52 protein-coding genes and 1 pseudogene (2 of these 53 running past the window's edge) are annotated in these 56,304 nt (G+C 65.1%); 27 read left to right on the top strand and 26 right to left on the bottom strand.

What is annotated here, in order from left to right; all coding sequences use genetic code 11:
• The 8 genes from AC1DYD_RS01985 to AC1DYD_RS01950 all read right to left on the bottom strand — a co-directional run.
• Positions 1–154 carry the start of a tripartite tricarboxylate transporter substrate binding protein gene (locus AC1DYD_RS01985; RefSeq protein WP_478171057.1) on the bottom strand. It extends 800 nt beyond the left edge of the window, so the window shows 154 of its 954 coding nt (coding positions 1–154); it begins with the start codon at positions 152–154; the stop codon falls past the left edge of the window.
• Positions 155–194: 40 nt separating this feature from the next.
• The gene (locus tag AC1DYD_RS01980) at positions 195–905 is read right to left on the bottom strand and encodes an ABC transporter ATP-binding protein (RefSeq protein ID WP_478171056.1); all 711 of its coding nucleotides are present in this window, start codon (positions 903–905) and stop codon (positions 195–197) included.
• A 28-nt stretch (positions 906–933) separates the two neighbouring features.
• Positions 934–1,701, bottom strand: coding sequence for an ABC transporter ATP-binding protein (locus AC1DYD_RS01975; protein ID WP_478171055.1), 768 nt, complete (start codon positions 1,699–1,701; stop codon positions 934–936).
• Positions 1,694–2,674, bottom strand: coding sequence for a branched-chain amino acid ABC transporter permease (locus AC1DYD_RS01970; protein ID WP_478171054.1), 981 nt, complete (start codon positions 2,672–2,674; stop codon positions 1,694–1,696). Before AC1DYD_RS01970 ends, AC1DYD_RS01975 begins: the two co-directional genes overlap by 8 nt.
• Entirely contained in the window at positions 2,671–3,543 is an 873-nt protein-coding gene (locus AC1DYD_RS01965; RefSeq protein ID WP_478171053.1) for a branched-chain amino acid ABC transporter permease, read from the bottom strand. Before AC1DYD_RS01965 ends, AC1DYD_RS01970 begins: the two co-directional genes overlap by 4 nt.
• A gap of 63 nt (positions 3,544–3,606) precedes the next feature.
• A complete protein-coding gene (locus AC1DYD_RS01960) occupies positions 3,607–4,827 on the bottom strand; it encodes an ABC transporter substrate-binding protein (RefSeq protein WP_478171052.1) in 1,221 nt (406 codons plus the stop codon).
• 17 nt (positions 4,828–4,844) lie between these two features.
• Positions 4,845–5,627 carry a GntR family transcriptional regulator gene (locus AC1DYD_RS01955; RefSeq protein ID WP_478171100.1) on the bottom strand — a complete coding sequence of 261 codons (783 nt, stop codon included), beginning with the start codon at positions 5,625–5,627 and terminating at the stop codon, positions 4,845–4,847.
• 120 nt (positions 5,628–5,747) lie between these two features.
• Positions 5,748–6,782, bottom strand: a complete 1,035-nt coding sequence (locus AC1DYD_RS01950) for a LacI family DNA-binding transcriptional regulator (protein ID WP_478171051.1) — start codon at positions 6,780–6,782, stop codon at positions 5,748–5,750.
• A 132-nt stretch (positions 6,783–6,914) separates the two neighbouring features.
• Here AC1DYD_RS01950 and AC1DYD_RS01945 point away from each other — a divergent pair, with 132 nt between their 5' ends.
• Genes AC1DYD_RS01945 through AC1DYD_RS01920 form a run of 6 tightly spaced genes read left to right on the top strand, consistent with a single transcriptional unit; the run spans position 6,915 to position 11,868 of the window.
• Positions 6,915–7,781, top strand: a complete 867-nt coding sequence (locus AC1DYD_RS01945; RefSeq protein WP_478171050.1) for a dioxygenase family protein — start codon at positions 6,915–6,917, stop codon at positions 7,779–7,781.
• 37 nt (positions 7,782–7,818) lie between these two features.
• The gene (locus tag AC1DYD_RS01940; protein ID WP_478171049.1) at positions 7,819–8,583 is read left to right on the top strand and encodes an SDR family NAD(P)-dependent oxidoreductase; all 765 of its coding nucleotides are present in this window, start codon (positions 7,819–7,821) and stop codon (positions 8,581–8,583) included.
• Positions 8,580–9,467: a beta-keto acid cleavage family enzyme gene (locus tag AC1DYD_RS01935; protein ID WP_478171048.1), complete on the top strand. Its 888-nt coding sequence runs from the start codon at positions 8,580–8,582 to the stop codon at positions 9,465–9,467. The genes AC1DYD_RS01940 and AC1DYD_RS01935 overlap by 4 nt, the downstream gene beginning before the upstream one ends.
• Positions 9,464–10,462 carry a quinone oxidoreductase family protein gene (locus AC1DYD_RS01930; protein ID WP_478171047.1) on the top strand — a complete coding sequence of 333 codons (999 nt, stop codon included), beginning with the start codon at positions 9,464–9,466 and terminating at the stop codon, positions 10,460–10,462. The genes AC1DYD_RS01935 and AC1DYD_RS01930 overlap by 4 nt, the downstream gene beginning before the upstream one ends.
• 12 nt (positions 10,463–10,474) lie before the next feature.
• Entirely contained in the window at positions 10,475–10,831 is a 357-nt protein-coding gene (locus AC1DYD_RS01925) for a cupin domain-containing protein (protein WP_478171046.1), read from the top strand.
• A 56-nt stretch (positions 10,832–10,887) separates the two neighbouring features.
• Positions 10,888–11,868: a tripartite tricarboxylate transporter substrate binding protein gene (locus tag AC1DYD_RS01920; protein ID WP_478171045.1), complete on the top strand. Its 981-nt coding sequence runs from the start codon at positions 10,888–10,890 to the stop codon at positions 11,866–11,868.
• A gap of 18 nt (positions 11,869–11,886) precedes the next feature.
• Here AC1DYD_RS01920 and AC1DYD_RS01915 read toward each other — a convergent pair whose 3' ends face one another.
• From AC1DYD_RS01915 to AC1DYD_RS01905, 3 genes are read right to left on the bottom strand one after another with little or no spacing between them, the layout of a single operon-like run.
• Positions 11,887–12,738 carry a fumarylacetoacetate hydrolase family protein gene (locus tag AC1DYD_RS01915; RefSeq protein WP_478171044.1) on the bottom strand — a complete coding sequence of 284 codons (852 nt, stop codon included), beginning with the start codon at positions 12,736–12,738 and terminating at the stop codon, positions 11,887–11,889.
• Positions 12,739–12,758: 20 nt separating this feature from the next.
• Positions 12,759–13,505: an SDR family NAD(P)-dependent oxidoreductase gene (locus AC1DYD_RS01910; protein ID WP_478171043.1), complete on the bottom strand. Its 747-nt coding sequence runs from the start codon at positions 13,503–13,505 to the stop codon at positions 12,759–12,761.
• The gene (locus tag AC1DYD_RS01905; RefSeq protein ID WP_478171042.1) at positions 13,502–14,236 is read right to left on the bottom strand and encodes an SDR family oxidoreductase; all 735 of its coding nucleotides are present in this window, start codon (positions 14,234–14,236) and stop codon (positions 13,502–13,504) included. Before AC1DYD_RS01905 ends, AC1DYD_RS01910 begins: the two co-directional genes overlap by 4 nt.
• Positions 14,237–14,401: 165 nt before the next feature.
• Between AC1DYD_RS01905 and AC1DYD_RS01900 the strand changes: the two genes are divergently transcribed.
• From AC1DYD_RS01900 to AC1DYD_RS01865, 8 genes are all read left to right on the top strand, one after another.
• Positions 14,402–15,109, top strand: a complete 708-nt coding sequence (locus AC1DYD_RS01900) for a FadR/GntR family transcriptional regulator (RefSeq protein ID WP_478171041.1) — start codon at positions 14,402–14,404, stop codon at positions 15,107–15,109.
• A 48-nt stretch (positions 15,110–15,157) separates the two neighbouring features.
• Complete coding sequence (locus AC1DYD_RS01895) at positions 15,158–16,153, top strand: sialic acid TRAP transporter substrate-binding protein SiaP (RefSeq protein WP_478171040.1); 996 nt, start codon at positions 15,158–15,160, stop codon at positions 16,151–16,153.
• Between the two features lie 9 nt (positions 16,154–16,162).
• Positions 16,163–16,720: a TRAP transporter small permease gene (locus AC1DYD_RS01890; RefSeq protein WP_478171039.1), complete on the top strand. Its 558-nt coding sequence runs from the start codon at positions 16,163–16,165 to the stop codon at positions 16,718–16,720.
• Between the two features lie 52 nt (positions 16,721–16,772).
• The gene (locus tag AC1DYD_RS01885; protein ID WP_478171038.1) at positions 16,773–18,167 is read left to right on the top strand and encodes a TRAP transporter large permease; all 1,395 of its coding nucleotides are present in this window, start codon (positions 16,773–16,775) and stop codon (positions 18,165–18,167) included.
• A gap of 15 nt (positions 18,168–18,182) precedes the next feature.
• Positions 18,183–19,709, top strand: coding sequence for a UxaA family hydrolase (locus AC1DYD_RS01880; RefSeq protein WP_478171037.1), 1,527 nt, complete (start codon positions 18,183–18,185; stop codon positions 19,707–19,709).
• Between the two features lie 4 nt (positions 19,710–19,713).
• Entirely contained in the window at positions 19,714–20,655 is a 942-nt protein-coding gene (locus AC1DYD_RS01875; protein ID WP_478171036.1) for an SMP-30/gluconolactonase/LRE family protein, read from the top strand.
• Between the two features lie 5 nt (positions 20,656–20,660).
• Positions 20,661–21,719: a malate/lactate/ureidoglycolate dehydrogenase gene (locus AC1DYD_RS01870; protein WP_478171035.1), complete on the top strand. Its 1,059-nt coding sequence runs from the start codon at positions 20,661–20,663 to the stop codon at positions 21,717–21,719.
• 95 nt (positions 21,720–21,814) lie between these two features.
• Entirely contained in the window at positions 21,815–22,219 is a 405-nt protein-coding gene (locus AC1DYD_RS01865; RefSeq protein WP_478171034.1) for a YjjA family protein, read from the top strand.
• 98 nt (positions 22,220–22,317) lie between these two features.
• Here the strand turns inward: AC1DYD_RS01865 and katG are convergent, their stop codons facing one another.
• Together katG and slmA are read right to left on the bottom strand one after the other, a co-directional pair.
• Positions 22,318–24,534 (bottom strand): catalase/peroxidase HPI, encoded by a 2,217-nt coding sequence (katG, locus tag AC1DYD_RS01860; protein WP_478171033.1) that lies wholly within the window; start codon positions 24,532–24,534, stop codon positions 22,318–22,320.
• Positions 24,535–24,664: 130 nt separating this feature from the next.
• Positions 24,665–25,309, bottom strand: coding sequence for a nucleoid occlusion factor SlmA (gene slmA / locus AC1DYD_RS01855; protein ID WP_478171032.1), 645 nt, complete (start codon positions 25,307–25,309; stop codon positions 24,665–24,667).
• Between the two features lie 122 nt (positions 25,310–25,431).
• Here slmA and galE point away from each other — a divergent pair, with 122 nt between their 5' ends.
• Entirely contained in the window at positions 25,432–26,451 is a 1,020-nt protein-coding gene (gene galE, locus AC1DYD_RS01850; protein WP_478171031.1) for a UDP-glucose 4-epimerase GalE, read from the top strand.
• A gap of 9 nt (positions 26,452–26,460) precedes the next feature.
• On the opposite strand, the gene argB is transcribed toward galE, so the two are convergent.
• Both argB and AC1DYD_RS01840 read right to left on the bottom strand, forming a co-directional pair.
• The gene (gene argB / locus AC1DYD_RS01845) at positions 26,461–27,354 is read right to left on the bottom strand and encodes an acetylglutamate kinase (protein ID WP_478171030.1); all 894 of its coding nucleotides are present in this window, start codon (positions 27,352–27,354) and stop codon (positions 26,461–26,463) included.
• Between the two features lie 252 nt (positions 27,355–27,606).
• Entirely contained in the window at positions 27,607–28,701 is a 1,095-nt protein-coding gene (locus tag AC1DYD_RS01840) for a glycosyltransferase family 4 protein (RefSeq protein WP_478171029.1), read from the bottom strand.
• A gap of 44 nt (positions 28,702–28,745) precedes the next feature.
• Between AC1DYD_RS01840 and AC1DYD_RS01835 the strand changes: the two genes are divergently transcribed.
• Positions 28,746–29,525 (top strand): glycosyltransferase family 2 protein, encoded by a 780-nt coding sequence (locus AC1DYD_RS01835; RefSeq protein WP_478171028.1) that lies wholly within the window; start codon positions 28,746–28,748, stop codon positions 29,523–29,525.
• On the opposite strand, the gene AC1DYD_RS01830 is transcribed toward AC1DYD_RS01835, so the two are convergent.
• The 4 genes from AC1DYD_RS01830 to AC1DYD_RS01815 all read right to left on the bottom strand — a co-directional run bounded on the left by AC1DYD_RS01830 (position 29,471) and on the right by AC1DYD_RS01815 (position 33,474).
• Positions 29,471–31,423 (bottom strand): glycosyltransferase family 2 protein, encoded by a 1,953-nt coding sequence (locus AC1DYD_RS01830; RefSeq protein WP_478171027.1) that lies wholly within the window; start codon positions 31,421–31,423, stop codon positions 29,471–29,473. The genes AC1DYD_RS01835 and AC1DYD_RS01830 overlap by 55 nt on opposite strands.
• Before the next feature lie 224 nt (positions 31,424–31,647).
• A complete protein-coding gene (locus tag AC1DYD_RS01825; RefSeq protein WP_478171026.1) occupies positions 31,648–31,806 on the bottom strand; it encodes a hypothetical protein in 159 nt (52 codons plus the stop codon).
• 31 nt (positions 31,807–31,837) lie between these two features.
• Positions 31,838–32,830, bottom strand: a complete 993-nt coding sequence (locus AC1DYD_RS01820; RefSeq protein WP_478171025.1) for a glycosyltransferase family 2 protein — start codon at positions 32,828–32,830, stop codon at positions 31,838–31,840.
• A complete protein-coding gene (locus AC1DYD_RS01815; protein WP_478171024.1) occupies positions 32,827–33,474 on the bottom strand; it encodes a hypothetical protein in 648 nt (215 codons plus the stop codon). Before AC1DYD_RS01815 ends, AC1DYD_RS01820 begins: the two co-directional genes overlap by 4 nt.
• 115 nt (positions 33,475–33,589) lie before the next feature.
• Here AC1DYD_RS01815 and AC1DYD_RS01810 point away from each other — a divergent pair, with 115 nt between their 5' ends.
• The 3 genes from AC1DYD_RS01810 to AC1DYD_RS01800 are packed head-to-tail and all read left to right on the top strand — an operon-like array spanning position 33,590 to position 36,558.
• A complete protein-coding gene (locus AC1DYD_RS01810; protein ID WP_478171023.1) occupies positions 33,590–35,008 on the top strand; it encodes a mannose-1-phosphate guanylyltransferase/mannose-6-phosphate isomerase in 1,419 nt (472 codons plus the stop codon).
• Complete coding sequence (locus AC1DYD_RS01805) at positions 35,005–35,808, top strand: ABC transporter permease (protein WP_478171022.1); 804 nt, start codon at positions 35,005–35,007, stop codon at positions 35,806–35,808. The genes AC1DYD_RS01810 and AC1DYD_RS01805 overlap by 4 nt, the downstream gene beginning before the upstream one ends.
• A 6-nt stretch (positions 35,809–35,814) precedes the next feature.
• The gene (locus AC1DYD_RS01800; RefSeq protein ID WP_478171021.1) at positions 35,815–36,558 is read left to right on the top strand and encodes an ABC transporter ATP-binding protein; all 744 of its coding nucleotides are present in this window, start codon (positions 35,815–35,817) and stop codon (positions 36,556–36,558) included.
• 253 nt (positions 36,559–36,811) lie between these two features.
• Here the strand turns inward: AC1DYD_RS01800 and AC1DYD_RS01795 are convergent, their stop codons facing one another.
• Both AC1DYD_RS01795 and AC1DYD_RS01790 read right to left on the bottom strand, forming a co-directional pair.
• Complete coding sequence (locus AC1DYD_RS01795; RefSeq protein WP_478171020.1) at positions 36,812–39,979, bottom strand: glycosyltransferase; 3,168 nt, start codon at positions 39,977–39,979, stop codon at positions 36,812–36,814.
• A gap of 307 nt (positions 39,980–40,286) precedes the next feature.
• On the bottom strand, positions 40,287–41,246 hold the full coding sequence (locus AC1DYD_RS01790; RefSeq protein ID WP_478171019.1) for a GDP-L-fucose synthase family protein: 960 nt from the start codon (positions 41,244–41,246) through the stop codon (positions 40,287–40,289).
• A 543-nt stretch (positions 41,247–41,789) separates the two neighbouring features.
• Here AC1DYD_RS01790 and gmd point away from each other — a divergent pair.
• Positions 41,790–42,827: a GDP-mannose 4,6-dehydratase gene (gene gmd, locus AC1DYD_RS01785; RefSeq protein ID WP_478171018.1), complete on the top strand. Its 1,038-nt coding sequence runs from the start codon at positions 41,790–41,792 to the stop codon at positions 42,825–42,827.
• Between the two features lie 189 nt (positions 42,828–43,016).
• Here gmd and AC1DYD_RS01780 read toward each other — a convergent pair whose 3' ends face one another.
• Both AC1DYD_RS01780 and AC1DYD_RS01775 read right to left on the bottom strand, forming a co-directional pair.
• Positions 43,017–44,243, bottom strand: a complete 1,227-nt coding sequence (locus tag AC1DYD_RS01780; protein ID WP_478171017.1) for a glycosyltransferase family 4 protein — start codon at positions 44,241–44,243, stop codon at positions 43,017–43,019.
• Complete coding sequence (locus AC1DYD_RS01775; protein WP_478171016.1) at positions 44,236–45,981, bottom strand: FkbM family methyltransferase; 1,746 nt, start codon at positions 45,979–45,981, stop codon at positions 44,236–44,238. Before AC1DYD_RS01775 ends, AC1DYD_RS01780 begins: the two co-directional genes overlap by 8 nt.
• Positions 45,982–46,317: 336 nt before the next feature.
• On the opposite strand from AC1DYD_RS01775, the gene AC1DYD_RS01770 reads away from it, so the two are divergent.
• The gene (locus AC1DYD_RS01770) at positions 46,318–47,931 is read left to right on the top strand and encodes a glycosyltransferase (RefSeq protein ID WP_478171015.1); all 1,614 of its coding nucleotides are present in this window, start codon (positions 46,318–46,320) and stop codon (positions 47,929–47,931) included.
• Between the two features lie 11 nt (positions 47,932–47,942).
• A complete protein-coding gene (locus AC1DYD_RS01765) occupies positions 47,943–49,094 on the top strand; it encodes a glycosyltransferase family 4 protein (protein WP_478171014.1) in 1,152 nt (383 codons plus the stop codon).
• A gap of 175 nt (positions 49,095–49,269) precedes the next feature.
• Here the strand turns inward: AC1DYD_RS01765 and AC1DYD_RS01760 are convergent, their stop codons facing one another.
• On the bottom strand, positions 49,270–50,199 hold the full coding sequence (locus AC1DYD_RS01760) for an FkbM family methyltransferase (RefSeq protein ID WP_478171013.1): 930 nt from the start codon (positions 50,197–50,199) through the stop codon (positions 49,270–49,272).
• 253 nt (positions 50,200–50,452) lie between these two features.
• Between AC1DYD_RS01760 and AC1DYD_RS01755 the strand changes: the two genes are divergently transcribed.
• Both AC1DYD_RS01755 and AC1DYD_RS01750 read left to right on the top strand, forming a co-directional pair.
• Positions 50,453–51,457, top strand: coding sequence for a methyltransferase domain-containing protein (locus tag AC1DYD_RS01755; protein ID WP_478171012.1), 1,005 nt, complete (start codon positions 50,453–50,455; stop codon positions 51,455–51,457).
• A gap of 47 nt (positions 51,458–51,504) precedes the next feature.
• Positions 51,505–51,627 (top strand): annotated as a pseudogene (locus tag AC1DYD_RS01750) (IS3 family transposase); the annotation flags it as partial.
• 240 nt (positions 51,628–51,867) lie between these two features.
• Here AC1DYD_RS01750 and AC1DYD_RS01745 read toward each other — a convergent pair.
• A complete protein-coding gene (locus AC1DYD_RS01745) occupies positions 51,868–53,442 on the bottom strand; it encodes a hypothetical protein (RefSeq protein ID WP_478171011.1) in 1,575 nt (524 codons plus the stop codon).
• On the opposite strand from AC1DYD_RS01745, the gene AC1DYD_RS01740 reads away from it, so the two are divergent.
• The 3 genes from AC1DYD_RS01740 to AC1DYD_RS01730 all read left to right on the top strand — a co-directional run bounded on the left by AC1DYD_RS01740 (position 53,416) and on the right by AC1DYD_RS01730 (position 54,404).
• The gene (locus tag AC1DYD_RS01740) at positions 53,416–53,745 is read left to right on the top strand and encodes a hypothetical protein (RefSeq protein ID WP_478171010.1); all 330 of its coding nucleotides are present in this window, start codon (positions 53,416–53,418) and stop codon (positions 53,743–53,745) included. The two genes, AC1DYD_RS01745 and AC1DYD_RS01740, sit on opposite strands and share 27 nt — an antisense overlap.
• Before the next feature lie 110 nt (positions 53,746–53,855).
• A complete protein-coding gene (locus tag AC1DYD_RS01735) occupies positions 53,856–54,164 on the top strand; it encodes a hypothetical protein (RefSeq protein ID WP_478171009.1) in 309 nt (102 codons plus the stop codon).
• Positions 54,165–54,275: 111 nt separating this feature from the next.
• Positions 54,276–54,404, top strand: coding sequence for a hypothetical protein (locus tag AC1DYD_RS01730; protein WP_478171008.1), 129 nt, complete (start codon positions 54,276–54,278; stop codon positions 54,402–54,404).
• Between the two features lie 52 nt (positions 54,405–54,456).
• Here the strand turns inward: AC1DYD_RS01730 and AC1DYD_RS01725 are convergent, their stop codons facing one another.
• Positions 54,457–56,304, bottom strand: partial view of a hypothetical protein gene (locus AC1DYD_RS01725; protein ID WP_478171007.1) — the 3' portion only. 30 nt of this gene lie beyond the right edge of the window; the window shows 1,848 of its 1,878 coding nt (coding positions 31–1,878); its start codon lies beyond the right edge, outside the window; the stop codon is at positions 54,457–54,459.

Below are 56,304 nucleotides of genomic sequence, written 5' to 3'. Positions count from 1 at the left end.
GGCCCATGCCGGCCGCGAGCGTGCGCGCGATGGTGTCGGTCGAACCGCCAGCCGGCGCACCGACCAGGACGCGCACGGGCGCGTTGCCGACCTGGGCCTGGGCGGCGCCGGCCAGTGCCGCGGCCGACGCGATCAGGATGTCTCTGCGTTTCATGGGTGTCTCCTGTGGGTGTTCCCGGCCGGCGTCCCGCGGCTCACAGGCCGAGGTAGGCGCGGCGCAGTTCATCGCTCGCGAGCAGTTCGTCCGGCGCGCCCGAGAAGCGCACGCTGCCGTTCTCCAGCACGTAGGCGCGGTCCGCGATCTCCAACGACTGGCCGACGTTCTGCTCGACCAGCAACACCGCCAGGCCGCCATCGCGCAGTTGCCGGATCAGCGTGAACATCTCCTCGACCAGCAACGGCGACAGGCCCAGCGAAGGCTCGTCGAGGATCAGCAGCACGGGCTCGGCCATCAGGCCGCGGCCGATGGCCAGCATCTGCTGCTCGCCGCCGCTCATGGTGCCGGCGTTCTGGCGGATGCGCTCGCGCAGGCGCGGAAAGATGTCGAACACCTTCTCCAGATTCGTCGCCCGGCGCTCGCGGGCCCGCGTGAAGGAGCCGAGTTCGAGGTTCTCGAGCACGCTGAGGTTCGGGAACACCTTGCGGCCTTCGGGCACCTGGATCAGGCCGGCCTTGACGACCTCCCGGTAGTGCGCGCCGCTCAGGTCCTTGCCGTCGAAGCGCACGCTGCCGCTCCAGGCCGGGCAGAGGCCGCAGACCATCTTGTTCAAGGTCGACTTGCCGGCGCCATTGCTGCCCAGCAGCGCGACCATCTCGCCGGCATTCACCTGCAGGTCGACGCCGCGCAGCACCTCGACGCGGCCGTAGCCGCCGCGCAGGCCCTGGATTTCCAGCAACGCAGTCATTCGAATACCTCCGTGCTTCGCACTGCGGTCATGCGTCCGCCCCCTTCGCAGCGGCCGCCTTGCGCAGCCGCGCCGCGGTGCCGTGGCCCAGATAGGCCTCGACCACCTTGTCGTTCGACGTCACCTGGGCCGGGCTGCCCTCGGCGATCAGCCGGCCCTGCGCCAGCACCCAGACATGCTCGGCCAGGTTCATCACGGCCTGCATCACGTGCTCGATCATCAGCACCGTGACGCCGCCGTCGGCGATGCCGCGCACCACCGGCATCATCTCGGCGATTTCCTGCGGGTTCAGGCCGGCGAGCACTTCGTCGAGCAGCAGCAGGCGCGGCTGCGTGGCGAGCGCGCGGGCCAGCTCGAGCCGCTTGCGGCCGGCGACCGTGAGGTCGGAGGCCGGCTTGTCGAGCTGCGCCGCGAGGCCGACGCGCTGCGCCACCTCGTCGGCCTGCCGCAGCGCCGCGCCCCGGCCGCGCTCGTGCAGATGCGCGCCGACCGCGATGTTCTCGCGCACGGTCTGGGCCGCGAAGGGCTTGACGATCTGGAAGGTGCGCGTCATGCCGAGCGAGGCGTTGCGATGCGGCTCGCGGCCCGTGATGTCCTGGCCGGCGAAACGAACCCTGCCGGTATCGGGCTTGAGAAAGCCCGACATCAGCGCGAACAGCGTGGTCTTGCCGGCGCCGTTCGGGCCGATCAGCGCCGTGAGGCTGCCTTCGGCCACCGAGAGGCTCACGCCCTGCACCGCCTTCAGGCCGCCGAAGGAGCGCGAGATGCCATCGAGGACGAGCAGCGGCTCAGCCACGGGGACCTCCCAACGCCTGCGCCCAGAGCTGCCGCACCGACAGCCCCATGCCGGCGATGCCGCGCGGCAGGAAGATCACGATCAGCACCAGCACCGTGCCGTAGATCACCATGTTGATGCCGGGCAGCTCGCCGAACAAGTTGCGCGTCAGGTCGGCGAGCAGATGCAGCACCACCGCGCCCAGCACCGGCCCCCACAGGGTGCCGACACCGCCGACGATGGCCGCGACCAGCGCCTCGACCGAGGTGGCCGGGCCATAGGCGATGCCCGGATCGAGGTACTGGAACACCTGCACGTAGAAGGCGCCGGCCGCGCCCATGAAGGCGGCCGAGATGCCGATGGCGCCGAGCTTGACGCGGAACGGGTTCACGCCCACCGCGCGCGCCGCGTCCTCGTTGTCGCGCACCGCCTGCAGCCAGGCGCCGAAGCGTCCGTTGCGCAGCCACCAGCTGACCAGCAGCGCGGCCGTGACGAAGGCCAGCACCACCCACAGGTAGCCGGCGCGCGAGCCGAACTGCAGATTCGATGGCGCCTCGCGCAGGGGCAGCATCAGGCCAACGCCGCCGCCGGTGAAGGGCACCGACAGCGCGACGATGCGAAAGACCTCGGCGAAAGCCAGCGTCACCAGCGCGAAGTAGGAGCCCTTGAGCCCGTAGCGGAAGGTCAGCGCGCCGATGAACAGGCCGACGCAGGCGGCACCGGCGACCGCCAGCCCGAGCGCGACCCAGGCATTGATGCCGCCCTGCAGCTGCGCGATGGCCTGGATGTAGGCGCCGGAGCCGAAGAACAGGGCATGGCCGAAGGAGAACTGGCCGCCGAAGCCGCCCAGGATGTTCCAGGCCTGCGCGATGAGCGTGGCGTAGAGCGCCATCATCACGAAGTTGAGGGTCGCGCCCGAGTGGCTGACCAGCGGCACGCAAGCCACCAGCACCGTGAAGAGCGCAATACCGACCAGTTGACGTGGACCACTCATTCCTTCGCTCCGAACATGCCCTGCGGCCGAAACAAGACGACCCCGATGAAGATCGCGAAGATGCCGATCTGCCCCAGCGACTCGCCGAGGTACAGGCCGCCGAGCGACTCGACGACGCCGACCAGGAAGCCGCCGATCAGCGCGCCGACGAAGCTGCCCATGCCGCCCAGCACCACGATCGTGAAGGCCACCAGCACGAATCCGCCGCCCACCTGCGGGTTCACGTAGTAGGCCGGCAGCAGGAAGCAGGCGGCCGCGCCGAGGCAGGCCAGGCCGATACCGAAGCTCATCGCGTAGACGTGGTCGACATCGATGCCCATGAGCTTGGCGCCCTCCTTCTCTTTTGCCACGGCGCGGATCGCGCGGCCCAGGTCGGTGCGGCCCATGACCCAGAACAGCAGCGCCGACACCACCAGCGCCCCGGCGAAGGCCACCAGCTTGGGCACTGCGATCATGGCGGGACCGATCGCGACCGTGCTGAGCGAATAGGCGGTGTCGATGTTGCGCGTGTCCGACTTGAAGAACAGCAGCGCCAGGTTCTCCATCACGATCGCGATGCCGAGCGTGACCAGCAGGATGTTTTCGTCCTTGCCGTGGCCTGCGCGGTTGACCACGATGCGCTGCAGCCCGTAGCCGAGCGCGAACATGCCGGGGATCACGATCGGCAGCGCCAGGTAGGGATCGATGCCCCAGCGCTCCTTGAGGAAGTACACCGCATACAAGGCCAGCATCAACGAGGCGCCGTGCGCGAAGTTGATGATGTGCAGCACGCCGTAGATCAGCGTCAGGCCGAGTGCGATCAGGGCATAGACCGCGCCGGTCGTCAGGCCGTTCAGGACCGATGAGAAGAGGATGCTGAAGTCGAACATGTGCAGTGTCGAAAGGGAACCCGCCCGCACCGCGTGGCGCGGCCGGACGACTTGCCTGGCGGATCAGACGTTCAAAGGAAACAGCGGGTCGACCTCGCGGAACTCGCGCGGGACGATCACCTTGATGTCGTTCTTCACGACCTGCGTCATCAGTGGCTGGGCGCCTTCGTTCTGGCCGTTGACGAACTTCGTCGGGCCGTACGGCATGATGTGATTCGAGTAAGTGCTCTTCTCCAGCGCATCGATGATGGCGGCGCGCTCGCTCGACCTGGCGCGCTCCAGCGCATCGGCCAGCAGCCACATCGCGGTGTAGGTCATGAAGACCTCGTAGCTGAAGAACTGGCCCTGCGCCTCGACCCGGCGGCGCAGCTCCTGAGAGCGCTTGTCCTTGGGGTTGAACCAGTGGTTGCAGTCGATGATGCCGTTGGCCGCTTCCGGAAACTCCTTGACGAACTTGTAGCTCGACGCCGCGCCGCCCAGCACCGAGAAGATCGCCTTCGGCTTGACCTTCTGCTGCTGCATGGTGCGCACCAGCAGCGCGTACTCGTTGTAGTAGTTGGCCGGGATCACGATGTCGGGGTTGATCGACTTCATGCGCAGCACGATGTTGTTGAAGTCGCGCGTCGGATTGGCGTGCTTCACCACCTCCTTGACCTCGAAGCCGTAGCCCGGCAGCTCGCGCGACAGCAGCGCCGCGGTGCCGGAGCCGAACAGCGAATCCTCGTGGATGATCATCACGGTCTTGGCCGGGTTGCCCGCCGCCTTGTTGAGCACCAGCAGGTTGGCCATCGCGACCTCGGTCGACTTCTTGTAGCCGGGACCGAAGCGGAAGGTGTTCTTGAGGCCGCGCTCGACGATCTGGTCGGCCACGCCGACATCGACCACGTGCGGCAGGTTGTACTTGGCCGCGGCCTGCGTGGTGGCCAGGCAGATCGCCGAGGCGTAGGCACCGACGATGGCCGAGACGCCGGCCTCGTTCATCTTCTCGACTTCGGCGGCGCCGGCCTGCGGCTGCGACTGCGCATCGCCGAGCAGCGCTTCGATCTTTGCGCCGCCCAGCGACTGGATGCCGCCGGCCTTGTTGATGTCCTCGATCGCCATCAGCGCTCCGAGCCGGCACTGCTGGCCCGAGTAGGCGAGTGCGCCGGTCACCGGATGCAGCACGCCGACCTTGATCGGCTTGGGCTGGGCACCGGCCACCAGCGGGAAGGCAATGGCGGAAGCCACGGCGGCGGATTGCGACATGAAGCGGCGGCGGTCCTGGCGATCGAGGCGATGGGGCATGGTGCTTTCCTTTTTCTTCAGTTGAACTGGGCTGACACGTCTTTGCTGACCCACACCTTGGCGTCGATGCTGCCGACGCGCGACAGTTGCATCTCGTAGGTGTAGCGGTCGGGCCGGTAGAAGCCGTGCAGCCACTGCACCGGGCGTTCGGCTTCGTCGTAGATGAGGCGGCGCACGGCCAGCAGGGCCGAGCCGACCGAGACTTCGAGGTGCTCCGCGAGCACGTTGTCGGCCAGGCGCGCCGAGAGGGTCTGGTGCGCGCGGCCGACCTTGACGCCCGACTCTTCGAGCAGCACCAGGATCGGCTTCTTCGCGAGTTCGCGGCGGCCGAACTTGCGCGCGATGTCGTTCGGCACGTAGGTCGTGATGTGCGACAGCGGCCCCTCGCGCGTCGAGCGCACGCGCACCGCCTTCTGCACCGCGTCGCCGAGCTTCAGCTGCAGCGCCTCGGCGACCTGGGGCGAGGCGGAGATCGTTGCCACCTCGATCACCTTGACCGAGGTGTGCAGGCCCATGGTCACCAGGTTCTCGAGCAGGCCGCGCAGATTGGCGCGCGCCATGCCGTCACCCGCGCGTGGCTCGGCGCTCGGTGCCGGTGGAACGGGGCGCGTGCGCCGGCCGGGGTTGCGTGAGATCAGGCCTTCGGCAGACAGCTGGCCGAGCGCGCGCCGGATCGTGACGCGGGCCACGCCGAACTGCGCCATCAGCGCCAGCTCGCCCGGCAGGCCATCGGCGAAGCGCCCTTCTTCGAGTTGCTCGCGCAGCACCAGATAGATCTGGTGGTATTTCGGCAAGGGCATCTGCGACATGCCCGCGATGGTTGGGCACTTCTATTGTTCTGTCAATGGGACATTTGAAGGCGGGTCGAAGCTTGTCCCATCGGCGCTGCCCGGCGCCACCCGCGAGTTCGTCGGAGCGTGTTAGTTGTGCTCGCCGGCCACATCCCGCGTCGATTCGCGCACCACCAGCTCGGGCCGCAGCACCACGGTGAAGCTCGACAGCGCCCGGCCCTCGATGCCGTCGAACAGCATCTCGGCCGCGCGCCAGCCGAGCTCGCGGTGCGGCAGGCGGATCGTGGTGAGCGGCGGGTTGACCATGTCGACCAGCGGCATGTCGTTGTGGCCGGTGATCGAGATGTCCTGCGGCACCCGGATGCCACGCGCGCGCAGCACGTCGTAGGCGCCGAGGGCCACGAGGTCGTTGCAGCAGACCACGGCCTGCGGACGCTCGTGGCCTTCGAGCAGCTTCTCCATCGCGACCCGGCCCGCCTCGCGGCTGTAGCCTTCGCATTCCTCCACGCAGGCCAGTTCGAGTCCGCGGTCGCGCAGCGCCTGCTCGACACCCTGGCGACGGCCGACGCCAGTGGGCACGTTCTGCGGGCCGGCCAGGTGCGCGATGCGGCGGTGGCCAAGCGACACCAGGTGGTCGACCGCGAGCTTCATCGCCAGCCGGTCGTCGCTGACCACCGCGGGCAGGCGCCCGCTCTCGTCGGCGCGGTTGACCAGCACCGCCTGCATGCCGGCCTTGGCGATGTAGTCGACCAGCGGGTCGTCGCGCGTGGCGATCGCGAGCACCAGGCCGTCGACCCCCTGCGCCAGCATGCGCTCGACGATCGGGCGTGCCAGCGTGGGGTCGACGACGTTGGTGACGAAGACGAAGTAGCCGCGCGCCGCCGCGCTGGCCTCGATGCCCTGGAGGATCGGCGGGAAGACCGGGTTGGTGATGTCGGGCACCAGCACGCCGATGGTGTGGGTGCGCCCGGTTCGCAGCGCCGAGGCCGCGCGATTGGGCCGGTAGCCGAGCTTGCGCGCCGCCTCCTCGACCACCTTGAGCACCTCGGCGCTGATCAGGCCGCGCTTGTCCGGGTTGAGCGCGCGCGAGACCGTGGACACATGCACGCCGGCGGCCTGCGCGACATCGCGGATGGTGACGGTGGACGCGGTCTGGGGCTTCATGAATGCAATCGATTGAATACGTCAGGCCGGGGATTTTGTGATTTTCCACGAAGACGAAGTGGATATGGGGATTTTACTTTCCGACGATATTGGGAAATAATCTGCAAACGTTTGCATAAAGGCGACCACCCCATGAACTTCGTCACTACCCCCGATTCGGTGCTCCAGATCGCCCTCCAGGCGATGGAGCGCACCCCCGACCCGCGCTTGCGCAGCGTGATGGCCGCCCTCACCCGCCACCTGCATGCCTTCGTGCGGGAGGTCGAACTGACCGAGGACGAATTCGAGCGCGCGCTCGAGTTCCTGGTCGCCATCGGCCAGGCCAGCGGCGAGAAGAAGAACGAGGTGGTGCTGGCCGCCGACCTGCTGGGCGTGTCGACCCTGGTCGCCCTGCTCAACAACCAGGACCCGCAGGGCGAGTCGCCGGCCGCGCTGCTGGGCCCGTTCTGGCGCGCGAATGCGCCGATCTGCGACTGCGGCGAGACCATCGCGCGCTCCGACACGCCGGGCGTTCCGCTCGAGGTCGCCGGCACAGTGCGCGACGACAAGGGCCGGCCGGTGGCGGACGCGACCCTCGACGTCTGGCAGGCCTCGCCGGTCGGCCTCTACGAGAACCAGGACCCCGCGCAGGAGGACATGAACCTGCGCGGCCGCTTCAAGACCGATGCCGAGGGCCGCTTCCATTTCCGCAGCGTGCGTCCGGCCGGCTATCCGGTGCCGACCGACGGCCCCTGCGGCGACCTGCTGCGCGCCCAGCTGCGGCATCCCAATCGTCCCGCGCACCTGCATTTCATGGTGAGCAGGCCGGGCCACAAGGTGCTCGTCACGCAGGTCTTCGCCGACGACGACGTGAACCTCGAAAGCGATCCGGTCTTCGGCGTGACCCGCCGGCTCATCGGCCGCTTCGAGCCGCCGCACGGCGGGCAGAGCGCGACGCTGCAGTACGACTTCGTGCTGGAGCCCGGCGAGATGAAGTTCCCGCGCGCACCGATTCCCTGAGCACACCGCTCGACAAGTCCTCACCCCTGGAAAGCCCATGAGTTTTGATCCCACACCCCGACTGGACGGCAAGGTCGCCGTCATCACCGGTGGCCTCGGCGCCATCGGCTATGCAACTGCGCGCCGGCTCGCCGCGCTCGGCGCGAGCTGCGTGCTGCTGCATCGCAAGGCCGAGGACGCCGACGCGCGTGCCGCGGCCTTGCCCGGCGGCGCCGGCCAGCGCCATGCGGCCCTGCGTGCCGACATCGTCGACACGCCCAGCCTGCAGCAGGCCGCCTCCGACGTGCAGGCCGCCTACGGCCGCTGCGACATCCTGGTCAACAGCGCCGGCCACACGCGGCCGGTACCCGCCGCCGACCTCGACGCGCTGACCGACGAGCTGATCGACGAACTGCTGCGCGCCAATTTCCGCGGCGTGTTCGCCACCATCCGCGCCTTCGCGCCGATGCTCAAGGCCAGCGGCGACGGGCTGGTGGTCAATGTCTCGTCGATCGCGGGCTTCACCGGCGTCGGCAGCAACCTGGCCTACGTCGCCGCCAAGGCCGGCCTCGACGTCGTCGGCGATGCGCTCGCCAAGGCCCTGGCACCGGCGGTGCGCGTGGTCTCGGTGTCGCCGGGCGCCGTCGAATCGGGATTCGTTCCCGGTCGCGGCGCCGAGTTCGCCGACAAGATGGCCGCCACCACGCCGCTGGGCCGCATCGGCCGGCCCGAGGACGTGGCCGCCACCATCGAGGCGCTGACCACCACGCTGCGCTTCGTGACCGGCACCCGCATCGTGGTCGATGGAGGGCGCCACCTGTGAACGCAAAGACCTTGATCACCTGCGCCGTCACGGGCAACCTCGTGAAGCCCGAGCAGACGCCGCACCTGCCGATCACGCCGGCGCAGATCGCCGACGAATGCCTGGCCGCGGCCGAGGCCGGCGCCGGCCAGGTGCACATCCATGTGCGCGACCCCGAGACCGGCAAGCCGTCGATGGAGGTCGAGCTCTACCGCGACGTCGTCGACCGCATCCGGCGCCGCAACCGCGAGCTCATCATCAACCTGACCACCGGCCCGGGCGGCCGCTTCGTGCCGAGCGAGGACGACCCGAAGGTCGCCGCGCCGGGCAGCACGCTGCTGCCGCCCGAGAAGCGGGTCGAGCACATCGCGCTGATCCGGCCCGACGTCTGCTCGCTCGACCTCAACACGATGAACTCCGGGCCCGACGTGGTCATCAACACGCCGAAGAACGTGCGCCGCATGGCCCGGGTGATCCGCGAAGCGGGTGTCAAGCCCGAGCTCGAGATCTTCGACTCCGGCGACGTCAACCTGGCGCTCGACCTGATCGCCGACGGCACGCTCGAGGGGCCGGCGATGTGGACCTTCGTCCTCGGCGTGAAGTACGGCTTCGCGCCGACGCCCGAGACGCTGCTCTATGCCCGCAACATGCTGCCGCGCGGCGCCTTCTGGAGCGCCTTCGGCATCGGCCGCATGGAGTTCCCGATCGTCGCCCAGGCCTGGCTCATGGGCGGCCACGTGCGCGTCGGCATGGAAGACAACATCTACCTGGACCGCGGCGTGCTGGCCGAAAGCAATGCGCAGCTGGTGGCGAGGGCGAAGGACATCCTCGTCAGCCTCGGCGGCGAGGTGGCTTCGGCGCGCGAGGCGCGCGCGATGCTGGGACTGGAAGGAGGCCGGGCATGAACGCGGTGACTGTCAACGAGAGCGCCCGCGCCTTGAGACTCGCCCAAAAGGCTGCGGACCTTGCCGGACTGCAGCTCGAAGCCGCGGCGCAGCCCGAACCCATTGCCAAGCCCGGCTTCGCGGTGGTCCGGGTCGGCGCCGCGGCGGTCAACCCGAGCGACGTCAAGGCCGCCCTCGGCCTGATGCCCCAGGCCGCGTGGCCGCGCACACCCGGGCGCGACTTCGCCGGCGTGGTGGTCGACGGCCCGAGCGAATGGATCGGGCGCGAGGTCTACGGCTCCGGCGGCGACATCGGCATCACGCGCGACGGCTCGCACGCGCGCTTCCTGGTGCTGCCGGTGGCGGCCCTGCGCGACCGGCCACGCAGCATCTCGATGGACGAATCGGGCGCGGTCGGCGTTCCCTTCGTCACGGCCTACGAGGGCTTCCGCCGCTGCGGCATGCCGCAGCCCGGACAGACCGTGCTGGTGCTCGGCGCCAACGGCAAGGTCGGCCAGGCGGCGGTGCAGCTGGCGGCCCAGGCCGGCGCGCGCGTGATCGCGGTGCAGCGGCGCGCGGGCCCCTTCGAGGGCTTCGCCTGTGCGTCGGTCGACGTGGTCGACGCCACCCACGGCGAGGTCGGCGAGCGGGTGCGCGAACTGACCCACGGACGCGGCGTCGACATCGCCTACAACACGGTGGGCAGCGCCTACTTCGAGGCTGCCAACAAGGCGATGGGCAAGGGCGCGACGCAGATCCTGATCTCGACCCAGGACCGCGCGGTGCCTTTCGACATCTTCGCCTTCTACCGCGGCATGCACACCTACGTCGGCATCGATTCGCTGGCGATGGACTGCGTCGCCGCGACCGCGCAGCTCGATGCGATGCGCGAAGGCTTCGAGCGCGGCACGCTGAAGCCCTTTCCGGTGGCGCGCGCCTTCACGCTCGACCAGGCGCTCGAAGCCTACCGGCTGGTGCTGTCCGGCAGCACCGACCGCGTCGTGCTGCGGCCCTGAGGAGACGCCGCGATGCACCTGACCCGATTCGACCAGGCGCCGGCCTACGAGGCGCCGAACCATTTCGACATGCACTGCCTGCGCCTGCAGGGCAAGGAGGCCGGGCCGTCGACGCAGATGTGGATGGGCATGAGCCAGATCCTGCCGGGCGGCCACACCACGCTCGACGGCTCGCCGATCGAGAAGCTGTACTTGGTGCTCGAGGGCCGCCTGACCGTGGTCTCCGAGCTCGACGGCCAGCAGGACGAGCAGGAGCTCGGCCCCTACGACAGCTGCCGCTTCGCGCCGGGCGAGAAGCGGCAGTTGCTGAACCGCAGCCAGCGACCCGTGCTGGTGGCGCTGGTCATGGCCAACGCTGCGCCTGGCTGAGCCTTTCGCGCCTTTCGTCGTTCCTCAATACACACCATTCCAACGGAGACAAATCCATGACGACATCCTTCCTCGGCCGGCGCCAGCTGCTCGCGGCCGCCATCGCCCTGTGCGCATTCCCGGCCGCCCAGGCACAGGGCGACTGGCCGCGCGGCCAGACGATCCGGATGGTGGTGCCGTTCACGGCCGGCAGCGGCACCGACATCGTGGCCCGGCTGGTGGCCGAGCGGCTCGGGCCCGCGCTCGGCACCAGCGTCATCATCGACAACAAGCCCGGCGCCGGCGGCACGCTGGGCGCCGCCCAGGTCGCCAAGGCGGCGCCCGACGGCTACACGCTGCTGATCCATTCGGCGGGGCACCTGGTGAACCCGTCGATCTATCCGGGCCTCACGTACGACACGCGGAAGGACTTCGCCGGCGTCACGCCGCTGGCCAGCCTGCCCAACGTGCTGGTCGCCCCTCCCAACCGCTTCGCCGACGTGAAGGACCTGGTCGCGCAAGTCAAGGCCAAGCCCGGCAGCTTCAACTACGCGTCGGCGGGCAACGGCTCGGCGACCCACATGAATGCCGAGGTGTTCCGCCTCGCCGCCAGCCTGCAGGCCCAGCATGTGCCCTTCCGCGGCACGCCGGAAGCCATGACCGAGGTGATGGGCGGGCGGGTCGACTGGTTCTTCGCGCCGATGGTGTCGGCGCTGCCGCTGATCAAGGACGGGCGGCTCAAGGCGCTGGCGGTCGGCACCAGCAAGCGCTCCTCCGTCATGCCGCAGGTGCCGACGACGGTCGAGGCCGGCGTGCCCGGCTCCGAGTACCTGTTCTGGGTCGGCCTGTTCGCGCCGGCCAAGACGCCGAAGCCGATCGTCGACCGGCTGCAGGCCGAGGTCGCGAAGATCATGGCGGCGCCCGATCTCAAGGAGCGCCTCGACAAACTCGGCGCCGAGCCGTTCACGATGGCGTCGGCGGAGTTCGACAAGTTCCTGGCCGACGAGACCGCCAAGGCGCAGCAGGTGGTCAAGGCGGCCGGGATCAAGGTGGACTGAGCCACCTCCCGTTCATCCTCAGATTTTGAACGGCACCACTTCCTGGCGCTGTTCGCCGAGTCCTTCGATGCCGAGCGTCATCACGTCACCCTTCTTCAGGAACACCGGCTGCGGCTTCATGCCCATGCCGACGCCCGGTGGGGTGCCGGTGGTGATGATGTCGCCCGGCTCCAGCGTGTTGAGCTGGCTGACGTAGCTCACCAGCTTGGCGACGTTGAAGATCATCGTCCTGGTGTTGCCGGTCTGCACCCGCTTGCCGTTGAGGTCGAGCCACATCGCGAGCTTCTGCGGGTTGGGCACTTCGTCGCGCGTGACCAGCCAGGGTCCGATCGGGCCGAAGGTGTCGAAGCCCTTGCCCTTGTCCCAGGTCAGGCCGCGCTCGAGCTGCCACTCGCGTTCGCTGACGTCGTTGATGACGCAGAAGCCCGCGACGTAGTCGAGCGCATCCTTCTGCGAGACCCAGCGCGCGCGGGTGCCGATCACCACGCCGAGCTCGACCTCCCAGTCGCCCTTGACCGAGCCCTTGGGCAGCATGACGGGATCGTTCGGCCCCTGGATGCAGCTGACGGCCTTGGTGAACACCACCGGCTCCTTCGGGATCGGCATGCCGGATTCCGCGGCATGGTCGGCGTAGTTGAGGCCGATGGCGATGAACTTGCCGACCTTGGCCACCGGGCAGCCGTAGCGCGGCTTGCCTCGCACCAGCGGCAGCTTGTCGACCTTGAGCTTGCGCAGCTTGGCCAGCGCGGCATCGCCGAGCTGGTCGGGGCCGATGTCGCCGACCACCGCGCTCAGGTCGCGCAGCTGGCCTTCGGCATCGACGAGCCCGGGCTTCTCCTTTCCGGGGTTGCCATAGCGAACGAGTTTCATGAAAGTCCTTTCTTGTGGAATCAGCAAGTGGAGCGACCGCCCGACAGGTCGAAGGTCGCGCCGGTGGAAAAAGAGCAATCTTCGGTGCAAAGCCAGGCCACCATCGCGGCCACTTCCTCCACCGTGCCGAAACGCCCCATCGGGATCTTCGACAGCATGAAGGCGATGTGATCGGGCGTCATCTGGTCGAAGATCGCGGTCTTGACCGCTGCCGGCGTCACGCAGTTGACGCGGATGCCGGTGTCGGCGAGTTCCTTGCCGAGCGACTTGGTCAGCGCGATCACGCCGGCCTTGCTCGCGCTGTAGGCGCTGGCGTTGGGATTGCCTTCCTTGCCCGCAACCGACGCGATGTTGACGATCCGGCCCCAGCCCTGGGTGCGCATCGGGCCGACGACCTCGCGGCAGCAGATGAAGAGGCCCGTGAGGTTGACCTCCATGACCTGGCGCCAGGCGTCGACCGGGTAGTCCCACAGCCGCGTGTTAGGCCCCGTGACGCCGGCGCTGTTGACCAGCGCATCGATGCGTCCGGCCTGCGCCAGCGTGGCCGCCACAGCCTTGGCCACCGAGGGCTGCTGCGTGACGTCGACCGTCAGCGCATAGGCCTTGGCACCCAGCGCCCAGGCCGCCTTGGTGGCGGCCTCGGCGTCGCGGTCCCACAGCGTGACGCTGCCGCCCGAGGCCAGCAGCCGCTTGGCGATGCCGAAGCCGAGGCCGGTGGCGCCGCCGGTGACGACCGCATGGCGGCCGTTGAAGTCGAGCTGGTTCATATCATGATGCCGCCGTCGACCGTGAAGGCCTGGCCGGTCGCGAAGACGGACTCGTCGCTGGCCAGGAACACCACCACCGGGGCGATCTCCTCGGCCCGCGCGAGCCGGCCCATCGGCTGGCGCGCGATGAAGGCGCGGCGCGCCTCCTCGGGGTCGGCATTGGCGTTGATGCGCTCGCCGAGCGAAGGCGTGTCGACCGTGCCGGGGCACACCGCATTGCAGCGGATGCCCTGGGTCACGTAGTCGGCGGCGACGCTCTTGGTGAGGCCGAGCACCGCCGCCTTGGTGGTGCCGTAGACGAAGCGGTTCGGCAGGCCCTTCATGCTGGAGCAGACGCTCGCCATGTTGATGATGCTGCCGCGGCCGGCCGCGAGCATGCCCGGCAGCACTGCCTGGATGGTCCAGAACTGGGCCCGCACATTGAGCTTGAAGGCGAACTCGAGGTCGGCGTCGGCAGCGTCGAGCACGCTGCCGTTGTGCACCACGCCGGCGCAGTTGAAGAGCACGTCGAGCGTCGGCAGCGTCTTCACCAGCGCAGCGATGGCGGCCTTGTCGAGCACGTCGAGCTTCGCGGTCCTGACGTTGGCGACGCCGGCAAAGCGCTCGAGCAATTTCTCGTTGACGTCGGTGGCCCACACCTGCGCGCCCTCGGCCGCGAGTGCGAGCACGCTGGCGTGGCCGATGCCCTGTCCGGCCGCGGTGACGAGCGCGGTCTTGCCCTGGAGTCTCATGGGATGTCCTGTTCTCGAAGCTGGTGGCGATGGTGATGCCGCGGGGCCGCGCCGGCTTCAGGGTTTCGCCCGATGGCCCGGCTCCAGGGCGGATCGTATTCTGAATTGGCCTTACCACTTGTCCAATTCAGGACAACCCTTAAACCCCTCCCTTCGAAACCCCACGTGCCGCTGCAAACCGTCGAGCCCCAGCGCCTCTATCGGCAGATCGCCGACCAGCTGCGCGCGCTGATCGCCCGGGGCGAGTTCGCGGTCGGCGCGCGGCTGCCGGCCGAGCGCGATCTGGCCAAGCAGCTCGGCGTCAGCCGGCCTTCGGTGCGCGAAGCCCTGATCGCGCTCGAGGTCGAGGGCTGGGTCGAGGTACGCACCGGTTCGGGCGTCTACGTGCTCGACCGCTCGCACCGGACCGCGGCGCCCGTGGCGGCGGCCGAATGGGGCCCGCTCGAGCTGATCCGCGCGCGCCGCGTGGTCGAGGGCGAGACCGCGGCATTGGCCGCCACGTCGGCCAAGCGCCGCGACGTCGATGCGATGTCGCGCGCGATCGAGACCATGCGCGAGATGGCCGACCGCAACGTGATGCCGCTCGAGGGCGACCGGGCCTTCCACCTCGCGATCGTCGATGCCTGCGGCAACGTGGTGCTGTCGGAGACCGTGCAGGGCTTCTGGGATTCGCGCAACGGGCCGATCTTCACGCGGCTCGGCGGCTACTTCGAGACCGTCAAGTCCTGGCGCAGCGCGATCGCCGAACACGAGGCCATCCGCGACGCCATCGCCGCCCGCGACGCCGACGCCGCCCGCCGCGCGATGCACGCGCACATGGACAAGTCGCACCAGAGATTCAGCGCGAGCTGGCGCCGCGCGAAGGCCTCCTGATCCCAGCCAAGTCGGCGCTTCCTTTCCCACCACAACGGAGACACATCGATGACCAGCAAACGCCTCGCCCTCAAGACCTTCGCGGCCTGCGCCATCGCGGCCGGCGCGCTCGGCGGCTTCGGCCTCGCCCAGGCCCAGACCAAGCTCAAGTGGGCCCACGTCTACGAGACCTCCGAGCCCTTCCACAAGTACGCGGTCTGGGCCGCCGAGGAGATCAAGAAGCGGACCAGCGGCAAGTACGAGATCCAGGTCTTCCCGGCCTCCAGCCTGGGCAAGGAATCGGACATCAACCAGGGCCTGACCCTGGGCACGGTCGACATCATCCTGACCGGCGCGAGCTTCGCGGGCAACACCTACAAGCCGCTCGCCGTCACCTACTTCCCGTTCATCTTCCGCGATTCCGAGCACCTGCTGAAGTACGCGCAGAGCGACGTCTTCAAGGAACTCGCCAAGGGCTACGACGACAAGAGCGGCAACCACATCACGGCGCTCAACTACTACGGCGCGCGCCAGGTGACTTCGACCGCGGCCAAGCCGGTGGCGAAGCCGGAAGACATGAAGGGCCTGAAGATCCGCGTGCCCGACGCGCCGGCCTACCTGGCCTTCCCGAAATCGCTGGGCGCCAACGCGACGCCGATCGCCTTCGCCGAGGTCTACCTGGCGCTGCAGAACGGCACTGTCGATGCGCAAGAGAATCCGCTGCCCACGATCGAGGCCAAGAAGTTCTTCGAGGTGCAGAAGAACATCTCGCTGACCGGCCACATCATCGACTCGCTGCTCACGGTGGTCTCGGGCCAGACCTGGGAGAAGCTCTCGGCCGACGAGAAGAAGGTCTTCACCGAGGTCATGCAGGAGGCCGCCGAGAAGACCGGCCGGGAGATCATCGCCTCGGAGATCCGCCTCACCGACGAGTTCAAGAAGAAGGGCAACAACGTCATCACGGTCGACAAGAACGCCTTCCGCGAGGCGGTGCTCAAGAACACCAAGCCGACCGACCACGGCTACCGCCAGCAGGACTACGACCGCATCCTCGCGATCAAGTAAGGCGCACCGATGACCGAGCAGAAGATCATCGACGACGAAGGCCACTTCCATGCCGAGGACGAAGTGGTCGACCTCTCCGACACCATCGCCGAGGGCTGGATCGCGCTGGCGCTGTTCTGGCTGCTCGGCCTCACGGTGTTCTACCAGTTCGTCACGCGCTACGTGATGAACGACTCCGCCGCCTGGACCGAGGAGGTCGCGCGCTACATGCTGATCGGCGTGGTCTTCATCGGCGCGGCGATCGGCGTCTCGAAGAACAACCAGATCCAGGTCGACTTCTTCTACCGCCACATGCCCAGGGCGATGGGCCTGTGGATGTCGAAGGCGGTCGACCTGGTCCGCTTCGCCTTCTTCGCCGGTGCGGTGGTGATGACGGTGCAGATGATGCTCAAGATCGGCGGCCGCACGCGCATGACCATCGTCGACCTGCCGATGAACATCGTCTACGGCCTCTGCCTGTTCGGCTTCGCCGCGATGGCCTGGCGCTCGGTGCAGGTGGCGCGCATCCACTGGCGGCGCGGCTACAGCGTGCTCGAGCGCCCCGAATCCACCCTGGCGGACCATTGAAGACCTTGCGGGACAGACCAAGAAACTGCGCACTGACTCAATAAAGACCCCCATGCTCAAGATCTTCTTCCTGGTCTTCATGGCCGGCGGCATCCCGGTCGCGATCGCCATGGCCGGCGCCTCGCTGGCCTACATCCTGATGTCGGGCGGCCTGCCGCCCTTCGTCGTGATCCATCGCATGGTCAGCGGCATCGACAGCTTCCCGCTGCTGGCTGTGCCCTTCTTCATCCTGGCCGGCAACCTGATGAACAACGCCGGCATCACGACCCGCATCTACAACTTCGCGCTGGCGCTGGTGGGCTGGCTCAAGGGCGGCCTGGGCCACGTCAACGTGCTGGGCTCGGTGATCTTCGCCGGCATGAGCGGCACCGCGATCGCCGATGCCGCCGGCCTCGGCACCATCGAGATCAAGGCCATGAAGGAGCACGGCTACGACACCGAGTTCGCGGTCGGCGTCACGGCCGCCTCGGCCACGCTCGGGCCGATCATTCCGCCCAGCCTGCCCTTCGTGATCTACGGGATGATGGCCAACGTGTCGGTCGGCGCGCTGTTCCTGGCCGGCATCCTGCCGGGCGCGATGATGGCGATCCTCATGATGCTCACGGTGGCCTACTACGCCCACAAGAACAAGTGGGGCGGCGACGTCAAGTTCTCGAGCACGCGGCTGTTCAAGGCGCTCAGCGAGCTGGCCGTCGTGATCGGCTGGCCGCTGCTGATGTGGGTGGCGATCAGCTGGCTGGGCACGCCGCCGCAGATCACGGTCTTCGCCGGGCTGGCCGCGCTGTTCGTGCTCGACCGGATCTTCCGCTTCGAGGCGCTGCTGCCGATCATGACGCCGGTGCTGCTGATCGGCGGCATGACCACCGGGCTCTTCACGCCGACCGAGGGCGCGATCGCGGCCTGCGTCTGGGCCATGATCCTCGGCTTCGCCTGGTACCGCACCCTGTCCTGGAAGATGTTCGTCAAGGTCTGCCTCGACACCATCGAGACCACCTCGACCGTGCTGTTCATCGTCGCCGCCGCCTCGATCTTCGGCTGGATGCTGACCGCGACCGGCGTCACCGCGGAGATCGCGAGCTGGGTGCTGGGCTTCACCGACAAGGCCTGGGTCTTCCTGCTGCTGGCCAACCTGCTGATGCTGTTCGTCGGCTGCTTCCTGGAGCCCACCGCGGCGATCACGATCCTGGTGCCGATCCTGCTTCCGATCGCCACCCACCTGGGCGTCGACCCGATCCACTTCGGCCTGGTGATGGTGCTCAACCTCATGATCGGGCTGCTGCACCCGCCGATGGGGATGGTGCTGTTCGTGCTCGCGCGGGTCGCGGGCCTGAGCTTCGAGCGCACCACCATGGCGATCCTGCCGTGGCTGGTGCCGCTGATGCTGAGCCTGGCCATCATCACCTACATGCCGTCGCTGGTACTGTGGCTGCCGAGAATGTTCTTCTAGACAAGGACCCCCACGATGAACCCCTTCATTCGACTCCATCCCGCCGACGATGTCGTCATCGCGCGCGGCCAGCTGGTCGGCGGCACGCCGGTCGAGGGCGTGACGGCGCGCGGCCTGATCCCGCCCGGCCACAAGATCGCGGTGCGCGCCATCGCCGAGGGCGAGCCGGTGCGCCGCTACAACCAGATCATCGGCTTCGCGAGCAAGCCGATCGCGCCCGGCGAGCACGTGCACACGCACAACCTCGACATGGGGCCGGACAAGGGCCACTTCGAGCGCGACTACGCCTTCGGCGCCGACGTGAAAGCGCCGCCACCGAAACGCGAGGCCACCTTCATGGGCATCAAGCGGGCCGACGGCCGCGTCGCGACGCGCAACTACATCGGCGTGCTGACCAGCGTCAACTGCTCGGCCACCGCGGCGCGCGCCATCGCCGACCACTTCTCGCGCCAGACCCACCCGGCGGCGCTGGCCGACTATCCGAATGTCGACGGCGTGGTGGCGCTCACGCACGGCACCGGCTGCGGCATGGACACCGGCGGCATGGGGATGCAGCTGCTCGAGCGCACGCTCACGGGCTACGCCACGCATCCCAACTTCGCGGCCGTGCTGGTGGTCGGGCTCGGCTGCGAGGCCAACCAGATCAACGCCTGGCTGGCCACCGGCCACCTGAGCGAAGGCGAGAACTTCCGCGTCTTCAACATCCAGGACACCGGCGGCACGCGCAAGACGGTGGAGAAAGGCGTGGCGCTGATCAACGAGATGCTGCCGAGGGCCAACGCCGTGAAGCGCGAGCCCCTGAGCGCGGCCCATATCACGATCGGGCTGCAGTGCGGCGGCTCGGACGGCTATTCGGGCATCAGCGCCAACCCGGCGCTGGGCGCGGCGGTCGACCTGCTGGTGGCGCACGGCGGCACCGCGATCCTGTCGGAGACGCCCGAGGTCTACGGCGCCGAGCACCTGCTGACGCGCCGCGCCGTGCGGCGCGAGGTCGGCGAGAAGCTGGTCGAGCGGATCCGCTGGTGGGAGCACTACACGGCCATCAACGAGGGCGAGATGAACAACAACCCCTCCCCCGGCAACAAGGCCGGCGGGCTCACGACCATCCTCGAGAAGTCCCTCGGCGCGGTGGCCAAGGGCGGCACCAGCAACCTCGAGGCGGTGTACGAGTACGCCGAGCCCGTGACCGCGCACGGCTTCGTCTACATGGACACGCCGGGCTACGACCCGGTCAGCGCCACCGGCCAGGTGGCGGGCGGCGCCAACATCATCTGCTTCACCACCGGCCGCGGCTCGGCCTATGGCTGCGCGCCCTCCCCCTCGCTCAAGCTCGCCACCAACTCGGCGCTGTGGCAGCGCCAGGAAGAGGACATGGACATCAACTGCGGCGAGATCGTCGAGGGCACGGTGTCGATCCAGGAGATGGGCCAGCGCATCTTCGAGCTGGTGCTGGCGACCGCATCGGGTGAACCGTCGAAGAGCGAACGCCACGGCTACGGACAGAACGAGTTCGTGCCCTGGCAAGTCGGCGCGGTGATGTAGCGCGATGGCCTCATCCCATCAAGCGCCATTCGGCACGCTCGAAGGCACCGGCATCGAGAAACTCGATCCGCGCTTCAACCGCCTGGTGCCCGGGCCCGAGAAGGTCGAGCGGCTCTGGACCGGCGCCCGGTGGTGCGAAGGGCCCGCCTGGTTCGGCGCCCATCGCACGCTGGTCTGGTCCGACATCCCGAACAACCGCATGCTGCGGCTCGACGAGCGCAACGGCACGGTCGCGGTGTTCCGCGAACCGGCCGACAACTCGAACGGCAACACGGTCGACCGGCAAGGCCGGCTCGTGACCTGCGAGCACCTGACACGGCGCGTGACGCGCACCGAGCACGACGGCAGCGTCACGGTGCTGGCCTCGCACTGGCGGGGCTTGCGCCTGAACTCGCCCAACGACGTCGTGGTGCACTCCGACGGCGGCATCTGGTTCACCGACCCGAGCTACGGCATCCTGAGCGACTACGAAGGATTGCGCGCCGAGAGCGAGATCGGCGGCTGCAACGTCTATCGCATCGATCCCGCGAGCGGCGCGGTCGAGCGCGTCGCCGACGATTTCGTCAAGCCCAACGGGCTGGCCTTCTCGCCCGACGAATCGATGCTCTACATCGCCGACACCGGCGCCAGCCATGCGGACGACGGGCCGCGCCACATCCGCCGCTTCACGGTCTCGGGCGATGGCCGGCGGCTGGGCGGCGGCAGCCTGTTCGCGGAATGCACGCGCGGCCTGTTCGACGGCTTCCGGCTCGACACCCAGGGCCGCATCTGGACCAGCGCCGCCGATGGCGTGCATGTCTACGATCCCGACGGCAGCCTGATCGGCAAGATCCTGCTGCCCGAGCGCGTGGCCAACGTCTGCTTCGGCGGCCCGAAGCGCAACCGCCTCTTCATCTGCGCCACCAGTTCGCTCTACGCCATCACCGTCAACGCCAAGGGAGTTTGATTCACATGTCGCAAACACTGCAAGCCGCCTTCCTGCGGACCCAGGTCGCCCGCATCCTCGAGGCGGCCGGCAGCACGCCGGCCGAGGCCGGGCAGGTCGCCGCCAACCTGGTGCTCGCCAACCTGAGCGGCCACGATTCGCATGGCGTCGGCATGCTGCCGCGCTATGTCGATGCGGTGGCCGAAGGCGGGCTGGTCCCGAACGCGGCCGTCAAGATCAACCTGGACACCGGCGCCATGCTGGCGCTCGACGGCCAGCACGGCTACGGGCAGATCGTCGGCGTGCAGGCGATGGCGCTCGGCATCGCGCGGGCCCGGCAGCACGGCAGCTGCATCCTGTCGCTGGCCAGCGCGCACCACCTCGGCCGCATCGGCCACTTCGCCGAGATGGCAGTGGCCGAGGGGCTGGTGGCGATGCACTTCGTCAACGTGCTGTCGCGGCCCGTGGTCGCGCCCTGGGGCGGCGGCGACGGGCGCTTCGGCACCAACCCCTGCTGCATCGGCGTGCCGCTCGCCGGGGCCGAGCCTTTCATCCTCGACTTCGCGACCAGCCGCGTGGCGCAGGGCAAGATGCGGGTGGCCTACAACAAGGGCGAGCGCGTGCCGCCGGGCCACCTGATCGACGAGCACGGCGCACCGACCGACGACCCCGGCGTGGTGGTCGTGCCGCAAAGCAACGGCTTGTTCGGCGCCCTGATGACCTTCGGCGAGCACAAGGGCTACGGCATGGCCGTGGCCTGCGAACTGCTCGGCGGCGCGCTGACCGGCGGTGGCACCTGGCACCGGCCGGCCGACACGGCGCGCACGGTGCTCAACGGCATGCTGGTGGTGCTGATCGACCCGGCGAAGCTGGGCACGCAGGCGAGCTTCGAACTGGAGGCCAAGGCCTTCGTCGACTGGCTGCGCCAGAGCCCGCCGGGTGCCGGCTTCGACGCGGTGCGGATCGCGGGCGAACCCGAGCGCAAGGCCCGCGCGACCCGCGAACGCGAGGGCATCTGGCTCGACGACGCGACCTGGGGGGAGATCGTGGAGGCGGGACGCAAGGTCGGGGTCACGGTCGCCTGAGCACGGCGACCACCAACTGTTTCAATGTCGTCGCGGCAGGGCCGCGGGCTTGCGCTATGGTTTCCCCAACCATTCTCGAAGCACGAGGAGCCGACATGAACCCCCTCCGACAACGTTTCATGCGCGTCAGCGCGATCGCCCTGCTGCTCGGCAGCGCGGGCTTCGCGCAGGCCCAGTCGCTCGACATGCTCAAGGGCCTGGCCGGCGGCGCGACCGGCTCGATGTCCGCGGGCAGCATCGGCAACGCGGCCGGCGTGATCGAGTACTGCCTCAAGAACAACTACCTGAGCGCCGACGGCGCCTCGGGCATCAAGGACCAGCTGATGGGCAAGATCCCGGGCGGCAAGCCGGCCTCGGACCCCGGCTACGTCGACGGCTCGCAAGGCATCCTGACCGGCGCCGATGGCAAGAAGATGGACCTGACCGGCGGCGGCCTGAAGCAGAAAGTCACGCGCAAGGCCTGCGATTTCGTCCTAAAGCAGGCCAAGGGCATGCTTTAGTAGGCCCCCACGCTCCCCCACTGCGTGTGGGTCGCTGCCCCCCGAGGGGGCCGCAGGCCGCCTTGGGGCGGCCCGGCGCCGGCCTGGCGCCGGCCGGCTCAGGCGATGTCGAAGCGGTCGAGATTCATCACCTTGGTCCACGCCGCCACGAAGTCGTCGACGAACTTCTGCTGCGCATCCGAGCTGGCGTAGACCTCGGCGAGGGCGCGCAGTTGCGCGTTCGACCCGAAGACCAGGTCGACGCGCGTCGCGGTCCACTTGAGTTCGCCGGTCTTGCGGTCGCGTCCTTCGAACTGGTCCTTGGCGTCCGAGACCGACTTCCACTCCGTGCCCATGTCGAGCAGGTTGACGAAGAAGTCGTTGCTCAACGTGCCCGGCTTCCGGGTGAAGACGCCGTGCCGGGTCTGCCCGAAGTTGGCATCGAGCACGCGCAGGCCACCGACGAGCACCGTCATCTCGGGCGCCGTCAGCGTCAGCAACTGCGCCTTGTCGACCAGCAGCGCCTCCGCGGGCACGCTGAAACGCGCCTTCACGTAGTTGCGGAAGCCATCCGCATACGGTTCCAGCGGCGCGAAGGAGAGCTCGTCGGTTTGCGCCTGCGAGGCGTCCTCGCGCCCCGGCGTGAAGGGCACCTTGACCTCGCGGCCGGCGTCGCGGGCCGCTTTCTCCACGCCCGCGCCACCGGCCAGGACGATCAGGTCGGCGAGAGACACCTTTTTGCCGCCAGTCTGCGCGGCGTTGAAATCGCTGCGGATGCCCTCGAGCGTCTGCAGGACCTTCGCCAGCTGCTCCGGCTGATTGACGGCCCAATCCTTCTGCGGCGCGAGACGGATCCGCGCGCCGTTCGCGCCGCCCCGCTTGTCGGAGCCGCGGAATGTGGATGCCGACGCCCAGGCCGTCGAGACGAGCTGCGCAGGGGTGAGGCCCGAGGCCAGCACCTTCTTCTTGAGGGACTCGACATCCTGCGCGTCGACCAGGGGATGGTCGACCGCGGGAATCGGGTCCTGCCAGATGAGTTCTTCGGCAGGTACCTCCGGCCCGAGGTAGCGGGCGCGCGGCCCCATGTCACGGTGGGTGAGCTTGAACCAGGCGCGCGCGAAGGCATCGGCGAGCTGAGCGGGATTCGCAAGGAAGCGCCGCGAAATCTTCTCGTAAGCCGGGTCCATGCGCAACGAAAGATCGGTGGTCAGCATGGTCGGCGCGCGGCGCTTGGAAGAATCGTGCGCGTCCGGAATGGTGCCGGCACCGGCGCCGCCCTTGGCCACCCACTGGTGCGCGCCTGCAGGACTCTTGGTCAACTCCCACTCGAAGCCGAACAGGTTCTCGAGGAAGTTGTTGCTCCACTTCGTCGGCGTGGTGGTCCATGTCACTTCGAGGCCGCTGCTGATCGTATCGCCGCCCTTGCCGGTGCCGAAGCTGTTCTTCCAGCCGAGGCCCTGGTCCTCGAGACCGGCCGCCTCGGGCACGTGCGAGACATGGGTCGCCGGCGCGGCGCCATGGGTCTTGCCGAAGCTGTGGCCGCCGACGATCAGCGCCACGGTCTCTTCGTCGTCCATCGCCATGCGAGCGAAGGTCTCCCGGATGTCATAGGCTGCGGCGATCGGATCGGGGTTGCCGTCCGGACCTTCAGGATTGACGTAGATCAGCCCCATCTGCACGGCGGCGAGCGGGTTCTCCAGCTTCCGGCCTTCCTCCTCGACATCTTCCGGGCCGTGGGCGTAGCGCAGGTCGCCGCCCAGCCAGGTCGTCTCGCGACCCCAGTACACATCCTGATCCGGCTCCCACACGTCGGGGCGGCCGCCGCCGAAGCCGAAGGTCTTGAAGCCCATGGTTTCCAGTGCGACATTGCCCGCGAGAATCATCAGGTCGGCCCACGAAATCTTCTTGCCGTACTTCTGCTTGATCGGCCAGAGAAGGCGCCGCGCCTTGTCGAGGCTCACGTTGTCCGGCCAGCTGTTCAGCGGCGCGAAGCGCTGCTGGCCGCGGCCGCCGCCTCCTCGTCCGTCGCCGGTGCGGTAGGTGCCGGCGCTGTGCCACGCCATGCGGATGAACAGCGGGCCGTAGTGCCCGAAGTCCGCCGGCCACCAGTCCTGCGAGTCCGTCATCAAGGCGGCGAGGTCCTTTTTCACCGCAGCCAGGTCGAGGCTTTTGAACGCCGCGGCGTAATCGAAGTCTCCGCCCATGGGGTCGGATTTCGACGAATGCTGATGGAGCAGATCCAGGCGCAACTGCTTGGGCCACCAGTCGCGGTTCGTGGCGCCATCGCCTGCGGCCTCGGTGAACGGACACTTGGCTTCGGTCTTCTGGTTTTCCATGTGGATCTCCTACGTTGTGCGATGACAGGGAAGGAGATCGATTTTGTGGCAGAAGCGGCCCTCGCGGGAATAGATACCCTTTATGCCAACCATAGTGCGCGCCAACGGGCGCTCGGCCAGATGGCTCGCGTCAGAGCATCAGCGCCACGGCGGCGTCGAGGTGCTCCGACGGGGCGCGCCGGAAGCCCGAGCGCGCGAAGCGCTGCAGCCGCCCGACCACGAAGGCCGTCAGCGCCGAAGCCCGCACCTGGGCGTCGACGCTCGGTGTCGCCGAGCCATCGCCCGCCGCCGCGTCGCGCAGCGACTGGCGCAGGGTCGCCTCGATCTTGTCGAAGAACTGGTTCATGCGGCTCTGCAGGCGCTCGTTCTCGAACACCAGCGCATCGCCCACCATGACGCGAGTCATGCCCGGATTCTTCTCGGCGAACTGGACCAGCATCGCGACAATGCGCGCCGCCTGCTCGTGGCCCGGGGCGTCGCGCTCGACGATCTGGTTCACCAGCGTGAACACGCTCTGCTCGATGAAGTCGATCAGGCCCTCGAACATCTGTGCCTTGCTGGCGAAATGGCGATAGAGGGCGGCCTCGCTGACCTCGAGCCTGGCGGCCAGGGCCGCCGTGGTGACACGCTCGGCCCCCGGCTGCTCGAGCATGGCCGCCAGGGCCTGGAGGATCTGCACGCGCCGTTCGCCCGGCTTGGGGCGTTTGCGCGCCGGTACGGCCACCGGTTCTGAACTGCTTGTGGCGCCAAGGGCGCTCGGCTCGTCGTTCTGCATGGGCGCGTGCAAAATGTAAAAAATTGATTCTCGCACAGGGACGTTAGCGCGCGCCAACCGGACAAGCCCTGCCTGTCGCGCAGAATCGACAATGATTTCACGTTCCAACGCCAAGACAGACCATGACCCCAACGATTCTCGTGACCGGAGGCGCCGGATTCATCGGCAGCCACATCTGCGTGGCGCTGGCTGCCGCAGGGTATGCGCCCCTGGTGCTCGACAACCTGGGAAACAGCGACGTCCGCGTCTTCGACCGGCTGGCGCGCATCAGCGGCGAAGCGCCTCGCTTCATCGAAGGCGATGTGCGCGACCGCGCCTTGCTGGACCGGCTGTTTGCCGAACAGCCGATCGCCGGCGTGATCCATGTCGCCGGCCTGAAGGCGGTCGGCGATTCGGTGGCCGACCCGATCAGCTACTACGACAACAACGTGCACGGCAGCTTCGTGCTGGCGGCGGCGATGCAGGCTGCCGAGGTGCGCACGCTGATCTTCTCGTCCTCGGCCACGGTCTACGGCGAGCCCGATCATTCGCCGATTCCGGAAGACGCGCCGCGCCGGCCGGCCAACCCGTACGGGCGCTCGAAGCTGATGGTCGAGGAGGCGCTGGGCGACCTGCAGCGCTCGGACCCACGCTGGCGGATCTCGCTGCTGCGCTATTTCAATCCCGTGGGTGCCCACGAAAGCGGGCTGATCGGGGAGCACCCGCAGGGCCGGCCGAACAACCTGATGCCCTTCGTCTGCCAGGTCGCGGTGGGCCTGCGCGACAAGCTCGCGGTCCATGGCGGCGACTATCCGACCCCCGACGGCACCGGCGTGCGCGACTACGTCCACGTGATGGACCTGGCCGAAGGCCATGTGGCGGCGCTGCGGCACGCCGAACGGCAGCCGGGGCTCGCCGCCCTCAATCTCGGCACCGGCCAGGGCGCATCGGTGCTCGAGGTGGTGAAGGCCTTCGAGCGGGCGAGCGGCCGGCGCATCGCCTGCGAGATCGGCCCGCGGCGCCCCGGCGACGTCCCGGCCTATTGGGGCGATCCGGCGCTGGCCGAGGCCACGCTAGGCTGGAAGGCCAAGCGCAGTCTCGACCAGATGTGCGCCGACAGCTGGCGCTGGCAGCAGGCCAACCCCCGGGGGTATGACCGCTAGCTCAGGCGCTCAGCGGGCCCGGATCATGGTGCCGTAGGCCTGGTCGGTCAGGATTTCCAGCAGCATCGAGTGGGGCACCCGGCCGTCGATGATGTGGACCGCGTTGACGCCGCTCTTGGCGGCATCGAGCGCGCCTTCGATCTTCGGCAGCATGCCGCCGGAGATGGTGCCGTCGGCGAACAGCTCGTCGATCTCGCGCGCGCTCAGGTCGGTCAGCAGATTGCCGTTCTTGTCGAGCACGCCGGGCGTGTTGGTCAGCATCATGAGCTTCTCGGCCTTCAGCACGGTCGCCAGCTTGCCGGCGACGACGTCGGCATTGATGTTGTAGCTCTCGTTCTCCTCGCCGAAGCCGATCGGGCTGACCACCGGGATGAAGGCGTCGTCCTGCAGCGCCTTGACCACGCTCGGGTCGATCGAGACGATGTCGCCGACCTGGCCGACGTCGTGGTGCAGGTTGGGGTCGTTGCGGTCGGCCATCTTGAGCTTCTGGGCCCGGATCAGGCCGCCGTCGCGCCCGGTCAGGCCCACCGCCTTGCCGCCGGCCTGGTTGATCAGGCCCACGATGTCCTGCTGCACCTCGCCGGCCAGCACCCACTCGACCACCTCCATGGTCTCGGAGTCGGTCACGCGCATGCCCTGGATGAAATGGCCGGTCTTGCCGAGCCGCTTGAGCGCCGCCTCGATCTGCGGGCCGCCGCCATGCACCACCACCGGATTCATGCCGACCAGCTTCAGCAGCACCACGTCTTCGGCGAAGTCGGCCTGCAGCTCGGGGTCGGTCATGGCATTGCCGCCGTACTTGATGACGATGGTCTTGCCGTGGAACTTGCGGATGTAGGGCAGCGCCTGGGCCAGGATCTCGGCCTTGTCGCGCGGGGGGATGTTCAGGACAGGATCGGTCATGTCAGAGCGATGGAAAGAGCAGAACCTGGATTGTGGCGGAACTCCACGCCACCCGGCCGGCGCAGCCAGGCCCGTTGGTGAAACACCGCGGAACCGGCTTTGCCAGGCCGCTGGTGTTGCCCCCGGCAGGGGGCTGAGGGCCGCGGCTCCAAGCCTGCCTGCGCAGGCTTGGACGGCCCGAAGAGCCGCTGCCTCTGGCAGCGACTCGAGGAGGGCTACACGCAGTGAGCCCGACCTGGGGGCGAGCAACAGTCAGGGCCGCAGCCAGCGAGGCACCTTGAAGCGCACGATCATCAGATAAGCCGCCACGTAGGTGGCGACGAACAGGGCACAGAAGGCCATCAGCACCAGCGTGTTGTTCCAGAACAGCACCGCCGGCACCACGGTCAGCGCCGCGAAGATCCACAGGTAGGGCGAAGTGCGGTTGTTGCGCGCAAGCAGCTGCCGCGCCTCGTCGTCGGCAAAGGCCACGCGGACGATGCGGCGGAAGATCAGCTGGTGGAAATGCAGCGCGTCGGCATCGCCCGGCGACTGGCCGCGCGCCACCTTGCGGTAGATCGAGAACACGGTCTCCCACACGGGGTAGATCAGCAGCAGCATCGGGAACCAGGGCGACACCACCCGGTGCCTTTGCACCAGCGTGACCGCGGCCACAGCGATCACCATGCCCCAGACGTAGGCACCGCCGTCTCCGGCGAAGATCTTGCCGCGCGGATAGTTCCAGATCAGGAAGCCCAGCGTGGCGCCGACCAGGCAGATCATCATGGCCGCCAGCTGGCGGTCGCCGACCTGCAGCGCGACGTGGGAGATCGCCAGGCAGACCAGCACCGCCACCGTGCCGGCCAGGCCGTTGTAGCCGTCGATGATGTTGAAGGCATGCGGCAGGCCGCCGATGGCCAGCGCCGCGAACAGCATCGCCGCATAGGGCATGGCCTGCAGCCAGCCATCGACGACCGGAATGCCGACGCGCGCCAGGCCGAGGTTCAGCACCCAGCACAGCAGCAGCGCGGAACCGATCGTGAGCCCGAGCCGGTAGCGCACCGAGACCCGCTGGGTCACGTCCTCGATGATCCCGCCCAGCACCGCCGGGGCGATGCACAGCAGCGTCAGCGCCGAAGCCTTGAGCGGCCAGGAGACATTGAACGGATCCGGGCCGAGGCCGGCGACCAACCAGGCCACGCCGGTGCCGATGAAGATGCCGGCCCCTCCCAGCCGGGGCACGTGGCCCTTGTGGAAGCGCTGCGGCATGTCCGCGGCATAGCGCCGGGCGTGCCGGCGGGCGCGGCGCATGAACACCTGCACGGCGAAGGCGGAGAGGAGGAAACTGATGACGATCAGGGCAATCATGGGGTGTTGGCGGGAACCCTAGAATTCCCGAGCGAAATTAGACCATGCCGATGACCCCTCCCCCTCCTGCCTCCCTCACGGTGTCGATCGTGAGCCACGGCCAGCTCGACCTCGTGCGCCCCCTGATGGAGGAGCTCGACCGCTTCAGCCGCGGCACGGTCGCCAAGGTGGTGCTGACGATCAACATCCCCGAGCCCGACGCGCTGGCGGACCTGGCGTGGGGTTTCGAGGTCGAACGGATCGAGAACCCGGCGCCCAAGGGCTTCGGCGCCAACCACAACCAGGCCTTCGAGCGCTGCGCGACGCCGTGGTTCCTGGTGCTCAACCCGGACATCCGCTTCGACCGCGACATCCTGGCGCCGCTGGTGGCGCAGGCGCGTCCGGACGCCGGCCTGCTGACGCCGCGCATCCTCGAGCCGGGCAAGGCCGAGCCCGAGCAGCACCGGGCGATCATCACGCCGCACGAGATCCTGGTGCGCCGGCGTCCAGGCTACGTCCGCCCGGCCGTGCCGCACTGGATTCCGGGGCTCTTCATGCTCTTTCGCAGCGAGGCCTACCGCCGGATCGGCGGCTTCGACGAGCGCTTCTTCATGTATGGGGAAGATTTCGACATCTGCGCCCGGACCCAGCTTGCCGGCTGGAAGCTGCAGGTGGCCGAGGACCTGCTGGCCCTGCACGATGCGCGGCGCGCCAGCCGCAGCAGCCGCAGGCACCTGTACTGGCACGTGACCAGCCTGCTGAAAGTGTGGGGGTCGAAGACCTTTTGGCGCTACCGAAGGTTGGTGGGTGACTCGAGCGGGGCCAGGCGCGGCGGCCATGCGTAGCTGAAATCCTCGAAATCGAGCGTGAGATTCGGGCTGTAGGCAGGGTCTTCCCGCAATGCCTTGCCCCAGCGCTCCAGCACGTATCGCAGCTCGCCATCGTGGCGCGCCTTCTTTTCGGGGGCTGCGTCATCGCCGCGGGTCGCCGACTCATGGTGAAACAGCTCCGCATACGGCGTCCACACGTTGCGATAGCCGGCCTCACGCACACGCAAACAGAAATCGATGTCGTTGTACGCGACCTTCAGATTCTTCTCGTCGAGACCACCCACCGACTGGTATATCTCCTTGCGCACCACCATGCACGCCGCAGTGACGGCAGACAGGGACTGAATCAGAGCGGCCCGCTGAAAATGACCCGGATCACCCGCCTGGGACCGCTTGTGAGAGTGGCCAGCGACGCCGCCGATCCCCAGAATCACCCCGCCATGCTGGAGCCGCATGTCCGAATACCAGAGCCGTGCACCCACCGCGCCCACCCCGGGCTGGAGCGCCAGCCCGACCATCTCCGAGAGCCAATCGGGCGATATCACCTCGATGTCATTGTTGATCAGTCCAACGAACTCGCCGCTTGCCAGTTCGACAGCCTCATTGTTGAGCGCCGAATAGTTGAACGGCCTGTCGTCGCGAACGACGCGAATGCCCGGCTGCTCTTCGAGTTGGCGGAAGTAGTCGAGCGCAACCGGGTCATCCGATCCGTTGTCGACCAGAATGATCTCGTAGCGCGGATAGCTCGTCTTCCGCTGGATGCTCTCGATGCACTGCCTCACCAGTGCCGCAGCGTTTCGCGTCGGAATGACGAGCGACACCAGCGGTGGCGGATCAGGCAGATCGTAGTGGGCCCGATAGCCGTCGGGGGTGTACGCCACATGCCCGCGCACTCCCGTGCGCACGAAGTGCTCGTTCAGCGCGCGCACGCCCGCCTGCTGCGCATAGGGCTTGGCCTGCATCGACGTCGCCGTGCTCGCTTCATGCACACGCCAGTGATAAAGCACCCTCGGGATGTGATGCACCTGTCCTGGTGCGGCACGCTCGATGCAGCGCAGGACGAGGTCATAGTCCTGCGCGCCCTCGAGCCCTTCCCTGAAGCCGCCCAACGCCCGGACCAGGTCGGTGCGGAAGGCCCCCAAGTGCGAGAACATGTTCTGCGACAAGAACAGATCGAGGTTCCAGTCAGGCTTGAAGTTGGGCGCCGACCGCACGCCCTGACCGTCGATCTTGTCTTCGTCGGAATAGATCAGGCGCGCTTCCGGATGGCGATCGATCGCATCGGCCAGCCAGAAAAGGGCATGCTCGGCCAGCACGTCGTCGTGATCCATCAGTGCAATCCACGGCCCGCTGGCCAATTCGAGCGCACTGTTCGACGCCGCGGAAATATGCCCATTCCGCGGCCTGAATACCACCTTGATGCGTGAGTCGAGCGCAGCGTATTCGCTCAGCAATGCACGGGTCGCTTCCGAGGGCGATGCGTCGTCGGCAATGCACAGCTCCCAGCACGGGTAGATCTGCCGGCGCACGGATTCGATCGCCTCGCGCAGCCACGCCGCGTCGGCATCGAAGACCGGCATGACGACCGATATCAGAGGTGTACGGCCCATGGTCGCGATGCGCTGCCTCATCAGGGCGCGGAGTCCGTCCGTCGTCGTGTCGTAGCGCTTCACCCACTCGCCGTAGTGCTTGCGATCCAGCGTCCCGGCATCTGCCATGCGAGGAGGACCTTCGCCGCGCAAGAGGATGCCAAACGAGGTTTTCAGACCTCGCAAGCCCGACTGCCTGAAGATCAGCCAGGTCCGCCCCAGCATGCCGGTCACGCCGCCGCCCTTGTAGACCGCAGCAGGCAGGACCTGGACCATCCGCCAAACACGACGGGCCCGCGCGGCAAGCATTGAAGCGGCAGACATATCAGTGCTCCACCACGTGATCGCGTGACCCGCGACGCATGAAACCGGCGCAGCCAAATGCCAGGGATACCGCGGAACCGGCTTTGCCGGGCCGCTGGTATCGCCCCCTCGAGGGGCTGAGGTCCGCGGCTCCAAGCCTGCCTGCGCAGGCTTGGACGGACCCGAAGAGCCGCTGCCTCTGGCAGCGGCTCGGGGCGCCGCAGGCGCTTCGGGGGTGTTTCATCCTAGGCTGCGGCGCGGCAGCGCCTCCAAAAGCCCCGGATCACGGGCAGCTTGGTCGCAGCGTCGAAGGCTCGAACGATGAAGTCGGCGCCGTTGTAGAACGGGATGACGACGACGACCGAAGGCCGGGCGGCGGGGGTGGATTCGTTGTTGTCGGGCATTCGGCGAGGCGGGGTGATTCTTCGGGCGGTCTCAGACGGATTCGAACAGGTCGCGGACGACGCCGCGCGTGCCGCGGCCGAACTTTTCGTAGCGGCCGGTCATGGCTTCGCGCAGCACCGGCAGGCAGCGCGCCACGCGTGACGCCGGCAGCGCGGCCCGGAAGCGCTGGTGTTCCAGCTTGTCGCGCAGCTTCTGGATGGTATCCGGAGCCACCTGGTCGCCCAGGGAAAGCAGCCGCTCGAGCAGGAGTTGGGCCTTCAGGGCCCGCTCCTGGTGCGTGGAGCCGCGCGAGGCCAGGGCTTTCCTGACCTTTTCCGTGAAGGAATCGCGGCGCGCGCCGATCTGGTTGCTTTCGTGCTGGCGATAGTCGATCAGCGCGTCCTCGAGCACGTCGACCCGGCCGATCGCCGAGGCGACGATGCCCAGCCACTCGTCGTGCAGCCACTCCTTCGGGAAGTCCAGCGCCTGCGCGAGCAGGGAGCGCCGGAACAAGGTGGTCGCGCCGGTGACCAGATTGCGGCGCAGGAAGACGTCGAAGGCGCGACCCTCGTGGATCCAGGCCCGTTCGAAGGGCTTGACCTCCAGCGCATGGAACAGCGACAGCCCGAGCTCCTTCAGGTCGTCGTCGACCAGCCGGGCGTCGCTGTGCAGCAGCAGCAGGTCGGGGCGCCGGTCGAACGGGGCCACCATCCGCGCGAGGCGGTCGGGATGCCAGACATCGTCCTGGTCGCTGAGGGCGATCAGGTCGCCGGTGCAGGCGCGCACGGCCTGCTCGAAGTTCTTGGTGACCCGCAGGGCGGGCACGTTGCGGATCGCGCGAAAGCCGATCGCCAGGCCCGGGCGCTCGCGCAGGCAGGCCTCGAGGGCGTTCTGCGCCAGCTCGACGCAGCCGTCGTTGGAGGCGTCGTCGGACAAGACGATGTCGGCCGGAGGCAGGGATTGCAGGCAGATGCTGCGGACCTGCTCGCCGACGAATCGGGCGCCGTTGTGGGTGCAGAGGGCGACGGAGACGGAGAGGGTCATGGGGCTGCGGCGCCGGCGATCCAGGGCACGCGAGGCGGCCAGGCCAGGCCGAAATCCTCGGCATGGGCCGTGAGGTTGGGGTTGTAGGCGGGGTCGTCGGCGATCAGTTCAGGCCATTTCGACCGCATGTAGTCCTGCTCCCGGTCGAAGCGCTGGCGCTTTGCCGACGACGCATCGGGTCCTCGCGTCGCAGATTCGTGATGGAAAAGCTCCGCATGGGGGTCCTGGGCCAGGATGGCGTCGATCGACGGCGCCAGGACGGGCATCTGGTCCGTGCTCGCTGCAAGCACGATCGAAAGCGAAGGCCGCACGAGCTGGCCGGTCCTGCGGGCGCAGAAGGGATCCGGCATCCCGGGGGGCGGTGCGTCATACGGACGAATCCATTCGGCGTAGCTCTGGTCGCTCCTCGATGAGGCCGGGCCCGGTGCCGGTTTCCGCCCCAGTCGCCGGCTCAGCCAGCGCAAGGGCGCCGAGAACCGCCAGCTGGTCGACTGGCGCATGGCCTGCAGCTGTTCCTCGAGCCCCGTCACTTCCGAGGTCAGGCGCCTGACCTGGCGGTGCAATTGGGCCTTCTCCTGGTCGACGCTGCGCGGGCGGGGGCTGCTCGGCTGGTGCGTCGTTGGCAGGGTGGGCTGTGTAAACATCGTGGGTGAACTGCGGCATGGATCGGTGACAAGCCGAGGCCTCGCGGCCCCGGGCTCCGAGGCCGGCTGGAGTCGGACCGGTAAAATTATCGCCCGTCCAGAACTCAGGAAAAAAATGCGCTTGCTTTCAGTTGTGCTCTCGGGAGGCGCAGGCTCCCGCCTGTGGCCCGCTTCGCGCCAGGCCTTTCCGAAGCCTTTCATGAAGCTCGGTGGCTCGACCCTGCTTCAGCAAGCGGTCGAACGAGGGCAGGCCTGCGGTACCGGCGACCTGATGATCGTCACCAACAAGGACCACCTGTTTCTCACCAAGGATGTGTTGCGGCAGATGGCCGACCCGCCCCAAGCCACGCTGCTGCTCGAGCCCAAGGGCCGCAATACCGGGCCCGCCATCGCGCTGGCGGCGCTCCAGTGCGTCAGGCAATTCAGCGGGGATACCGTGATGCTGGTGCTCTCGGCCGATCATCTGGTGCCGGACGTCGAGGCCTTCGTTGCCAGCGCCAGCCAGGCTTTCAGGCTCGCCGCACAAGGCGCCTTGGTTGTTTTCGGCATCAGTCCCACCAGCCCGGACACCGGCTTTGGTTACGTCGAGGTGGAGCACGTGTCGCGCGAAAGCCAGCGTGCCAAGCGCTTCGTGGAAAAGCCGGACCTCCAGACCGCGCAGGAATACCTCGCAACCGGCCGTTACTACTGGAACAGCGGCATGTTCTGCTTCAGCGCGGACGCCATCATCTCGGCCTTCGAGCGGCACGCACCCGAGCTGCTGGTCGCCGCGCGCCGCGCGCTCGAATCGTCGCAGACAGCGAACGACACCGTCCAGTTCAACCTGCATGACTTCGGCCTGCAACCGGACATCAGCATCGACTATGCCGTCATGGAACGCGCCGACAACGTCCATGTGGTGCCGGCCAAGTTCAGCTGGAGCGACGTGGGTTCCTGGCCTTCGGTGGCCAAGGCGCATACCTCCGATGCCAGCGGCAACAGCATGCCATCGAACACCGTTGCGATCGACACCACGGGAACACACGTCCAGGTCGACAGCCACGGCCCGAAGGTGGTCGCGACATTGGGCGTGCATGATCTCGTGATCGTCGACACGCCGGACGCGCTGCTGGTCGCTCACAAGGACAGTGCGCAGGACGTCAAGAGAATAGTCGACACCTTGAAGGACCGTCAGCATGAGGCGGTCAATCTCCCGGCCGTGGTGCATCGGCCGTGGGGCACCTATGCCTCTCTCAAGGAGGAAGACGGCTACAAGGTCAAGCGCATCACGGTGAAGCCCGGCGAATCGCTCTCGCTGCAATACCACCATCATCGCGCCGAACACTGGGTGGTCGTGCAGGGTACGGCGCTGGTCCAGGTCGGCGACGTGGAATACAAGACCCTGCCCGGCGAGTACAGATACATCCCCTTGAAAGAAAGACATCGTTTGACGAATACAGGCAAGGACGAGCTGGTGCTCATCGAAGTGCAGTGTGGGGCCTACCTTGGAGAAGACGACATCGTGCGGCTTGCCGACACCTACGGACGCGTATGAGCCAGGCACATTCGAATTTGCATCGCAGCGCCTGGGGCGACTGGTGGGAGGGCGCCCGTCGMACCGATATCTGGTGGACTCTCGCCTGGTTCGACATCGTGCTTCGCTATCGCCGCTCGATGCTGGGCCCGCTGTGGCTCACGCTCAGCATGGGCGCGATGATCGGCGGCATGGGGCCGCTCTACAGCTCGCTATTCGGCACCGAACTGTCGAAGTTCTTCCCCCACCTGGCACTCGGCATCATCTTCTGGGGATTTTTCTCGGCCATGGTGACGGATTCCTGCAACGCGTTCATCGGATCTGCGAACTATCTGAAGCAGGGTTATTTCCCGATCAGCCTTTTCGTCTGGCGCAGCATGGCGCGCAATCTGATCCAGTTTGCCCATCAGATCGTTCTATACATTCCCGTGGCGATCTGGGCCGGCGTCTCGCTGGGGTGGTCGGCGCTGCTCTTCGTGCCGGCTTTCCTGCTTGTGCTGATCAATGCGCAAGCCGTGGGCATTGCGCTCGGCCTGGTCTGCACGCGGTTTCGCGACGTCACGCAGATCGTCACCAGCGTGATGCAGATGCTGATGTTCCTCACGCCCGTGTTCTGGCTGCCCTCGAGCCTACCCGGACGCGCGAAGTACATCCTCTGGAACCCCTTCGCTCAGATGCTGGACCTTCTGCGCACGCCGCTGATGGGCGGGGTCGCCGAGAGTCATAACTGGTGGGGGATTCTCGGCTGGACGGCCGCGACCCTGATCGTGTCGAGCCTGCTCTTCGCGAAATACCGCCGCCGCGTCGTCTACTGGCTGTAACTCCACATGGCTCTCATTTCTCTCAAGAACGTCTCGGTCAATTTCCCGATCTACGGGGCCGGAGCGGCCTCCTTCAAGAAGACGCTGGCTGCCTCGGTGACGGGTGGGCGCTTCGGCAAGGAAACCGGTGTCAACGTAGTCCAAGCTCTCAGCAACATCGATCTCGAATTGAACAGCGGCGACCGCCTCGGACTGATCGGCCACAACGGTGCCGGCAAGTCGACCCTGCTGCGCGCGCTGGCTGGCGTTTACGAACCTTCGTCCGGCGAATTCATCCGACAGGGGACGGTCTCCAGTTTGATCGATCCTTCGTTGGGCATCGAAGCGGACGCCACGGGCATCGAGAACATCATGCTGCGCGGCCTCGTGATGGGAATGAGCAAGAAGCAGATCGACACCTTGACTCCCGAAATCTGCGAATTCAGCGGGCTCGGCGAATACGTCAACATGCCGGTGCGCACCTACTCGACAGGCATGCTGATGCGCCTTGCTTTCTCAATCTCCACCAGTGTGCAGGCCGACATCCTGCTGATGGACGAATGGCTGTCGGTCGGCGACGCCGAATTCACCCACAAGGCCGAGCAGCGCATGAAGGATGTGGTAGCGAAGTCCGGCATCCTGGTGCTGGCCTCGCATTCACCGGAACTGATCGCGAAGGAATGCAACCGGGTCATCCACCTGGAACACGGTCGCATCGTCAGTCAGTCCGTGACCGAGCCGGTCAACCTGCCTCCCTCCGCCGCAGCCTGATTTCCTCCAGCCGCGCGGCAACGCGCCGGCCGGGGGCCTCCAGCGACAAGTTGGCTTCCGCGCAGGCCTTCAGCGAGGCGGCGTCCAGGTGTCGCCCCTGGCCCCGCCTTCGCCAAAGAGCGCGTCCTTCTCCGAATCTTCAGCGACACCACGCTGGGTCACCCGATCCCTTTCGCCTGCGCGGCCACGCCGCGCTGATCCCAGAGCTCGGTAAGAATGAGGAATTACCGGAAGGGGTCCGAGGCAGTCATCGCTACGACGTTTTTCGAGACTGACGTTCCGCGAACAGCACATCGAGCCGCTTGCGCATTGCTTTCCCTACGGCCGCAGGGTTATAACTACGCAATACGTGCTCGCGCGCGGCTTTACCGCGCCTTATTCCCTCCAATGGATTTTCTGCTGCTTTTCTCATAATCTCCACTGCTGCATTTTGATCGGGTTCAGCCCAAGATTGCCCCTGAGACCAGGGATATTCATGGGACCCCAGAGGGCGCAAAATGTAGGGCACCGGATAGCCGGTTTTATCCGACAGAAAATCAGTAGAGCCAGAATAGTCGGTTCCGATAACGATACGCTCAAACGTCATCGCCTCGGCCATTCCAAGCCCGAACCCCTCTGCTCGATGCAAAGATACATAGGCGTCCGAAGCGCGGATCAAGCCGAGGATTTCTTCGCGAGGCATGTTCCGATCAAATATCAGGATGCGCGGATCCTCCACCACGGCTGCTTCGATCACTGCCTTTATATCGGGATAGTGATCGGCCGCCCCCGTGGACTTGATTACCAGACCAACATTCTCATCACCGTTCGGGAAGGCGCGCTGGAAAGCCTGGAGCACTCCAAGCGGATTTTTTCTGAATGGCGAGGAAAAGTAATCGAAGCTGAACATGAAATAAAAACGCCCCTCTTCCATTCCGAAATGCCTTCGTTCTGGATGAACTCCGCTGGTGTCCTCCATCGCTGGAGGCATGACAGTAATCGGGCCTGTGAAGATGTGGGAAAACGCGTCAGCAATGAACTTGTTGGGCGCCCAGATTTCATGGATATTCTCCAGATTCTTTTTCCATTCCTCTGGCGCCCTTGAAAGCTCCCAATAGGTGCAGAGGATGTTGTACGAGTTTTTTAAAAGCTTGGGACTGAGCGTCCGAAAAACCTCCGACACCTGATCTCCTGCCACCTGAATGACATTGATTTCGTAAGGGTGATTTACGTCATACCGCTGTTGCATGTACGGCCCAATCAAGCGGGTCTCAATGCCAACTTGAAATGGATAAACTGCAAATGGCAGTCCGGCCGACTCAGCGGCTTTCAAGTTTGCCCGAAAAGCTTGACCAAGTCCTAATGCACCTTCGGCATAGCCGATAAACAAGGCGCCGGGACGCAACATCTCCGATTCGCTTGTGCCGCGCGGAATTTGCAATGTCTTCTGCACGAGCCATTGCATTCTCGTTTGAAAGTACGGGCCGATCACTTGTTTCGACGAAGCCGAGATCGCGCGCCTCCATCCTTGAAGTTCCAATTGGTCGGCAAAGAAGGTGAATAAGAAACCGGCTCGTCGAATGGTGCGTGCGACCAAGCCCTTCCACCGAATGGAGGCTATCGAATGCGGAGTAGACTGGTCCTCAGAAGCGGAAGACGCCCGCGACCGATACCCTCTTCCCGCGTTGCCCGTTCGGAGCGAAGGAAGTTTGCCCTCGTTTTCTGCGATGAGCGCCCGACGGATCGCAAGACTGCTCTCCCGCCAAGAAAACTTCGTGCGAATGGTTCGGACACCCGATTCCGAGAGAAGTCGATATTGTTTGGCATCCATATCGTTTGCCTCGAACAAAAGGGCTGTCAGATGCTCGATCGAGGGCTCCCACCAAGACCCGACATCACCGAACCCCTTGTCAGAATAGTCGGCTCTGATCGGGACGCCATCCAGCAACAAGGCGCCAGGAACTGCGAAGTCCGAGGTGCCGCTGAAATTTCCGAAGATGGATGGAGTGCCGCAAGCCATAGACTCGGCGACGCCGAAACCAAACCCTTCCGAGCGCGACGAGCAGATTGTGAAATCAACGCTGCGGTACACGGTTGCCAACGACTGCTCGTCCATTGCGGCCAAACTCTCGTATACGGAAATTCCGTCGGCGTAATACTCGGCAATTCTGAAAGTCTTCCAGACGCGAATACTATCTGGAACCGGCAACGTTTTCACTATGCCGATACCCATCAAGATCAGTTTGGCATTTGGCTGCGATGGATGGAATGCTCGCCATGCCTTGAGCATGACGTCGAGGCCTTTACGATATTGATTACGCGAGAACCATAGAAATGTCTTTCCATCTACAAAACGCTGTGACGGCCCCCAAGGTTGAAAAATATCGCTTTCGACTCCAAGTGGCGCATAATGAACGCGCTTGACTCCGACTTGCTTCAACACGTCCACGCCCCAGCGTGAAGTGGTGAGAACCATTTTGTAGCGCTCTTTGAATGCCAGCCATGATTCGGGCGGGCGCGAAGTCTCCCATACGGTGTAAAGATAATCGAAAGGCTCGACCCCGAGGTGCGAAAAGGTGAGCCGCGCCGCATCGGGGTGAACGAGGCCGTATTTCGTTAAATACGGATGAAGATTCCTGTTGATGATATTCCAGGAGTCAGTTTCGATTGACTTGTGATCCTGATGCGCAACATATTGCCCCAAAAATTTCCGCGCGAAAAGTTGCTTGTTCTTCTTTAGATAGTTCAGTTTGAACTGACTCGGCTTTGACGAAAAAGTGGAACTTGTCCAATGCTCGATTTGAGAATGCGGAAGATAAGCACAAGTGTATCCTGCGTCTCGCAGACGAAAACCGAAATCTGCATCCTCATGATAGAAGCCATAGTCGTTGTCGAGAAATCCCACCTTGTCTATCGTCGACATTCGCACGCCCGCGAAGGTCAATTCACAGAAATCCGCTTCGAGCCGATGAGGATTACCGCAAGGTGGTGTGAAATCATGGGCGAAAGTCAGTTCTTCAAGATTCCAGAAAACGCGATAGGCAAGTTTTCTGAGGGAGGCCGCTTCGTCGACAATGATTTGCGCCGGCGCCACGATTCCGAGATCGGGATCTTCCAACAGTTCGGCGAGAAGTTCGCGCATCACGTCGGTGGTGAAGGTTATGTCGTTATTTGCCACAAAGACGAAATCACAGCCACGCTCCCTGGCTATTTCGGCACCGATGTTGCAGGCCTCGGTGTAGGTGTGTGCTCGCCCTAGCTGCCGGAGGGCGACGCCAGCTCTGCGACACACGTCTTCAGTATTGTCCGTGCTCCCCTGATCAATCACCACGACCAGTTCACTCGGAATTCGAAGCGTGGGCAACATCCGTTCGAGGAGTTTTGCTCCGTTGATCGATGGAATGGCGAGGAGGGATTTCCTCAGTGCGGTCTCAATTAACATGATTGTCTTGAATTGGAGTTGTCAAGAATGTCTGATGAATACGATTAGATGACGCGAAACGGTGCGGAAAGCCTCGACGCCAGTGGTGAAAAACTCAAGATGGAAGTTCTCCGCCCTATTTTTCCGGCGGCTCCGACAACGCCGCAGCCTAGGTTAAATTGTGTCGACTGGAGGCAGCGAAGATCGCGCAGAAACTCGAAACGCTCGCGCATTCGCCCAGCCAAGGGGTGGCCGCCCACTGCCTTCGCCACACGCCTCACGCCTCACGCCTCACGCCTCACATTGCCCTTCAACAGACGCCCCAAGATCAGCCATGGTGATGCAGAAAATCTAGATAGGCATTCTTCAGGCCGACCTCGAGCGGCGTGCTGGCCTTCCAACCGAGCGCACCCAGACGGCCAACATCCAACAGCTTGCGCGGCGTGCCGTCCGGCTTGCTGGGATCCAGCTTGAGCTCACCCGTGTAGGCCACGGTCTCTTTCACGAGCTCCGCGACCTCGCCGATGGTCGCGTCTTCGCCCACGCCGATATTGATCAAAGGCCGGACATCAGGACGCGTAAGCGCGGCAAAGCGGTCCTCGGGAAGGCTGAGCAGAAATAGGATGGCATCGCCCAGATCCGAGGAGTACATGAATTCCCGCCTCGGCTTGCCCGATCCCCAGACCACCACTTCGGGCGCGCCCTTGATCTTGGCCTCGTGGAAGCGCCGGATCAGCGCCGGCAATACGTGCGAATGCTCCGGGTGATAGTTGTCGCCAGGCCCGTACATGTTCGTCGGCATTGCGGCGAGGTACCGCGTGCCGTACTGGCGATTGAAGGCCCAGCACGATTCAACGCCCGCGATCTTGGCCAGTGCATAGGGACGGTTGGTGCCCTCCAGCGGTCCGGTCAGCAGATAGTCTTCGTTGATGGGTTGCGGGCAGTCGCGCGGATAGATGCACGAGGAGCCGAGAAAGATCATTCGATCAACGCCAGCCTCGTGCGCCGCGTCGAACACGTTGATCTGGATGCGCAGATTGTTGTGCAGGAAATCGACAGGAAAGTTCGAATTCGCAAGGATGCCGCCGACCTTTGCGGCGCTCATGACCACGTAGTCCGGTCGTTGCTCTTGGAAGAACTCCCGTGTGGCCTGACGATCCTCGAGATCGAGTTCGGCATGCGTGCGCGTGAGCACTTCGTACTCGGGTCGTGTGCTTAGGGCTTCCAAGGTGGCCGTGCCGACCAAGCCCCGGTGACCGGCTACATATACCCTCTTTTTTTCCATCATCTACCTCGTAAAGTTCGCTGCAAGCACAAGAGTGGAGCGTAGCGCATCGCCAGGACTATCGACCGGGCAGTTGCCGAGCCCGGCAAGCCATTGAGGGCCCGTGACCAGCGGTGCACTGAGAACGCATGACACCGCGAGAACGCGCGCATGGTCCCTAGGGACGCCAAGAACGACTGCCATATGACTACCGGCTGCGGCGACGCGCCGTCAGGCCGCGCGATCGCGCCCATGGCCAGGTGCCTTCCCGGATGACCACAAGTGAAATGAAAGTATATGTAAGGATCAGCGGGCGACCACCTCCGCACTCGCCCGTGGCCACCGCCCTGTCGGGTGTCTTCGTCATGCGGACTCGATACCATCGTCGACAGGCAGCGCCCGCGCATGACCGTCTTGGCACGGAATCTTTAGGGAGGGGCGCTCCAGCCCTGGCCGGCCAGCAACGCGAACACCACGCATCCTGGAAAGTCGACCCCGGTCTTAGGGCAAAATTCGCTGATTAAGCGCCGCCGAGAGGCGAGCCCGTCTCATTTTTGGAAGGTCCTCATGAAGAAGCGTGCAGTAGTCACAGGTATCACTGGTCAGGATGGCGCATATCTCGCCGAACTCTTGCTGAGCAAGGGCTACGTTGTCTTCGGCACCTATCGTCGTACCAGCTCCGTCAACTTTTGGCGCATCGAGGAACTTGGTATTCAGGAACATCCGGATCTGCACCTCGTCGAGTACGACCTCACCGACCTTGGCAGTTCCCTGACACTCATCAAGGACGCGGCGCCTGACGAGGTCTACAACCTGGCCGCACAGAGCTTCGTGGGCGTGAGCTTCAATCAGCCCGATGCCACGGCCCAGATCACGGGCATGGGTGCATTGCATCTCCTGGAAGCGATTCGCCTGACCAACCCCAAGATCCGTTTCTACCAGGCATCCACCTCGGAGATGTTCGGCAAGGTGCAGGCCATTCCGCAGGTCGAAGACACGCCCTTCTATCCCCGCAGCCCGTACGGCGTGGCCAAGCTGTTCGCCCACTGGATGACGATCAACTACCGCGAGAGCTACGGCATCTTTGGCTGCAGCGGCATTCTGTTCAACCATGAGAGCCCGCTGCGCGGCCGCGAGTTCGTCACGCGCAAGATCACCGATAGCGTCGCCAAGATCAAGCTGGGCAAGGCCGACGTGCTCGAGCTCGGCAATCTTGGCGCCAAGCGCGACTGGGGCTATGCCAAGGAGTACGTCGAGGGCATGTGGATGATGCTGCAGGCCAAGGAGCCGGACAGCTTCGTGCTGGCGACCAACCGGACCGAGACGGTGCGCGAGTTCGTGGACATGGCGTTCAAGGCGGCCGGCTACGAGTTGCGCTTCGAAGGCGAGGAGCAGAACGAGATCGGCATCGAAGTGAAGAGCGGCAAGACGCTGGTGCGCGTCAATCCGAAATACTATCGGCCGGCCGAGGTGGACCTGCTGATCGGCAACCCGGCCCGCGCCAAGGAAAGGCTCGGCTGGGAACCCAAGACCACGCTCGAGCAGCTGTGCGGCATGATGGTCGAGGCGGACCTGCGCCGGAACGCGGAGGGCCACTCCTTTTAGCGGTCCTTCTCGCGGCACAAGCTGCTTGAGCTTGCGGCTCGCCCCGTCGAGTTCGCGCAGCCGTCGCAGCTCGGCGGCCCCACCCCCGAGAACATGCTTTCACAACATGCTCCTGCCCCTCATCGGACCTTGATCATGTCGGCTGTAACCGATCGCTCCCGCTTGCTGAGGCAGGGACCGCGCTTCGCCTTATGAGGGGCACCGCGTCCGGTCGATGCCATCCTCGCGGACGGCGCGCGCCAGCCGCTCTCCGGGCGCCAATTCACGGCGCCGGCTATTGCCCGGCCGCTGCACATGGCGGGCATGCGCGGTGATCAGGGTCTCCGCGACGATGTCTGCACAGCGCTCCCAGCTGAAAAGACCGGCCCGGTCCAGCCCGGCCGCGGCCAACTCCTGTCGCAACGCAGGAGATGCCGCAATCTGATGCATGGCATTGGCGACACCCTGCACGTCGCCGGCATCGAACAATAGCCCCGCCTGTCCCACCACCTCAGGCAGCGAAGAGTTGTTGGCGCAAATGACGGGGGTGCCGCAAGCCATCGCTTCCAAAGGCGGGAGGCCGAATCCCTCGTAACGCGACAGATACACGAAGCACAGCGCATCACTGTAGAGCGCGGAGAGATCGGCATCTTCGACGAAGCCGGTCAGCACGATGCGGTGGCGCCAGCGCTTGGCAACTGCAAACGCCCCGTGCAATTGTTCGAGCTTCCAGCCGGACATGCCCGACAGCACGAGATGCAGGTCGCTCTCCGGGTTCTGCTCCAGATGCGAAACCAGAGCATGGACGACCTGGTCCAGGTTCTTGCGGATCTCCAGTGTCGCCACGCTCAGTACGTAGGGCACGCCCAGGGGTATACCGTACTTGGCGCGCACGGCCGCGCGCGCCCCGGGATCGTCGCAGGGGCGGAAGCGCGAACCGGCAGCCAGCGGAATCACCGTCACCTGCCGCGGACTGAGGTCCGGCCGATAGGCCAGCAGATCCTTCTTGGTGAACTCCGAGATCGCGAACACCACGGTGTGCTCGTCCAGGCTATCCATGATGCGCCGCACCTCGGCTGCGCCCTCCGTCGAGAAATACTCGGGGTGCTTGATGCCGATTAGGTCGTAGACGACATGGGCATGAAGCACATGATCGTCCAGCAACCACTCGGAGGGCGCCACGCCGAAAGGCGACAGCAGGATGTCGGCATCGTCCGATGGGCGCTGCGCAGGTGCAGAATGCGCCGGGGCATTCAGCCGCTTTCTCAAGCCGGGGGCCTTCGCCGAGTCGTGCGGGCGAAAGTACAGGCGGCTGTCGAGGCGATCGCAGCGCGCCAGCAACGGAAACAGTTCGTCGCAGACCCGGTACACGCCGGTCTTGATGCCTTGCGCCAGGACGTACGTGTCCAGAGCGAGGCGTGGATGTCGATCACGCACGGTCCGCCCCCCCCTGACCCGGTGTCTCCGACACCTGAATGAAGAGCCAGAGCACCTCTTCCGGCGACAACCGGCCTTCGGAGCAGCCGAACTGCACGAACCAACGGTACAGCCCCTCTTGACCATCCGGGCTGAGCCCGTGCGGATGAAGCGTGCGCACGTCCGGGCGACCGAGATAGAACTGACGCGCCCGGCCACCGAAGTCTTCTTGCAGCACGGCCACGACCAGCGAACGCGCAGACTCCGAGAGGCCAAAGCGTTCACCTCCTTCTTCCCGCACCCAGGCGATGAATCCATCCGCTTCCGGCTGCGAGAGCGCGCGCGGAAAACGCGCTCGGACTTCAGGTTGCGAACGTAGCACGCACATGCACCAGCGCGCTGCAACCGTTCGGTCGGTGACGTCGCCCGGTAGCGCTTCGATCGGCGGCACGGGCTGCCGGCCAGGCGTTTGGTCCGGGTACAGATTCAACGTTGGGGGCTCATCCACGACCGCTCCCGCCTGCGTCACCGTCTGTTGGCGCTCGCGAATGAAGCGTAGCCGTGCCGGAATGCGCCAAGGCGTTGCGGCCCACCAGGACGCCTTGACCCATCTGCGAACTTGACGATGGGCCAGCAACGCCCGCCCCGGCCCCGTGATCCTCCACCACCGGGATTGGACAATGGTGTCGCGCTGCTGTTCGGCGACGTTGGCGCGGTGCTCGACCTGCGCCAACAACTGATCGCGCTGGTCAATCTCGTGCCGCAGCGCCGTCCCCTCGGCGTCCAATCGATCCTGGAGCGCCATTTCCCTTTCGCGTGCCTGAACCAGGCCCGCTTCCGCGCATTCGATTCGCCGGTGGGATTCCTGCAAGCTTCGTTCGAGCGCACCAACCTGCTGCAGCAAACCCGAAGCGCGTTCGTTCTCGAGCTGCAAGCTTCGTTCGAGCGCACCAACCTGCTGCTGCAGGTCGGAAGCGCGCTCATGGATGATGCCCAGCTCCAGCACCCGTTGCGAATGCTCCCGTTGCATGCGCTCCAAGGGCGCCGTGATGAAGCCGTCAAATACGTTGGGCGGGTATTTGAAGACGGCGGCGAGTTCGACGCGCTCCTCGGCAACGTAGAAGCGATTGAGGCCGTCGGCGTAGACATACTTGTAGCCGGCGTTCGCCAGAATCGGCTCCCATGCTTCGTGGTTTTCGATCTGCGAGTTCGGGAGCGTGGCCTCCACCAGGACGATCCAGGGACGATGGCGTTGCCAATCGTTGCCCGCGAGAACAGCTCGCTCGAAGCCTTCAACGTCGACCTTGAGGAAGTGCACTGGCTGCCCATCCGGCACATGCCTCTGCCACACCTGTGCCAACGTCAGCATTTCCACTTCATGCTTTCGGATGGTGTAGCCGGCGGCGGCGTGCCGGCCAGCGATCTCCGCGTCCGCGGTCGACAAGCCTGATTCATCGACGAGGTTCATCGTCAGAATGCCTGACCGCTCCCCGAGTGCGACATCCAGATTGACGTCGTTCGGCCGCAACTGGACGAGTTGCTCAAAGTACACCGGATGAGGCTCGATGTTGATCCCGCGCCAACCCAGCAGGCTGAACGCCTTGGTGACCGAATCCGATTCGGCAGACTGCGCACCCACGTCGATGTAGAAGCCCCGCTCCACGTCTCGCAGGGCACGCCACAGCATGACGTCCTCGTAGTTCTGGGCGTACGAAACGAATTGCGGAGCGATGAGGGATGACGGTACTTGGGCGAGCATAGAGATTTGCAGCGTCGGTCTAACGAACGTTTGAGGGTGGCGCCAAGACCGCTTCCGTTATCATAGTCCGGCGTATCGAACGCTCCCGCCGGGCGCGCTCAGCGGTCTGTAAGCTCCCCGCACCGGATGGGCGCGGAACTAGGCTGCTGCACTGCTTCCCTCGACCGTCGCGGACCGCCACCGCGGTCGGCGAACCGCCCCATCTGCGAGCGACCATGTTGCGCAGGGAATACGGGGGAGTGATTGTTTTCGAATCTCGCACGGCTGGTTCGGGCCTCCCATTCGGTTGTAGCTCACGCGCCATCGTGCGTCCCCAAGTTTAGACAAGGTGCTAAGTTGATTGAACAGATACGCAGGTCGGCGCTGGTCCGGCACATGCCTGAATGGCTGCTGCGGCTGCTAGGCCGCTGCTATCACGCCGCCTTCCTGCCGCCGAACGGGACACCCCCATCCGCGCCGACGCCCAGCCCCGCCCATGTCGAGAACGTGGGCGAGGTCAATGCTGCGGTGACGTCCAGCCCCGCTCGGGTCGAGAACGTGGGCGAGATCGACGCGGTGGTGATGCGTATCTACCATCTGGCCCTTGAACGCACGCCCAGCGCCGAAGAACGGCAGCTGTGGATCAACGAGGTCCTCAGCCATAGGATGAGCGTTGCCGGAGTGGTCGAGGCCATCGCGGGCTCACCGGAGGCTGACCTCGTGCGCCAGCGCGCGAACGTCGTGCCCGAGGTGGCCAACGGCCGATTCATCCAGTTCGCCTACGAGTACCTGCTGGAGCGCAGCCCGATGTTGTCCGAGGTCGTCCAATGGGACCACCGGTTTGGCCGACAGAACTTCGGGCGCAGCCAATTGGTGCTGCAGCTCTTCGCCCACCGCGCCACCGAAGCGCTGACAGATCGGGCGCAAAAGCCCGTACACGATCCAAATCATGCGCCCTGGATGGGCACCGACCGGTTCATTGACATCATGGAATGGCAAGCGAAGGCCGACCGGATCGGGACCAACTACCAGCCCGTCGAGCCCAAACGCTACGCGAGCCTGAGCATTCCGCGCAGGCCGGAAATCCTCGTTTCCGCCATCGCAAGTCTCTACCGCGGGGGCGACTACATCGAACAGTTTCTCGAGAACATCACCTCGCAGACGATCTTCGCAACCCACTGCGAACTCATCATCATCGACGCGGACTCACCGGAGAACGAGGCCGCCGCGATCGCCCGCTACATGGAGCGGTTCCCAAATATCGTCTACCACCGCGCTCCCACGCGAATCGGGATCTACGAAGCGTGGAATCTCGGCGTGCAGATGTCCCGGGGTCGATACCTCACCAATACCAATCTGGACGATCTGAGAAGATCGGATTCGTTCGAGCGGCAGGTAGAGATCCTCGAGAAGTTTCCTTTCGTGGATGTCGTGTACCAGGACTTCTACTACTCGTTCGACGGCAAGGCACCGTTCGCAAAGAGCGCGGCCGTCGGATTCAAGAGCCAGCTACCGGTCGTCACGCCCTACAACCTCATGCAGTCGAATTCCCCGCACAACGCGCCGATGTGGCGACGCACGTTGCATGACGAAATCGGCATGTTCGATGCCAGCTTCCGGTCCGCGGGCGACTACGACTTCTGGCTGCGCTGCGTACAGGTCGGAAAGACCTTTTTCAAGGTGAACGACCCTCACGTCATCTATTTCGTCAATCCTGAAGGCCTGTCGACGCAACCCAACACGCGCGGTATCGACGAGGCGAATCGCAGCACCAGGCAGCACGGCCACAAGCTCCTGTCGCCCTGGCTGCTGTCGTCGGACGAAGAGTTCATGCACGAGCTGTCACGCCTAGCCGGCGTGCCCGTGGCACTCGGCGAAACCGAGCAGGCCGCGCCGGACTGGCGCTACACCGCGGCGCAACGGGCGCTGCGACTCCATTCCGCCGCTTCGCGCGGCCGCTCGCCCGCTTAAGGAAAATCTCGATGGCTCTGGTAATTGACGGCGTCTTCTTCCAACTCGCGCAGTCGGGAATCGCACGCATCTGGCGGGCAACGCTCCCGCTGCTCGCGAAGAAGCTCGACATGCCGATCGTCTTCCTGGACCGAGGCGGTGTCAGCGCGAAATTCGATGGCGTCGAAGTCGTTCCGTTTCCGGCCTACAAATCCAAGTACAACGCCGGAGACTCGCAACTGCTGGAGCAGATCTGCCGTCACTATGGCGCCAAGGTCTTCATCTCGACCTACTACAGCACGCCGATGGAGACCCCTTCGCTGCTGCTCGTCTACGACATGATCCCGGAACGCCTCAGGTTCGACCTGTCGGCCAGGGACTGGCGCGAGAAGGAACTCGCCATCATCCACGCGCGCCGGCACATCTGCATCTCGAACAATACGCGAAAGGATCTGCTGGAGTTCTACCCCGAACTCGACCCGGACACGACATCCGCCGCGTACTGCGGCATCGACTCCACGGTCTTCAAACCGCGCGATGATCGCGCCATTGCCGAGTTCCGCCGCCAATTGGGACTGGACCGCCCTTACTACATGTTTGTGGGTTCCCGCGTGCAGGCCAACAACTACAAGAACGCCAGCCTTTTCTTCGACGCCGTGAAGACGATGCGCGAGGTTGACTTCGACGTGCTCTGCGTAGGGGGCGAAAAGACCGTTCCCACTTCGACCGTCGACAGCACGGGGCACAGGATCATCCAGATCGACCTCGACGATGAAGGTCTTGCACTGGCCTACGGCGGATCGGCGGCGCTGGTCTACCCTTCGCTCTATGAAGGGTTCGGCCTGCCTGTGGCCGAAGCCATGAGCTGTGGCTGCCCGGTGATCTGCACTCCTCACGGCTCGCTGGCCGAGGTGACATCGGACGCCGCATTGCAGATTTCGGGAGCGTCGATTCCGGAGATGGTCGAGGCGCTGCGTCAGGTGCGCGACCCGTCGGTGCGCGAGCGCCTGATCGAGCGCGGTGCTCTACAGGCTGGCCGATTCCGGTGGGAGGCTTTCGCGGATGAAGTGGCCAAGGGCATTCGAGCCCTCGCCGCTGACGCCGATGCGGGAACGCATCGGCACTTCTATCGGCAGTGGGCCCAGCTCAGGCAACTGCAGGGCGAGGTCGACGTACTGATCTGAGTCCATCACAAAGGGCAGCAGCCCAGTCAGCGGCTTTGATCCGTGCGACGCGCGCCAGCAGACCTACGAGGAAATTCTCTTTCATGGGTGCGGTTATGGCCTTCAGCCTCTGAGTTGCGGCCGCTGAGTGCTGGAGAGCGTTCTACCTCGCAATGAGATCTTCGATGGCGGAAAGTCAATCACTCCCGCTTGGGATCGCTACCAAATTGATAAAGGCTTGAGTCGCGGGAGAAATCCTTCCAGCAATGTCCTGCCGAATGCGTTCCTCATCGACGGGGAACATCGTTGTTTTATCTTCGGTGAGTTCAAACACCTGGTAGCCCAACTCAGTGAGTTGGCTCCAAATCCAGAAGGGATCATCTCCCGAGTTGGACAGGCCAAATGGCCAGAACTCCATCACAAAGATTGGGCGCCACCCTTTCGCGAACAGATCTCTTGCACCGCGAAGTATCTTTGCTTCAGAGCCTTGTGCATCAGACTTCACCAAATCCGGTAGGCGCTCCTCACTCTCAAGAACCTTGTCAAGTGGGGAAGTGGGAACCTCGAGTATTTCGCGTGCTGTTCCATCACTAAATATGCGATGGTCTCCGAGATTATCTTCAGACAGGAAGAGTTGCAGAGCACCTTCCCTGTCGCTCACCGCCTCCTGCCGTGGGGTAGTCTGAGGGCCATCCTCAACTCGTGCAAGGTTCCTTGAAAGCATCGCGTAGTTCTTAGGATCTGGCTCAAATGAAATCAGACGCCCGGTTGGGCCGATGATCTTTGAGACCACCACGCTATACCACCCGATGTTTCCGCCAATATCAAGCACGAAGTCCCCTGCCCGGCAGAGGCGCTTGATCACCTCGGTTTCCAGTGGCTCCCACGTTCCATGCATCTCCAATTCCGTGGAGATGAAGGCGTCGCCTGCCCGATGGATTTCAAAAGCGGATGCCCTTAGGCCTGGTACGCTCGCCTCAATGAGAAATGGACGTTCGCTATTGGCGACAGCCTGAAGGCGAAGATTTCTTCCCTGCACCTCTAGCTTGCGGATTCGGTCGTCCAGATAGCGGATGTCAGCAGCATGTGCGTCGAGTTGCTGCTGAGCTTCGGTGGGGATCGCCAACGGTCTGGGCGCCGCTACATGTGGCGGCGTCTCCATCTTGCTGATTTAGGAAAGGGATTCAGACGCTGATAGGGCTGCACGATACAGGCGAGCAAGCTGACGAAATGGGGTGGCGTCTCTGAGCATGGTTGGCTTTGGGGGAGGATTGCGCGGAGTGTATCTGCCTGGAATGAAGGGGCATGAAGGGGCGCCAGGAGCTTGACGCAGCTTGAGTGCGATAAGCTGCGCGCTTTTCGAAAACTTGGAGCATCGCTTGAGCACACTTGCATCTGCTGTGAACAGGGTGTTGGCACCGCTGAACATCGCATTGACTCGACGGACCACACTGGAAAGCACACGCTCGCTGCTCTCCTCTGCGCAGTTGGACCTTGCTCGCTCATCGAAAGAAATAGAGAGCCTTCAGGCTGCCCTGGTCGCCGCAAAAAGCCAGTTCGACGAATCGGCGCTGGAATCTCGTCTAACACCCCTCCAGGCAAGCATTGATGACATGCGCCGAGAGCTTGTGAGGCACCAGATCGCAGAACGCTGGAACGTTGTCGATGCGATCGAGCGGGCCTCCGCGCGCGCGCCTGAGTTCCGGACATGTCCTCTGTGTGGCGCGATGGACAAGGCAGATGGGTTCAAGACCTATCAGACCAATTGCATATTTGGGGGCGGCCTGTTGACGCGGCATCAGTGCCCTACGTGCGATGTGATATTTGGAGCCGACAAGATGTTCGATCTGTCACCTGGAGAGTTGAGCCAGGACTATGAGTGGCACTACAAGGTCTACGAGGAGGTCGATTCAACGGGGGTTGAGATGCGCGCGTTCCACTCGCTGAATCCTCGCCGCGACGGGGTTTACGTCAACTATGGCGCCGGGTCATGGTCTCGCACTGTTCCTCTGCTGAGGGAGCAAGGGTGGAACGTCTTTGCCTATGAGCCGCATGGCTCGGGCCCCAGTGAGAATGGGTGGCTGATCAAGAGCGAGGCTGAGATGGCCGGGCGCGAATTCGACGGCATTTTTTCAAACAACGTCCTTGAGCATCTTCGTGAGCCAGTTGCCGACCTCAAGCGCATGAAGAGTTGGATGAGGCCAGGTGCAGTCATGGCTCACGCAACGCCGTGCTACGAGTACTTGTTTGAATACACAAGATTCCACCTGTTTTTCTTTCTTGGTCGATCACGCGAAGTGCTCGCCCAACGAACCGGTTCATTCATCCAAAGCTTTGAGGTCGACGGGTTCTTCATGAACTGCGTCTTCTCGCCAGCGAACTGAATCGCCCCGGATTTTGAGGAGGCTCAACACTCTGAGAGGATTGAGCCATGAAGAAGTCGAACAAGTTCTCACCCGAGGTCCGTGAGCGGGCGGTGAGGATGGTGCAGGAGCACCGTGGGGAGTACCCGTCGCTGTGGGCGGCAACCCGATGTCTCCCGAGCAAAGAGGGAGCGATCAGGCCGATGGGCAAGGCCGGCACGGCTGAATCCGTACGGTCAGGCGAACTCGTCGAACCCACGATATCGTTCCAACGGAAATTGTCTCATGCGCCGCGTGGACGGTCGCGAGCTCCGCGGCGCCCTTTCCCTGCCCGTGACGGCGGCCCCGCGTTCCTGCATGGGTTCTGGGCGAACCCGCCCCATGCGCCTCTGCAAACCCTATGGGCCCTGGTCGAGAGCTGGCCAAAGTAGCTATTTGCGCCTGAGAACAGTGACGTGGCCGAGGTAGGGGCCGCCGTTGACCCGAGCGATGGTCTCGAAGGCACCAGATGCGGCGACGGCAGCATTGATCTCCTTGCGAATCGAAGCGCTCGCCGGCCACGGTAGCGGCAACGTGCTGTCGTCCGAGAACAAGACGACGATGTCTGCGCGGTGCACGGCCGCCTGGTGGGCAGAAATGTCCGCGTTAAAGAAGAGGTTCTCCATCGCGGGAACGGGCAGCCTACGGCGGCGCAGCTCGAATTCGATGTTGTCTGGGTTCAAGTACTGCGCGATGACGGGGAAGTAGAGCCGACGCTGTCCAAGATCTGGGATCGACGAAATGGCATCTGCCGTCTGATCATAGATCTTGGTGAAGTGTTGAGCCTGTGTGGCTGGAACCGCACCACCGAACAGCCTTAGGGAGACCGGGCGCCATGTGGCAATCGAGAATGCGACGAGCGCGAGCGCACCCGTGAAAGCCCATTTGCGCGGAATTCGGCTCAGCAGGGTGACCGCAAGGATAGCGGTGATTCCGAGCAGGAGAGCAGCGACGATCAATCCGAGGAACGGGCTCTTCATGCTCGGCGCCGTCACGCCGGCATATGCGAACAAGACAACGATAAAAACTGCCAGCGCCACGCGGGTACGAACCCAGATCGGCAGCGCGGCTATCAGCAGTGCACCGCCTAGGGCGAGCCATGGCGTTCCGATCGCGACCTTCCCGCCTGGCCCTGTAAGGTAGTAGACGGCTGGATCAGGGGTGGCTGAGTTCTTCGCCCAGATGTTGGCATTCGACCCGAATGCATTGACAGTGATGTATTCGTAGAGGTGTCGGAACACTGCGGCGTAGTAGGGCAGCACGACCAGCGCGGCGATACCGCCATAGATAGCCGCCATGCGTGCGATTCGCTTGACGTCGTCTCGAGACTTCGATTGCAAGAAGAGCACCGCAATGACGGCTACCCCGAACACGGCAACTGTCACCGGTGCCAGCGTTGGTTTCGTCAGCAGGGCGCCGACGAACAGCGCTGTGGAGCTTGCCAGCGCTGTCCGGTCACCCGCGCGCCAGCGCGGATCAGCGACCACGATGAGTGCACCGGTGGCCGTGAGCAGCGCGCACAGCATGTCGGGCCGGAACTCAAGAATGAGCAGCCCAAGGAGCGGGAACCCAAGTAGCGCGGCAGCCACGGCAGCGGACGTCGCCAGCGGCAACGTGCGACCGGCAAAGCCAAGCACCAAGCGCAGGACGATCGCCAGCGGGATTGCATTCATCGCGTCAGCTGCCCACGCGTGCGGCCCGAGCAGGCCGAAACCAATCAACGCCAGGAGCGTTTGAAGCGGAGCGTGCGGTGGATTTGTCCAGAAGCCCTTCAGGAGCGCTCGGCCCCCATCACGATAAAGGACGTCCAGCCGCGCCAGCGCATCATTGAAGTAGCCGATGTCGTCGTACGTGGCCGGGAGCGACAACGACCCGCTGTGCAGCGACGACTGGATCTGGAACGCCGCAAAGAGAGCGGCGAGCGCAAAGGCAATGAGCCATTGCGCAGCACGGTTTTCCCCGCGCATCCGTCAGGCCGCCATGACGACGCACGGGCCGAAGTCGCAGGGCGTCAACGAATTGACAGCGACGTACCCCAGGAACCCAAGGAGCGCGACGGCTACAGTCAGGGCGGCGCTCATCTTCACTATTCTCATAGCGGCAGATTTTGGCAGAACCCGCGCGGCCGCTATGCGGCTTCGATGGCCTTCGACTCCAACGGCATCCTCGCCATGATCCCCGGCGAGTACATCGCCAAGGGTGGGAATTCGCTTCCACCTGACGCATCGCGCTATTTCCCGTTGCGCACGAACAGCCAGACCGAGCGCTGATTCTTGTCGGTGTAGAGCGGCCGGCCCTTGAAGTCGGGTCGCGAAATGAAGATGTGCTGCTACTTCGGCCGAGCCGGCCACTCGTCCGCGAATTGCCCGTGGAGGCACAAATGATCGTCATCGCCAAGGTCTTCGACCTGATCCCAGGCTGGCTCTATGCCGTCGGCCTGGCCATCCTGCTCTCGCTGCTCGGTGTTGACTCCATTCGCATCGCCGAGCTGAAAACGAAGGTCGCCGATGGACAGACCGCCATGGCCACTCTGAAGACCGAACTCGCTCAAGCCGCCGACGCCGCCGAGAAGGCCGCGCGCACCGAGGAAGGCCGCCACCAAGCCGACAAACAGGAAGCCATCGACCATGCTCACTCACACCGAAACCGCTACTGCCGAGGCTCATGCCCGTATTGCTGCTGCTGCTGACGGCCTGCGCAAGCAACTCGCCACCTACATCGGTGCCGTCCGTCGCGCCACCGCGGATCCCGCGGCGCTGCCGGACGAGGCCCGAGTCAGCAAGGTGCCGACCCCCTCGATTTGCTTGCCGAGTTGTACGGAGGGGCTGACGAGGCTGCGGGAGAAATCGCGGACTATGCTGGCCAACTCCGCATTGCCGGCGACACTTGCGAGCGCATTGCCGATCGGCTCCAGCCCCCCGACAAGTAGACCTCCCATCGAGAAGTGACCTGCGCCCCCGGCTTCGGCTGGGGGCCTTTTTCTATTTGGGCGCGATCCTCAGGTTCTTTACCGCCAGGCCCGTCACCCGTGTGTCTAGCGAGCCTGGATCGGCCTTCATGGGTGTAACCGCATCGATCGAATTGAACGTGATTTGCAGGGGCGCCCCATCAATCAAACTCGCCGGGATCTCTGCCGACCTGGACACGAACCCGTCTTTTCCCAGAGAGTAAGTCCACGTAGCGACCTTCTGGCTGTTCACCAGCACGTCGACGACTTGCTTCGGATGATGGCTCGTCAGAAGTGCAGCGCCCTCGACCGTCAGTATGAAAGGCCCCTTGCTGGCCGCCGGTAGGGTCATCGACAGGCCGGCACTCTCGCCGGCCCACGTAGTCAAGGCCTCGATGGGGGACCATCCGGTCGTCTTGTACGGGCTGCCGTCGGTGCCTTCGCCGCCGGTGCCGAACCGAATCAGATCTCCCGGGTTATAGATGCGAAGACAGTCCGACTCCACGACCACATAAGCTGCCGACTCCGCGTATCGGCGAGAGCAGTTTCTGTCGATGGCGGGAGAGCGGCGAACCATCGCGTATTGCGCGCCGTCGTCGGTGATGTTTTCACCAGCAAGCCATCCCGCCGCGACCTTGTCGCTAGGGTGTTCGAAGGAGGCAAGCGAAATCATCCAGTTGATCAGGACCGGCAGCGCGCTGTCCAGTGCGACCGTGTTGCCCGGCATGAATTCAGGCAAGCGCATGGCCGCAGCGTCGTCGGCGTAGTTGATGGCCCGGATCACGGGCGCCACCGGCGTGTTGAAACTGCTCAGTGCTGCCCATGAGGCCAGACCGCCGATTACCGGAACCGCCAGCCTCAAGGCGGGGTGCGTCATCCCCGAGCCTGGGAGCAAGTCGGCGACCAGGCGCACCGCGTTCATTGCGCCCAGCGTGACGGCGATGAACATATGCTTTTTCACTGCATAGAAAGAGCCGTCGCCGTGCAGCCTCAGAACCGCGAACTGCAGCAGCACCAGCAGGGTGGCGGCGACGGCTGCTGACCCCAGGACGGAATCAACGCGCTCGCCGCGGCCGCGCAGCCGGCGCCCGAGGCTGATAGCGCCTAAGGCGCCGCACGCGACCGCGACCCAGAGCACATCTGGATAGCCGAACTCCAAATATCCGTTGTTGTTCGCATTGCTGCGGATCCTCTCGAATACAGGGTGCAACAAGATCGCTGGCACGGCGACCGCAGCGGCGATGGCCAGGATCAACATGTCTTTGGTGGGCACCTTCTTCGTGGTCATCCAGCGCTGGAGAGCCAAGAAGGCTATGAGGGTCAAGCCGGCCCCGAATACGTGGACCGCAACCACCGGCTGAATCCACATTGTGAGCGTTCCGAGCACCAGGATCAGGGCAGCCTGCTTCCATGTCTCGACGACCTTCGCCATCCACAGCAGCGCGGCGAGGTAGACCACGTCGGCGACCAGTTGCGGGTAGAAGAAGTTGGTGAGGACCTCCCAGCCAATCAGCGAGCGCGAGGGAAGCGCGAGCGCGAAAACTGCCAGGAAAAGCGCCATCCTGATGGGAGAGGTGGTGCCCAGCAACTGACCGATCAGGAGATAGGCGGCGAATACGGAGGCGATGGACATGATGACCATGCCAACCAGCCCGGAGCCGCCGATCCAACCCAGAATCGCGGCCATCCAGTGCGCGGCTGGAGGGTAGGCGGCCATCATGCCCATGTTGGGAGGCGCCCCTGGTCGGACGCCGCCGTGCTTCATGATTTCGTCGATCAGGAGATAGTGCGCAGCCAGGTCGCCGGAGAGAGGAAAGAACCTCGCAAACCAGATCACCAGGAAGACAGCTATGCCGATCGCGAGCCACGCTGCGCCGCGCTG

Source organism: Variovorax sp. P4_B11 (assembly GCF_056402355.1).
The sequence above is the reverse complement of the archived record's forward strand: the minus strand, read 5'-3'. Positions and strand labels throughout refer to the sequence as shown.

Bases quoted from the DNA above. Each gene is read 5' to 3' on its own strand.
- AC1DYD_RS01980 (WP_478171056.1), bottom strand. From the start codon at position 905: ATGACTGCGTTGCTGGAAATCCAGGGCCTGCGCGGCGGCTACGGCCGC.
- AC1DYD_RS01970 (WP_478171054.1), bottom strand. From the start codon at position 2,674: ATGAGTGGTCCACGTCAACTGGTCGGTATTGCGCTCTTCACGGTGCTG.
- AC1DYD_RS01965 (WP_478171053.1), bottom strand. From the start codon at position 3,543: ATGTTCGACTTCAGCATCCTCTTCTCATCGGTCCTGAACGGCCTGACG.
- AC1DYD_RS01960 (WP_478171052.1), bottom strand. From the start codon at position 4,827: ATGCCCCATCGCCTCGATCGCCAGGACCGCCGCCGCTTCATGTCGCAA.
- AC1DYD_RS01955 (WP_478171100.1), bottom strand. From the start codon at position 5,627: ATGCCCTTGCCGAAATACCACCAGATCTATCTGGTGCTGCGCGAGCAA.
- AC1DYD_RS01950 (WP_478171051.1), bottom strand. From the start codon at position 6,782: ATGAAGCCCCAGACCGCGTCCACCGTCACCATCCGCGATGTCGCGCAG.
- AC1DYD_RS01945 (WP_478171050.1), top strand. From the start codon at position 6,915: ATGAACTTCGTCACTACCCCCGATTCGGTGCTCCAGATCGCCCTCCAG.
- AC1DYD_RS01940 (WP_478171049.1), top strand. From the start codon at position 7,819: ATGAGTTTTGATCCCACACCCCGACTGGACGGCAAGGTCGCCGTCATC.
- AC1DYD_RS01930 (WP_478171047.1), top strand. From the start codon at position 9,464: ATGAACGCGGTGACTGTCAACGAGAGCGCCCGCGCCTTGAGACTCGCC.
- AC1DYD_RS01925 (WP_478171046.1), top strand. From the start codon at position 10,475: ATGCACCTGACCCGATTCGACCAGGCGCCGGCCTACGAGGCGCCGAAC.
- AC1DYD_RS01920 (WP_478171045.1), top strand. From the start codon at position 10,888: ATGACGACATCCTTCCTCGGCCGGCGCCAGCTGCTCGCGGCCGCCATC.
- AC1DYD_RS01915 (WP_478171044.1), bottom strand. From the start codon at position 12,738: ATGAAACTCGTTCGCTATGGCAACCCCGGAAAGGAGAAGCCCGGGCTC.
- AC1DYD_RS01910 (WP_478171043.1), bottom strand. From the start codon at position 13,505: ATGAACCAGCTCGACTTCAACGGCCGCCATGCGGTCGTCACCGGCGGC.
- AC1DYD_RS01905 (WP_478171042.1), bottom strand. From the start codon at position 14,236: ATGAGACTCCAGGGCAAGACCGCGCTCGTCACCGCGGCCGGACAGGGC.
- AC1DYD_RS01895 (WP_478171040.1), top strand. From the start codon at position 15,158: ATGACCAGCAAACGCCTCGCCCTCAAGACCTTCGCGGCCTGCGCCATC.
- AC1DYD_RS01890 (WP_478171039.1), top strand. From the start codon at position 16,163: ATGACCGAGCAGAAGATCATCGACGACGAAGGCCACTTCCATGCCGAG.
- AC1DYD_RS01885 (WP_478171038.1), top strand. From the start codon at position 16,773: ATGCTCAAGATCTTCTTCCTGGTCTTCATGGCCGGCGGCATCCCGGTC.
- AC1DYD_RS01880 (WP_478171037.1), top strand. From the start codon at position 18,183: ATGAACCCCTTCATTCGACTCCATCCCGCCGACGATGTCGTCATCGCG.
- AC1DYD_RS01875 (WP_478171036.1), top strand. From the start codon at position 19,714: ATGGCCTCATCCCATCAAGCGCCATTCGGCACGCTCGAAGGCACCGGC.
- AC1DYD_RS01870 (WP_478171035.1), top strand. From the start codon at position 20,661: ATGTCGCAAACACTGCAAGCCGCCTTCCTGCGGACCCAGGTCGCCCGC.
- AC1DYD_RS01865 (WP_478171034.1), top strand. From the start codon at position 21,815: ATGAACCCCCTCCGACAACGTTTCATGCGCGTCAGCGCGATCGCCCTG.
- katG (WP_478171033.1), bottom strand. From the start codon at position 24,534: ATGGAAAACCAGAAGACCGAAGCCAAGTGTCCGTTCACCGAGGCCGCA.
- slmA (WP_478171032.1), bottom strand. From the start codon at position 25,309: ATGCAGAACGACGAGCCGAGCGCCCTTGGCGCCACAAGCAGTTCAGAA.
- galE (WP_478171031.1), top strand. From the start codon at position 25,432: ATGACCCCAACGATTCTCGTGACCGGAGGCGCCGGATTCATCGGCAGC.
- argB (WP_478171030.1), bottom strand. From the start codon at position 27,354: ATGACCGATCCTGTCCTGAACATCCCCCCGCGCGACAAGGCCGAGATC.
- AC1DYD_RS01840 (WP_478171029.1), bottom strand. From the start codon at position 28,701: ATGATTGCCCTGATCGTCATCAGTTTCCTCCTCTCCGCCTTCGCCGTG.
- AC1DYD_RS01835 (WP_478171028.1), top strand. From the start codon at position 28,746: ATGCCGATGACCCCTCCCCCTCCTGCCTCCCTCACGGTGTCGATCGTG.
- AC1DYD_RS01830 (WP_478171027.1), bottom strand. From the start codon at position 31,423: ATGTCTGCCGCTTCAATGCTTGCCGCGCGGGCCCGTCGTGTTTGGCGG.
- AC1DYD_RS01825 (WP_478171026.1), bottom strand. From the start codon at position 31,806: ATGCCCGACAACAACGAATCCACCCCCGCCGCCCGGCCTTCGGTCGTC.
- AC1DYD_RS01820 (WP_478171025.1), bottom strand. From the start codon at position 32,830: ATGACCCTCTCCGTCTCCGTCGCCCTCTGCACCCACAACGGCGCCCGA.
- AC1DYD_RS01815 (WP_478171024.1), bottom strand. From the start codon at position 33,474: ATGTTTACACAGCCCACCCTGCCAACGACGCACCAGCCGAGCAGCCCC.
- AC1DYD_RS01810 (WP_478171023.1), top strand. From the start codon at position 33,590: ATGCGCTTGCTTTCAGTTGTGCTCTCGGGAGGCGCAGGCTCCCGCCTG.
- AC1DYD_RS01800 (WP_478171021.1), top strand. From the start codon at position 35,815: ATGGCTCTCATTTCTCTCAAGAACGTCTCGGTCAATTTCCCGATCTAC.
- AC1DYD_RS01795 (WP_478171020.1), bottom strand. From the start codon at position 39,979: ATGTTAATTGAGACCGCACTGAGGAAATCCCTCCTCGCCATTCCATCG.
- AC1DYD_RS01790 (WP_478171019.1), bottom strand. From the start codon at position 41,246: ATGATGGAAAAAAAGAGGGTATATGTAGCCGGTCACCGGGGCTTGGTC.
- gmd (WP_478171018.1), top strand. From the start codon at position 41,790: ATGAAGAAGCGTGCAGTAGTCACAGGTATCACTGGTCAGGATGGCGCA.
- AC1DYD_RS01775 (WP_478171016.1), bottom strand. From the start codon at position 45,981: ATGCTCGCCCAAGTACCGTCATCCCTCATCGCTCCGCAATTCGTTTCG.
- AC1DYD_RS01765 (WP_478171014.1), top strand. From the start codon at position 47,943: ATGGCTCTGGTAATTGACGGCGTCTTCTTCCAACTCGCGCAGTCGGGA.
- AC1DYD_RS01745 (WP_478171011.1), bottom strand. From the start codon at position 53,442: ATGCGCGGGGAAAACCGTGCTGCGCAATGGCTCATTGCCTTTGCGCTC.
- AC1DYD_RS01735 (WP_478171009.1), top strand. From the start codon at position 53,856: ATGATCGTCATCGCCAAGGTCTTCGACCTGATCCCAGGCTGGCTCTAT.